Here is a 56814-nt window from a genome sequence, read left to right as displayed (position 1 = left end):
AAACCTGTCCTACTACTTGGAAACGCGCTGCGAGGGCTCCAACAGCTACTTCGTCAACTCCCAGGGCAAGTCGCCCTACATCCGCCCCTGGTCGCTGCTGAAGACCTATCGCAAGGCGGTGCGCTTCGACCGCGACGACTACAGCTACCGCAGCCCCGTCGAGCTCGACTCGATCGTGGAATCCAGGACGATCGAGCCCGCCCGCGGGTAGCCGGGCCGAACATGGCGGCAGCCGGCCTCAGGCCGTCGGCTCGGTTGCCCGGGCCCGGGATCTCATCGATGCGAGTCCCGCTGCCGCGCAACCGGTTCGTGATCGCGCGGCGGCACCGGCCAGGTCCACCCGCGCTCCCGACGAATCGCGAGCAGCTGGCGGCGCGCGTTGCACGAGGCGGGGGAGGGCGCGGGCGAGTCCCCCGCGACGCAGTTCCGATGCCGCCACAGCAGCGTTTTCACCGTGATCGGGCTCAACCGGACGGTCGCCGGGATGCGGTGGTGGGACAGGCGCGAGTACACCTCGTCACCGGGCCCGATGCCGGCCGCGCAGCCGGTGCGTGTTGGCCAGGGGGATCCGGTGGAAGTTCCGCCCGCCCGCGACCGGAGCCGAAGCCTTTGGCGCGGGCGGGATTTGGGAACTTCCGGCGGAGATCCCCCAGACGATCGTGGCGAGGCAGATGATCATGGCGGCGAGGACAAGTAGAAATTGGAGTGCGGCGGACATCATCGTGAAGCTCCCTCGGTAGGCCGTTCCAGGCGGATCGGACAGGGGACGTCAGTGGAGTCCGAGCAGGACATCACCGCTGGTAAGCGCGCGGTGCGCGTTCAATGGATTTCCAAACGAGAATTGCCATTTCGCCAGGGGCGTTTCCGGTTCGGTGTCACACTGGTTCCGTTCGAAGCGGTCCAGCCATTCCGTGTACCCGGGGGTAGTCAACGATGGCCGAGGAAGACAGCACGCTGCCGCGCCGACAACTCGGGCGGTTCCTACGTCAGTACCGTGAAGAAATCGGCATGACCATGGCCCAGGCCGCTCGGATCGTCGAGATCGGGACCTCCACGCTGCACCGGCTGGAGAAGGGGACAGCCGACAAGGTCCGCATCCGAATCGTCGTGCACCTGTGCGAGATCTACGAGCGACCGGCGGAGGACACCGCCGCGATGAAGCGGCTCGCCGATCAGGCGGCCGCCAAGACGTGGTATCAGGAATACGGAGACCTGATTCCCGGCCGGTTCGACCACTATGTCGGCCTGGAAGCCGCAGCGCGGCAGCTGGTTTCGTACCAAGAGCTGGTCCCCGGTCTGCTCCAAACACGGGATTACGCCTGGACGATGGCGCGCAGTCATCTGGTGGACGTCGCAGACCACGACATCGACCGGTTCGTCGACCTGCGTCTGCGTCGACAGATGATCATCAATCGGAAGACGGAGCCGATCGACTTCGATGTGGTACTCCACGAGTCCGCCCTGCGGAGAGTTGTCGGCGGTCCCCGGATCATGGCGAAACAACTGCGGCACTTGGCGGATGCGGGCACCCGCCCGAACATCACCCTTCGTGTGCTCCCGTTCTCCGCAGGAATTCCCCTGGGGATGCTGCCCGGCCCATTCGTGATTCTCTACTTCGGGCTGGACAGCAAGGGCCGCAACGCCGAACCCCCGGTCGTCTACGTGGAGAGCGTTCTCACCGCCGACATCTATCTCCAGAAGGAAAGCGACCTCGAGCGCTATGGTGCGGTATCGGCAGCACTGCACAGCGCGTCGTCCAGCCCGGAGGACAGTCGGTTGTTGCTGAGGAAGATCGCGAAGGAGTTCGAGGCGTGAACGTGGACCTAGGTGGCGCTGAATGGTTCAAGAGCAGCCATAGCCAGGGGGTGCAGGAATGCGTGGAGGTCTGTCACCGGGCCGACCGGGTCGGAGTTCGGGACTCCAAGAACCCTGCGGGGCCGGAGCTCTGGTTCTCCGGGGCGGCGTGGGACGCGTTTCTGGGGAGCGGCATCTGGGAGGTCTGACCCGGGACGGGGTGGGGGAGTGGTGGCCTGCGTGGCCCTTCATTACCAGCCCGATCCGAGCCGACACCCGGGTCGCGGTGTCAGCACGCAACCGGCTACCGCGACACGGTGACCGGATTTCCCCTGCTCGAGCGGTCTTCGCAACACGGGACCGCGAATTTCTACCGCATCGCGACCGAGTCTCGCTAACCTACTCGGCAGGAGCTTTTCCCGGGCAACACGGAGCAATAAGAGGTGTGTGTGATGTCAGATCCGGCCAACACCGAGCCGACGAAGAACGAGACCGACGCGGCGCAGGACCCTCGCCATCAGGTGGATGAGGTCCCCACGGCGTACTACCGCCTCTCCGATATCGACTTCGACTCGTAACCGGCCCGTTGGCCTCGAAGGTCAACTGACGCAGAACGATCTGCTCGATCCCGCACCCGGCCCGCCCACTCGGCGCGCGGCCGGGTGCGGTTTCGTCCGGGCATGAATACACCTCCTGTTCGGCTCGAGCTCGATGGCGGACCGTGTTGTCGGAAGTGACACCGCCGGTGGGTATCTCGCGTTCGGGATGGTCATGGCGCTTGGCCCCCCACCGAGAACCGGTGATCACGGTCGCCCGGATCCGGCACGGCCTCAGAAGATGAAGACCAGCCGCCCACCGGTGCCGCCGGCCTCGATCTGCCGATGGGCATCGCTCGCCTGTCCGGGCAGGCAGGTGGCCGCGACGCGCAGGGTGAGTTCGTCGCGCTCGGCGGCATCGCGGAGCTTCTCGAGTTCCGCTGTAGCGCTGAGCAACTCGTACTCCGGGCGATACGTCCAGCGGATCCCGTCACCCGGCCTGCCGGTGAACCCGCACGCCGAGAATATCGACCCGCCGGCAACAACCGCCGGGGTGATGGCGTCGTCGAGCATGGCGGTGTCGATGACGCCGTCCACGGGTCCGGCCGCGGCGAGAATGGCCCGCGCCAGCCCCGGCCCGCGCTCGACGATCATGTCCGCCCCGAGCGCGGTGACCAGATCGCGGTCATCCGGCGTCGCGTCCGCGATCACCCGAATGCCGGCCGCTTTCGCGAGTTCGACCGCGAACCCGCCCACCGCCCCCGCGGCGCCGGTCACCGCGATGGTCGACCCCTCGCCGACCCGCAGTGAATCCAGCGCCGCGCGCGCGGTGAGCGCGTTCATCAGCAGCGTCGCCGCCGCGACGGGTGTCTTGCCGCGTGGGGCGCGCACCACCGACGCCGCGTCGGCGATCACGAACTCCGCCTGCGCCCCGCAGGCCAGTCGGGGATGCACGAGCGCGATCACCGCGTCGCCGCACAGCAGACGCGCTTCGACGCCGGGCCCGACCTCGTCGATGACGCCGGCGGCGTCCCAGCCCACCACGTAGGGTCCGGTGTGCACCGGATACCACTGCGGCAGCTGCCGGGCGATGGCTCCCGACCGCGCGTCGGCGTCGGCGATGTTGATATCCGCCGCCTCGACCTTGATCCGGACCTGGCCCGGTCCAGCATGTGGTTCGGGCAGGGTCAGCAGGGTCATGACTTCCGGCCCACCGAACCGTTCGAAACCAACTGCCAGCATGGAATCACTCCCTCGGAGGGCGAATGACCTGTTCACAGAATGGATCCCGCGGGGATCGCCATCGCGCAGCGGTGCCCGGGCGATGACCGTAGACGTCCCGCGCACCCGTTCTCGGCGGGCGCGGGTCGTCGCCGCACTGCCGGGGACGACCGATGAATTCGGGCGATATCTGGATAGCTATACTATTCCTTGATCGATTGCTGTCAAGTAGCCGGTGCGGATTTGCTGTCCTACCTGGGTCGATTCGTGAGGTAGCGCCCTGGAGATTGTCGCGCTATTCACATAGCGCTACTATGTGGATAGTAGGTTCAGACCTGACCGGTCTCGACGACAAGGAATGCCATGAGCAGCCCCTTCCGTGATCCCGTCATCGCCGACGGTGAGAAGTCGCTCTACCGGATCAGGCTCGGCGATGATCCCGAAGGCGGCCGGATCATCGGTCTGGTCGAACAGGACGGGGACGCCTACGTGTCCTGCCTCGAGGCGGGTTCCGCGGATGCGTACAGCGCGAAGGTCGAACAGCGCATCCGCCGGTCCGGCGGGCGCATGGATGCCGAAAGTTACCAGGCGGCTTCGTATTTCGAAGGCAGGATGGTCTCCCGTGAGGAGGGCTACTTCATCGGCACGCAGCACATGCAGTTCGGCGGCAAACTCGCGCCCTTCCCGCGCGGGGTGATGCCCCTGCTGGGCGGGCTGACCCTGTTGCGCGGGCTCGACTTCCGTCCCGGCGCGAAGACCAAACTCGATCTGTGGCTGGCGTTCTCGATCCACTGGCCGCTGGAGGTCAAGGTGGAGAAGCGCGTCCGGGTCGACGTCCCCGCGGGCTCGGTGGATGCCTGGCAGGTGCGCATGCGCCCGAGCTTCAGCCACGTGAACGGCCTTCTGGACAAGTTGATTTCGGGTCTGCTACCCCCGTTCATCGGCCATTTCGAGACGTCCGGCGCACATCGCCTGGTGCGCTTCAGCTTCCCCAGCGGCCCGCTCCCGTGGCAGCCCCGCGCGGTCATCGAGCTCACCGACTGATGATCCCCGGCGGAAATGCTGCGGGTCACCGGGATCGCGCTCGGTCGTATTCTCGTGGTCGTGCCGTCACCCCTTCAGGACACGCTGTTCTTGCTCATGATGGAACCCGAACGCCCCGAACCACTTCGCCGCGCCACGGCCGCACTCCCGCGCGCCCTCGCCGAGTTCTTCTCGATCGTCGGCGAGATCCCGCTCGGCCAAGATGGTTTCCCGCGCACCGTATGGAACGAGGGAAACGGCGAAGGGCCGATGATCGGCGAGGTGAACGACGACGCATGGACGGTCGGCCTGCCCGGCCTGCTCGCCGACTACTGGGCCGCGGAGATCACCCCTCTCTCCACGTTCCTCGATCCGACAGCCGATGTGCCCCCGAACCCGCCCGCCGAGCCGTTGAACCTGCTGTTCACCAACGAGACTCGCGACGGCCACGCCTACATCGAGTTCGACGGCAGTGACGATCCCCCGGTCCACGAGTTCTTCACGTCATCCGGCTGGTCGTCCTCGCCCCGACCGTTCTCCGCATGGCTGTTCACACTGTTCGCCGATGCATACGTAGCCCACGCCTGGGCCCCGCTCTCCTTCTGGGGCCCCGCCGCCGACCTGACCCGCTCGGCGGAAAGCGCACCCCTGCAACTGTTCAAGTCCGGCCTATGGCTACGCGCCCGCGCCCCCCTGTCCGACTCCGCCCGAGCCGCCCTGTCCGCCACCTTCCTCGACCACGAGTGTCGCCCCTTCGACGACGCGACCCTCGACCAGTTCGTAGCCCCCGACGCCGCGATCTGGGTGGTCGGCGACCACTGGTGGCTCTGGGCCGACACCCCTCCCGCCCTAACCCGGATAGCCGAAATAGCCCGCACCAAAGGAGGACTCGAAACTCTGGTCGCCGATACCCCAGAAGCTCGCGCCGCGCTCGGCTGATCCCCGACCCGCCCTGCTGGCCCACCGTTAGAGGTGAACCCGATGACGCAGAGGCTGGTGTGGCTGGTCAGAGGTGCTCATCGGTGAGTGAGAAGGGGTCTTCTCCGGATTTGTAGAGGCACCATTCCGGCCAGAGGTTCTCCGGGTCGATGTCGCGATACCCCCGGGACTCACACAAGCCCTGCAGCATCGACACTGGCAGCATCATGGCGGGGGTGTTGTCTCGTGCGTCGAGGAGCTCGGCCTCGGTCAGATCCGCGCCCTTGTCCTCCTCGAGACGAATCAGCATGACGAGAAGCGCGGGCATGAAAACAGGGACCAACCGATCGTCGTCGTGGGTCGCCGGTCCCGGCTCGATGGGCTGATGGGTGGTCACCGCAAATCCGTTCTGTACGAGAGTCGAAACGCCGCCCGAACTGTACAACGCACCCGGATGACGTCACGCTCAACCGAGTCGGAGCATATGTCCGCTCATGACGCTGATCGCTACCATCGGGTTAGTCGCCGGGGAAACACTCCCAGCATCTCGAAGCAAGGACGGCCCACCATGCACTGGATGCGATCGGGAGTCTTCGCTGATCCACCGATGGAGCTGACCGTCGCCGAACGCAAACGGGGCGAGCGGGCCGCTCGGAAAGCGGCTCGCGAGGCACGGAAGTCCCTGCTACGCACAAAGCGGTACCTATATCGGCGCTATCGGGAAGAGGCCGGCGACAAGTACCTGGATTGGCCACAGTGGCGCATTACGTATCTCGAGGAATACAGACGCGGACCCCACCCCCAGTCCACGAGGGGCGGCATCTCCCCGGGGGACAGCTTCCTCGGGAGCTGACGCCGTGGGTCGCGCCGGTGAAGAAACGTCGCGCACGCACGGTTGCGCTCCATCCGATCTGGTCGCGCGGACAGGCAACCTCGGGTCGCAACCAAACTATCCGCTCATGTCGCGCTGATCGGAACGGCCGGCACAACACCTCGGAAAATCAACGGGCACAGCGTCGTACGACCGCTGAGCCGACCTCACCGTCCAGTGGCGATGGTGAGAACCTGGCAGCCGAACGCATTCTCGTACCATCGGTCGATGTTCGAGCTAGTGCACGACTGGCACTATCGAGAACCCTCGTGGGTGAACGTATTTGTGCGTCGCAGTGAGATTTAACTGTCGCAGGCGCTGACCGGGATCGACACCTTCCACTCCGGCATCGCGTCCTTGCTGACCGTGAACTCGGGTTGCCCGGAAACCTGCACCCACCAGGTAAACCCAGCCGCGTCTTGAAATGCGCGCTGCACCTTTATCACCGCGAGCGGCTGAATGACAGCTGTTGCGATGATGTCCTCGGTCTTCGCCTCGGTGCTACCCGATTCGTAGTAGAACGTATGGATCGTGAGCGGCTTGTCGCACGGATTCTCGAAGTAGCCGTCATGCGAATGGCTACAGCCCGTCAGCAGAGGAAGCAGCACGAGTGACAGCGCCAAGCAACAACGTATTCGCTCCGCTGACCCCGGTGCGGCGGTGTCGTTCACGCGAGCATCGTGCCGGGGAGTGGACAGGGGTGGCAACCGAATATCCAATGGCAGCTGGCGATATCGGGCGTTGGTCGTGAGAGGCGGCTGCGTCGGGTTCGGGGCAGTGACTGAATACAGTGTCGTCGTGAGTGAATCCGCGTACGAGGTCGAGCAGGCCCGACACGAGCCATCCGGGATCCAGTTCGAGAAGCTGCGGCGGGGCCTCATCCCATGGACGGCGCTGGGCCTCGTGCTGGCAGTCACAGTCGGCCTTGTAGGCGGTGCTCTGACTGGGCTGTTCGGTGTCTGGCGATACGGGGCGCTCGGTGTCAGTCCACTGGCCTCGGTGCCGGGGACGGTCTACATTCCCTTGCTGGTCGCACCGCTCGCGGCTGGGGTGGGCGTTGCGGTGACCTTCGCAGGTCTGCTGGCGAAGGCCGCACCGTTCCGTCGCCCCGATCGCGGAGAACTGATCGTATCTTCCTGTGGTGCAGCTATTCTCGGCTCCGCGATGGGCGCGCTGTTCAGTCTGGCAGGCTCGATGGCGGGCGAGCTCTCGGCGATGGTGACCATTCGGTTGGTGGGTACCGATGTCAGCGCGGAGGTCTACGACCACTACCTGACGATGTTCGAGAATCCGGCCCACGCAGACTGGTCACTCGCCGAATCCGTAATGCTCGCGGTAATGGTGATCCTCGCCCTGGGCGCTGCCCGCTGGTGGCGGGACCCGGCTCCGAGCCTCACTCCAGCCCGCCGTTCCCTCCTATGGGCAGCCGCGCCGATCGTCGTGCTAGGCGTCCTCTACGGAATCATTGCGGCGCTGGCCTATTGGAACCTGGCCGAGTCGTTCACGATCGGCCCGGACAACTCCTACACACGATGGACCACCCGCTAGTCCAGCACTTCGACAGCGCTGAAACGCGGTGTGCGGCACCGGCTCGCTGACCCTCCCTCGTCAACCGGCAGTGAGCGGATCACTGCGGGCGTGGAGCGCATTGAAAAAGTGCTCGCCGGGCAGCCCGAACCACGGATACGACTCGGACTCGTCACCAGGATCATCGTCGTCCTCACCTTCCACGACTGTCGAGGCCGGCCACCGTCCCGACCGGACCTCGTCGAGGAGAAAGCTCAGCAGATCGGTGAAGCTCTCCGCGCAAACGAAATGCCGCTCCTCGTCCCGACCGAAGTTGATGATCTGCCCCGGAACTCCCGCATGATCCGGATCGAGATCCAGGCCGATATAGTCCGAGCGCGACGTGTCCGACCACAGCGGAATCCAGCCCGCAGAGGTGTAGAGAGGCTTCACTCGTCCCTCAGCGCCCGCCATGACAGCCCCGAAAGCCTGAAGCTGCTCGATCTCACTACCCTCACGTACAGCGATCCAGGACGACCAGCATTGCTCGATCAGACGCGTCGATAGGAAAGAGAGGGTAGGTATGCACGGCACCGCACCCTCGCCACCCGTAGCGATGTCGGTCGACAACTGACCGTTGTGCATGGCGAGAACAGCCTTCACATCATCCGGAAGACGCTGGCCCAGTGCCTTTTCCAGCTCGTCGATCTCGGCCCGGCCGGCGGGAGGAGCCAAGTTCTCGAACGCCAAGGGCACGTTGACGCGAAGCCAATCGACGTACTCTTCGAACAGCGTGATCGCATCCACAGCTGCAAGATAGCAAGCGCTCGAGACAGTTCGGCGCACTCATCCTGTCTTGCCGCATGCCGCACGGACCTCACCGGCTCCCGTGGCGGGCCACAGAACGTGACGGTCGTCACTTCGTGTCAGATCTGAACGTCGCGGCGTGTCTGGAGGGCATGACTGATTTCAATGCCATCACCAAAGTGGTTGTGATCGGCGGCGGTTACGCCGGTACCGTGGCGGCCAACCGGCTGCGGCTGCGTCACGACGTCGAGATCACGCTGGTCAACCCGCGTCCGCGGTTCGTCGAGCGCATGCGGTTGCACCAGTTCGTGGCCGGTACCCATGAGGCTGCCATCGACTACGACACGCTGCTCGGCGCCGGGGTGCGGATGATCGTCGACCGTGCGATCCACATCGATACCGCCGCCCGCCGGGTGGAACTGAGTTCCGGGAGCGCGCTCGACTACGACTACGTGGTCTACGCGGTCGGCAGCACCGCCGCGGTGCCGGTATCGGTGCCCGGCGCTACCGAATTCGCCTACCCGATAGCCGAATTCGAACACGCCCAGCGGCTGCGCACGGCGCTGGCGGACGTGCCGGTCCTGGCGCCGATTGTCGTCGTCGGCGGTGGGCTCACCGGCATCGAGACCGCCGCCGAACTCGTGGAGCAGGGCCGTACCGTGACACTGGTGGGTGGCGGGAAGCTGGCGGCGAACTTCGCGAATCCGGCTCGGCGATCGGTGGTGAAATGGTTGTCCGAGAACGGAGTCGAGGTGCTTGAGCAGGCGCGGGTGAGCGAGGTGCGGCGCGACGGGGTCATGTTGACCGACGGCGTCGTGCTGCCCGGTGCGATCACGATTTGGACCGCCGGGTTCGGGATGCCCGACCTGGCGGCACGCAGCGGACTGCGCACCGACGAGCTGGGGCGACTCCTGACCGACGAGACGTTGACCAGTATCGATGACGCACGCATCGTCGCCGCCGGGGACTCGGTCGCGCCTTCGGGTCGCCCACTGCGGATGAGCTGCTATGCCGCCCAACCCTTGGGCGCGCAGGCCGCCGACAATGTGCTGGCCCGTACCGCCGGGGACGAACCCGCCGTGCTGGACGTGGCCTTCACCGCCTGCACCGTGGGACTGGGTAGCCGCGCGGGCGCAATGCAATTCAGCCGGCGTGACGACACGCCCGTGGCGATGTACCTCGGCGGGCGAACGGCCGGGTGGATCAAGGAGCGGGTGGGTCTCGCGGGCCCGATCGGGACCATTCGCAAGGAAGCTCGCAACCCCGGCGCGATCCCGACCTTCCTGGGCTTGGGCAAGCGCAACAACCTGAGCGCAGCCGAGCCGCAGGGAGTTCCGAAGCCATGACCTCCACCGACGAGCACACCGAGCGTTTCGTCCACCTGCGACCGTTGCTGTTCACCATCGTCTACGAGATCCTGGGCTCGGCGACCGAAGCCGACGATGTGCTGCAGGACAGCTATCTGCGGTGGCGCAGGGTGGACCCGGCCACGGTCCGGGACACGAAAGCCTATCTGGCACAGCTCGTCACACGGCAGGCCCTGAATGCGTTGCGGGCCGGCGCCAGTCGCCGCGAGGAGTATGTAGGCCCGTGGCTGCCCGAGCCGCTGCTGCTCACCGATGGTGATGCCTCGACCGATGTGGTACTCACCGAATCGGTCTCGATGGGGATGCTGATCGTGCTGGAAACGCTCACCCCCACCGAGCGGGCGGTCTTCGTGCTGCGTGATGTCTTCGGCTTCGACTACGAGGAAATTGCCTCCGCGACAGGGAAATCCGTCGACGCCGTGCATCAGACCGCCCGCCGCGCCCGCAACCACGTCCACTCCCGGCGCAAGCGCTACGGCCCCGTGGACACCGTCCGAACCGCCGCGGTCACCGAGCGCTTCATCACCGCCGCGACCACCGGAAACATGGAGGGCCTGCTGTCGCTGCTCGCGCCGGACATCACCTGGACCACCGACAGCGGCGGCAAGGTGACCGCCCTGCCGGAGCTGGTCATGGTCGGTGCCGAACGGGTAGCCATGGTTCTGATGGCGGTCTTCCGATACGCGCGGCGCCGACCGGAAGTACGCCTGGAGTCGGTGAACTGCAACGGTCAACCGGCCCTCGCCTGCTACATAGCCGTCAATCTGGAAGCCGTCCTCGTGTTCGAGGTCGCCGACGACCAGATCGTCAGCGGCTACGGCATCCGCAACCCCGAAAAACTGGCCGCCCTCGAGTTCCCCCGCACCATCAGCCGCACCGAAACCCCCACGACGTAGTCCCACCCACCTGGAACACCCCGCTTACGATGCGGCCTGGACCGGTTGGACGGACCTTCACGAGCATGATTACCGCTCACCGAGCCGATCGGATATGAGTAGTTGCGCGGTGCTCGTGGCGGTGCTTTATCGCCACACTGATGACCATGACCTGGCCGGTACGTCAATCACGCAGGCGTCCTTGGGATTTGATCGTCGCCTGCGTCTTGTATCTGTTCGTCCTGCTAATCGGAGCGATAGCGGCGCTGTACACGCTGGGGTTCGCGCTGATCAGCGAGTCCTGCGCGAAGGACGGCTGCGACCCACAGCATCTCATCTGGGGGATGACCGTTTCCTGGGGTGGCACACTCCTCGCGCTCATCGGCACTCCCGCCGAGTTGGTCGTCGCCACGCGCCGACAGCAGAGCGATCTGTGGATCCGACCGGCGATCGCGGCAGTGGTTATCGTCCTCAGCTTTGTGTGCGGGATGCTGATGGTACTTCTGTGACCGGGCAATAACTCGGACGGAAATGGCGGCGTGATGCCGCGTGGTGGGTCGAAGCTCTCATCCCACTGGACCCTTCCGAAGCCGGTGGGACATTCGGGTTCGACCGGAAAGAACTACATGACGAACCTCGGTAGTTACAGCGTTTCGGGGGCTGTCGGTCAACATCGCAGCGGCAGAACATAATTCGCGTCGATCGTCACGGTGCTATCCACCGCGCTCGCGGGTGAGCGTCAAAGGCTGCAGCGGGCGTCAGCGGGCGGAGAGTCGAGGTCGAGAAGGTAGGCATTCACTACCTCGTCGACGCATTTGCCGTTTCCGAGGAGGTAGGCGCCGTGCTGCTTGCCATCGACGGTGAGCAGGCTTGCCCCGAGGGCTCGTGCCATCGTGATGCCGCCCTCGTGTGGCGTCGCCGGATCACCAGTGGTCGAGACAACGAGTGTTCGGGGCAGCCCTTCGGCATCGGCGAGCCAGGGCTGATTACGGGTGGGCGGTGCGGGCCATGCCTCGCACTCGCCGTGGTAGTTCGCCGCTGTGAACACCTCCAAGTCGAACATTGGTGCGACACGCCCGATCTCGCGGGCGAGCGCTGTTTGTTCACCGGAGGTCAGGCGGGGCCAGTCCATGCAACGCACAGCGATATTCGTGTCGAGGTCCAATCCGTAGGCGCCGTCCGGGGAGCGGGCGTAGAAGGTGTCGCGCAGCGCGAGCATCTCCTCGCCGCGACCGGCCTCGAGTGCCGTCAAGGCGGTGATGACTTCGGGCCAGTTCGCCTGCGAGTACAGGCCGACGCTGATGCCGAGGTATACGTCCCAGACGGTCACGGCCCGGCCGGTCGCAGTCAGCATCGGCGCTGCTATGAGCGGCCGCACGATCTCGTGCAGGCGATCGTTCGCGGCGGCGGGGTCGGCGCCGAGGACACAATCGGATGATTCGGCGCAGAGTGCAGCGAGGTCGTCGAATCGGGTTTGCAGACCTCGGAATTGGGAGACGCGGAACTCGCTCGCCGTCAGGTCGGGTGCGACGGCGCCGTCGAGCACGATCGCGCGGACCTTCTCGGGATAGGTCGTGGCGTACATGGCGCCGAGCTCGGAGCCGTAGCTGTATCCGAGGTAGGTCAGCCGGTCGTCACCCAGCACCGCTCGCATGATGTCCATATCGCGCACAACGTTGATCGATCCGGCATTGATGAGATTGGCCACGCCACCGGAGCCGTCTGTGCAGCGCTGTGCGAGTCCGGTCGCTTGTTCGGCGCTCGTGATGTCGTACACCGCGCCGAACCGCGGACCGGTGCCGGCGTCGTATTCCGCATCGGTGTAGCAGTCGAGCGCGGGGGTCGATGACCCCGCCCCGCGAGGATCGAAGCCGATGACGTCGAAGCGCTCGTGGACGGGGCTCGCCTGCCACAGCGCAGCGGTCGATGCCACGAAGTCGGTGCCCGAGCCGCCAGGGCCTCCGGGATCGGTCAGCAATGAGCCCTCGGCCTCGACCGCGGCGGGCAGGCGCAGCAGCGCGATGTGCGCTCGCCGGCCGTGTGGCTCGTTGTAGTCGAGAGGCACCTCGACCGAGGTGCATTGGAGCATGGGGTTCGCGAACACCTTCGCGTCCGCCACGCTCGTCGCGGTGTCCTCGCACCCGCGCCAGTCGAGCTCTTGCGTGAGGTAGGTGTCGAGACCCGCGTCAGCGCGGGACGACGGTGACGGAGCGGGCGTGCAGCCGGCGAGTAGGAGCGTGGCGGCGGCGAGCCCGATCGGGAGTCGCCCTGAGCGGCTTGGGAGTTGAAGACGTGATCGCGTGTATTTCCCTGGGGTGTATCGATCTAGCACGTCCATGCTAAATAAACTAGCATGAGCATGCTAGAAGTGCTACGGTGAAGCTCGTGCCGAAGAGAGTCGACCCGGATATCCGCCGGGAACAGATCGCCGACGCCGTGATCGACGAGATCGTCGAGCGCGGACTCCGCTCGGTGACCCTCGCCCGGATCGCCGAACGCACCGGCTTGGCCATCGGAAGCATCCGGCACTACTTCGGCGACACCGTCCGCGAGGTCATGCGTTTCACCTTCGGCGTCCTCGTGCAACGTGCCGTGCGCCGGGCAGGGGCGATGTTCGACGACCCGATCGCACGCATCATTGACGTCATAGCCTTCACCGCACCCACCAGCGAGCAGGAGCGGAAGGAGAACATCGCCATGGTCGAATATCGCGTCATGGCGCGCACGGACCCCGAACTCGCGGCCGACATCACCGCGACCTCCCTCGCGGGCGTCGAGGTGATCCGTTCGTTGCTACGTGATGCGCTGGCCGACCGCGCTATCGACGAGGAGGCGCTGCACCGCGAGGCGTTCCTGCTGTTCGCACTGGTGGAGGGCTTCTCGTTCAGTTCGGCGCTGTTCGCAACGCCATTGTGCGAGACGGACGTTCACGCCGCGTTGACGGCGACCCTGCACCGTTTGCGCGGCGCGTATCCACCTTTGGACAAGCCGTCGATCACGGGGCGATAGCGACGACGTCGCACCCCGCCTTCCCATTTCGCCACTCCAGTTCATTGCCCACCAGCGGTCGATCCCGCGCGAGTTTGCGCGCACGCCGGACTTCATGACCGGCATCGACTGCGCCAAAAAGACCGACAACCAAGGAGATTCACGATGCCGGCGCACCTCAGCCACCCCGACGGCCTGCTCCAGCAGCAGGACTATGCGCCGGTCGCGACGACGACCGGCACCCGCCTGCTCATGCTGGCCGGACAGCTGGCCGTGACCCCACTCGGCGAGACAACGGCGACGGATCTCGCAGGCCAGGTTCATGATTCCCTTCGCAACATCGCTACAGCTGTGCGGGGCGCGGGGGGTCGTATCACAGACGTCGCACGATTGACCTTCTACATCGTCGGCTGGACCACCGACATGGCCGACGAACTCTGGGAGGGGACTTCACGTGCTCAGGATTCCGATGGGTTCAGTGTGCCGCTGCCTCCCGTCACCGTCATCGGCGTACAGGCGCTATGGAGGCCTGACCTCCTGGTGGAGATCGAAGCGACTGCCGTCCTGGACTGATCGATGAGAATGACCACGGCGGGAATGCCGCCCATGGCCGCGCGCGCGGATCGGGTCATGCGCCGACCGAAATTGAGCGCTCCCCAAACCTCGGATGGCCGCTGAGCCGCGGTCGTCCAAACGCACACACCTGCCACTGATCGCGCTGACCGAACCGGCCGACGCGGCGCGCCGGAAGATCCATCGCCCATGGGGATCCGACGCCGAGAAACGTCCTCAACTGCCGATGAGCGTGCTGCTTTGGTGGCGGGATGGCGGGGCGCAAATTAGGTGCACCCTCCACCAGAAGCTTGAGTGGCGAGCCAGACTTGCCGTTAACGGCCAGAATGTGTCTGGGCCACAGCGCTTTAGCAAGTCCGGCAACAACAGATAGAACGCAGGTAGAACCATGGGAATCTGGTTTCGCGCTCCTGGATTGACTGAGTCCGAATCGGTCATTTGGAAGAAAGTCGCCAACCGCACACAATCAGCTAACCGAGCCGTCGGTGGCCGCCTCTACTTGACCGAGACTCGCCTGATATTCGAACCGGGTCACTTCGACGCGCTTACCGGAGGACGCCCCTGGTCAACGCCATTGCATGCGATCCGTGGGACCGGGTCTCAGGACCGAGACGGAAGCCCGTTCAGCGGCGGACTCCGCAATCGCCTGCGGCTAGACCTTGCCGATGGCTCCGTCGAATTGTTCGTCATCAACGACCTGGATTTGGCCATCGAGGTGCTGGAGCGAGCTACTGCCTCGGCGTGAATTCGGATGACAGGGTCACACGCATGTAGAGGGCATGCACGCTAGCCGCCTACCGCGCTGACCAAAGCTGCAAATTACGATCGGGCGCAGACGCCACTGTCCGGCCGAAAGATGCTGTCGGCGAACGCCTGCAGCGGGGGCGCGAGCATGGCGTTCAACTCCGTGCACGAGGGTTGACGGCACCGCATTCGACTGGTGGCGGGACATAGTCAAAACCCGCGGTATTGCTGACTAGCTCCGCCGAGTGATCGATCACCGTGGTGGCCGACCGGTTCAACCGACGGTGTCGGCGCTTGCGTGGTTCTTGTGAATGTCGGTGAGCGGAGGGTTGTGGGAGGCTGGGGAAAGGGCGATGTGGTCGGCGTCGGCGGAACCGGCTCGTCACGCTCTCGAGGCGGCCCGAACCAGATCGTCAACAGCAGCAGCGCAATCGGGAAACCCACCAGGAACACCCCAAGCTCGATCATCATGCGCTTCAGCAACTCGCGTACGCGATCATGGCCAACACTCATACGCCGAGTATCGACCTTCCTTGGCCGATACTGCCAGCAACTGTTCTGTGAGCAGCCAGTCCGCCGGGCGGCTTGTCGTCGTGCTGCGAAGGCAGAAGCCGGGTCACCGTGATGAAGTGTTGACGTGGCGAAGAACAAGACCGGGCCAGTCGACCACTACCCAGCCAGGGCGTGGTTGGCCGTAGACGGCAGCCACGCACCACACTGATCGGTGCGAAAAGGTAGGGCGGGTGACCGCTTCGTGATCGGTCAACCCGCACCATAATGCCGCATACCGCGCTGACTCAAACGGTCGCAGACTGTGATCTAAGTACTGCAAGGCCAACGTGGGCGAGCTCAACCGGAGACCGTAGAAGTCATCAGAAATGCTTTGTGCGCAGTGAAATTCGAGCGCCCCTCGTTGTGACCGGCCATCGTAGACGGGGCACTCCTACCGGTTTCGGGGCACCGGTGGCAGGCCTCGGGGAGAACCGTTCGGGCACCGCCCGGCGGCTCCCCCCGGGAGCGCGGTAACCGCCCGCTAATCGCGGTGAAACGACAGCCGAGCCGGCAGCCGCTCGAACGCCATGCTCGCACCGCTCTGCGCCAACTCCATGGTCGGAATCGAACAGATCGCGCGCAGCAGTCCCGGCGACAGCCGGTGCAGCACCCAGGCCGCGGTCGCGTCGAAATTCACCGGGACTACCGCGAGATTGAAACGGATCGCGCGTTGCACCGCGCGCGCGACCATGTCCGGTGTCGCGAAACTGTAGCGGGACTGGGCATCGGCGAAGTGCGTGCGGAACTCCTCGACCGCGGCGGTGTCCCGGCCACTGGCCAGGGTGGCGTTGGCGGCGAGCCGGGTGCGGGTGACACCGGGGCACACCGCGCTGACGCCGATGTTCCTGGGCGCGAGGTCGGTTCGCAGCGACTCGGCCACCATGAGCGCGGCGGCCTTGGACGCGGAGTAGGACGGCGCCACCCGATTCGGGGTCCAGGCCGCGCCCGAGGCGATCACCACGATGTGACCGGGTCGCCCGCTCGCCACCATCTTCGCGCCGACGACCCGGCTGCCGTGAACGACGCCGTGCACGTTGATCGCCATGACGTTCTCCCAGTCCTGCGGTGTCTGGTCGAAGAACGCACCGCCCACCGCGATACCGGCATTGTTGACCAGAATGTCGGGCACCCCCACGCGAGAGATCACACTCTCGGTGACCGACGCCCACTGCTCGGGATCGCGGACGTCGAGCGCGTAGGCGTGACAGGCGCCGGCTGCGAGCGCGACGGTCTGCTCGGCCGCGGCGAGGTCGATGTCTGTCGCGATGACGATGTCGCCCGCGGCGGCCTGGCGCAGCGCTATGGCGCGGCCGATGCCGCTGCCCGCCCCGGTGACGACGACGACCCGTCCCCGCTTGTTCGCCACGGGTCCGCTGAACGGAATTCTCATGATCGGTTCCAATTCGATTGTCTGGTAAGGCATGTCGCGGCACAGGGTCCGACGGCGAACCCGCTACTTGGCGGCAGCGGGTGCGGGCTCGGTCACAGCCGTATCGCCCGGATCCGCGACCTCGGCCGATCCCACGACCGACCGGAAGGTGTAATCCGCCCGCGGATCGAAGGTTTCGCTGTGGTCCCACAGAGAGTTCCGAAATCCCCGGGACGGCCGCAGAATCGGCGCCTCACCCCGGGCATTGGAGAAGTAGCTGCGCACGTTGTGCTTCTTGACCTGCCGCTCGACCAGATACTCCTGCGCGACGACGGTGAAGGGACTGGTGATCATGGCCCGATGCCAGGCGTCGTGCGCGGCGGGCGTCACCTCGGCGATCTGCGCGCCGCGCGCCCGGGCCTCGGTGATGACGCGGGCGATGTGCAGTCCGGAGTTCTCCATCATGCTCATCCAGGTCACCCCGCTCCAGCCGTAGGGCCCGTACAGGAACCAGCGATTGGGCAGCCGCGGCATGGTGACGCCCGCGTACGCCTGCATGCCGTTCGCGCGGTAGAACTCACCCAGATCCAGACCGTCGCGGCCGGTGACCGCGCCGATCGGGAAGGACTCCGGGTCCGAGGCGACGTTGAACCCGGTGGCCAGCACGATCATGTCGTAGGCGTGATCGACCCCGTCGGTGGTACGGATGCCCCGCTCGGTGAAACGTTCGATCGGGGTGGTCAGCAGCGTGCCGTTCTCCCGGCCGAAGGTCTGCAGGAACCCGCGGCCGAAGGTCGGCATGTTCGCCATGATGCCGTGGCGGGGCACCAGCGCCGCGCGGGCCTGCGAATCCTTCACCAGGAAGCGCAGATACGCGCGGTAGGCCACCCGCAGCGCCGCCTCGGCGCCGGTCAGCAGCGCCAGCGCGGCCCGCTTGGGCAGCCGCTCGGCCGCGACGACAATCGCTTGGTACGCATACCAATTGGCCATATAGGCCAAAGTGTGGAAACGCTTGGAACGCATGAGCGCCTGCCCGATCCGGCCGAATGCGAAGTCCGGCTTGGGAAAACACCAGGTCGCGGTGCGCTGGTAGACGTCGAGCTGCGCGACTTCCGGCGCGAGCGACGGCACGATCTGCATCGAACTGGCGCCGGTGCCGATCACCGCGACCCGCTTGCCCGCGTAGTCGTAGGAGTGATCCCATCCGGCCGAGAGCATCAGCTTGCCCCGGTACTTCTCGACATCCGGGATGCCGGAGTTCGAGCGCGGCTCCAGGAAGAACCCGGTGGCATTGAGCACATACCGTGCGGTGAGCGTGCTGCCGTCGTCCAAATAGAGTGTCCAGAAACCATTTTCGTCATCCCACACCTCGCGCTCGACCGAGACCCCGAACCGGGAGCGCTCGTACAGGCCGTACTCGCGCGCCACGCGCCGGCAGTACTCGCGCACCTCCGCGCCGGGCGCGAACACCCGGGACCATTCGTTCGGGGCGAAGGTGAATTCGTACGAGGTCGAGGGCACGTCGAGCGCGACCCCGGGGTAGGTGTTGGCGATCCAGGTGCCGCTGAAATCGCCGCGCCGGTCCAGGATCACGAAGTCGTCGATGCCCGCGCGCCGCAGCTGGCAGCCCGCGGCTATGCCGCCGACACCCGCGCCGACCACGACGGCTTCCAGCTCCGGTAGTGGTGTGGCGGGCACGCGCTTCCCGGTATTCGAACCCATGTTTCCGACTCCTGTCGATCGTCTTCGATCCCTGCCCGCGACCGGTCGATTCCGGCGTCGCGAGCGCGGCGGCTCGGCTGATGCGCATCACCCTGAAACGGATATTAAACCTATTGGGATAGTGGCGCAATCTGGATGTTCATGGAATCTCCGAAGGTGTTTGGGGGCTCCTGCCAGGTCAATCGTTCCGGGCACTCGCTTGCGCGAGCGTGATCGAAGTTGGCTCTACGGGATGCGCATGACGCATCGGCTAGCCTTGCCGTGTCATCGATATCTAGATATTGTGGCTATCTGAATATTCCGGACAGCGTTCCATGCGGTCCGGAAAGAGGAGGTTCTGCAATGGCGCAAGGCTCTACTCGGCAGCTGGATTCCGGTCGGCACACGGCGACGCCCACGCTCGCGGGGGGACTGTTGGACCGGCTCGCACTGGGGATGACCAAGCCCGCATACATCAGACTCTGGTACGCCTCGGTCGCGGCCGTCAGCGTGGCCATCCTCGTCGTGACGGCCCTGGTATTGATCTACATCATGCCCGAGGGCTCGGATATCGCCGGGACTGTCGAGTTCTACGAGAAATACAACACCCTGCTCCGCGTGGTCTCGGCCGGCCTTGCGCTGATGTTCGTCCTGGGCGGGGTCTGGTCGGCGGCGTTCATCGGCACCCTGTGGGCCGCGGACACCAGCCGCAATCGCGTATACACCTGGTCCGCGATCTTCAGCGAGATCCTGGTGCTGGGCCTGTTCTTCGCCGAGTCCGGCATTTTCGCGGCCACGGTGCTGCTGTCGGGCAACTCACCGGATTCCATCATCCACGCCCTGCACGTCGTCGCCCTGGTCTCCGCGGCGCTGCTCGGTCCGGTGTGGGTGCCGTTCGCCCTTGCGGCCCTGCTGATCTCGCGTCGTTCGGGCCTGTTCCCGCGCTGGTTCAACCGCCTGTGCGTCGCGGTGATCCTCGTCGACATCTGCACGATCACCGGCGTGTTCACGCTGTCGGGTCCGCTCAACGGCGAGAACGGAATGATCGGCGCCTTCGCCGGTGTGCTGTGCCCGGTGCTGTGGGTCGCGGGCACCGTCGCATGGGAATTCGTGGACTGGGCGCGTGATCGCGCGAGCTCGATCGCGGCCGCCGCACCGGAAATCGCCTCGGGCACATACCTGTCCGCCCCGGTGTCGGAGGTGGTCGCCAATGGGTGACACGACCCGCCCGCAGTACGAAGTCGCCGTGATCGGCGCGGGTCCCGGTGGCATCGCCGCCGGCGCCAAGCTCAGGATGGCCGGGATCGACGACTTCGTGATCCTCGAACGCGCCGAGGACGTAGGCGGCAGCTGGCACGAGAACAACTACCCCGGCATCGCCGTGGACGTGCCCTCGACCACCTATCAGTACTCGTTCGAACGCAACGCCGGATGGTCTCGTTTCTTCGCGTACGGCCCCGAGGTGCAGCGATATCACGCCGACGTGGCCCGCAAGTACGGCCTCTACGAGCGCACCCGATTCGGCAGCAACGTCGAACGCGAGATGTGGGACGGCGAATCACGCTGCTGGGTACTGCATCTCGGGGACGGCACCGAGGTCACGGCGCGGTTCGTCATCAGCGCGATCGGCGCGTTCGTCCGGCCCAAGGGCGACGTCGGCATCCCGGGCGCGGATTCGTTCCGGGGCAAGGTGCAACGGCCGACGTCCTGGGACGGCGACTACGACCTGTCCGGCAAGTCGGTCGGCATCATCGGCACGGGAGCCAGTGCGGTGCAGATCATTCCGGCGATCGCCGCCGAGGTCGGCGCTCTCACGGTCTTCCAGCGGACCCCGGTGTGGTCGGTGCCCAAGCCTGATTTCGTGGTGCCGCGGGTCATGAAGGCGGCGCTGGCGATACCGGGCGTCTCGGCGTTCATCAATGGAATCGCTTTCGTCGCAGTCGATCTCATGCTGCGCCTGGTCGCGAATTCGCCGATCGGGCTGTTCCGTCCCGCCGCGAGCAGATTCGACGCGTGGCTTATCGCGGGCTATCGCCGGTACGTCGGATTCGTCGTGAAAGACCCTGCGACGGCCGCGAAACTGAGCCCGGACTTCGGCGTGCTGGCGAAACGCCCAACCCTGTCGAGCGGCTATCTGCCGGCCTACAACCGGGACAACGTCTCGCTGGTCACCGAGCCGATCGCGGAGATCACCACCGACGGCGTGACGACCCGCGACGGCGTCGCGCGCCCGCTCGACGTGCTGATCCTGGCGACCGGCTACGAGGTGTTCTCCGATCCCGAAACCTACCTTCCGGGAACGATTGTCGGCCGCGACGGATTCGACCTCGCGACGTTCTACCGCGAGCACGGCCTGCAGGCATACCAGAGCGTGTCGGTGCCCGGGCTGCCGAATCGCTGGACGCTGGTCGGCCCGTACTCCTGGAGCGGCACCAGCTGGCACGCCTTCGTGGAGACGACCGCCGATCACGCGATCCGCGCCATCGGCGAGACCAGGCGGCGCGGCGCCGACGTCTGCGAGGTGCGCGCGGAAGCGGCTGCGGAGTACCACCGTTCGGTACACCGGCGCGCCGAAGGCGTGCGCTACTATCTGTGCGAACTGAACGGTCACGTGCCGACGTACTACCGCAATTCGCAGGGGGACAGCACCTACATCCGGCCGGAGAGCTTCTTCGCGGCCCGACGGCGCACCCGCAAGTTTCCGCTGGAGGATTACCGTTACGAGACAGGGAAATCGGTGTCCGCGAGTACGCCCGGCGAGGCCGTGAACGCGGTGCCCGGCGGATTTTGACATCGACTCGGCCCCGGCGGTTTCCTGCCGCCGGGGCCGGGTCATGACCTCAGGAAGTCTCGCCGGCGACGCTCACCGCCGCGGCCTGCTCCAGCAACCGGCGCATCCACAGCCGGATCGTCTCGGCGAGCAGTTGCGCGGATTCGTCGGCGGTGATCGACTCACCGGCCGAGCCGAGGATCAACCCGGCCCCGGTGGCGAAGATCGCGCGCACCGCGGATTCCGTCAATGGATCATTCGGCGGAATGCTCACCGGCAGAAAGTCTTCCAACAGCACGCGACCGGATTCGATGACGCGCCGGATCATGTCCGCGGTGTCGTCCCGCTGCGCGGTATCGCGCATGACGATGATCAGATACTCCGCGCCGAGGATGAGCAGCGCGGTGTCGGTGGACGACCGCGCCCACCAGCGCGAGAGCACCTCGAGGCGCGATTCCATATCCTCCGGTGCCGCGACGAGCATCGGCATCAGCTTTGCCAGCTCGCGCACCAGGCCACGCTGGATGACCTCGACGCAGAGCGCCTCCTTGTTGTCGAAATTGCTGTACAGCGCGCCGATGGTGCGGCCCGCCTGGGCCGCGATGGCCGCGATGGAGGTGGCGTGATAGCCGTCGGCGAAGAAGAGCTGTTCGGCGGCGTCCAGCAGGTCTTCCCGGGTCCGCGCCTGGCTTTCGGCGCGGGTGAGAACTCTTCGCGTCGCCATCGGCGGCCGACCTCCCGCTGTCCGTGGTGCGATCCCGGCTCGGGACCGAGGATCAGCATCGCTTAGATAATATAGCTATGTAAATAGTAATACCATGTGGATTTGATAAAGGGTCGGCCCGCGGCGACCGGCAATTGGGCATCTGCACAGAACCGGATAGTCTCGGTACTCGAAATGCTGACCCACGTGCTGGACTGCTCGCCGGCGGAGGACATCGGAGGATCGGATGGCCGCTCGTAAGGTGCTGACCCGCGCGGAGAGTCAGGCGCGCACGCGCGACGAGTTGATCGAGGCCGCGGAGATCCTGTTCTACGCCAACGGCTATTTCGCGACCTCACTGGCCGCGATCGCCGCGGAGGCCGGTCGCACGATCGGCGCGGTGTACAGCAATTTCGAGAGCAAGGAAGCGCTCTGCCTGGAAGTGCTGCGCGGCTGGGGGAATTCCTCGCTGTCCCGGCTCGTCACCGCGATCGCCGCCGGTGACGGCACCCTCGAGCAGCGTCGCGACGCGATCAGCTCGTGGTGGGCCACCGAAATGGCCAACAATCGCGCCCCGATGATCCTGGCGGCGGAGTACGCGATCAGCGTGATTCGCGATCCGGGTCAGCGGGACATCACGATCGAGGCGGTCGAGCGGATAGTCGAGTCCGGGCGGGCCCTGTTCCTGGAACACCTGCCCGAGGGCGCGGAGGTGACCGGCCCGCTGGTGGACAGCGCCGTGCGCGGGGTCCTGAGCACCGGCGTCGGCTTGGCGGTCGGCCACGTGGCCGGCGTGATGGAGATCGACAAGTCGGTCGAAGTGCTCACGGCCACAATGGAGTTCTGGCTCGACCGCCTGGGCGCTGCGGTACGCGAGGTCGGCCGACCCGCGGACTGACGCTCCTCGCACACCCCGGCTGCCCCGCCGAACCACGTGTCTCGATCCCGGTGCCACTCGCCCCTCGTCATGCTCGTCAGAGGTACCAGTGCGCAACCCGCGCCGCGTCATACGCGCGCCCCGCGATCCGCGCGTGCCGCACCAGATAGTTCTCCGCCCTACCCTCGGACAGTCCGAACCGCAGGAAAACCGGCATCACCACCCGGTCGTGTACCCCCAGATGAACGGCCTGCGCCAGCGTGAGCGCCGCGTCGGCCCCGTAGTGCAGTCGGTCGACCAGTGACCACAGCAGCGGAACCGGTTGCGGAAACTCCCGCATTCGCAAGGTGATTCGCCGCCGAAACTCGGGTTGCGCCATGACCGCTGTCCTCTCGAAACCGTGGCCGGGGTCGATCGTGCTCGCCAATCTCCCGGCCCCGGTTCATTATTCACATGTCCACCCTATTTGAATAGTGTCAGTATTTACGATCGACATCCGGACAGGACTATCCGGATCACGTGGTCCGGGGTGGGCGAGGGTGCGGGATCTTCGGTGGGTAGCGCGTTGCCGCCGACCGAAGGACTCTCCGCCATGAGCCATGTGATCACCGAGGACGGGACCCGGATCTTCTACAAGGACTGGGGCCCCGCGGACGGGCAGCCCGTGCTGTTGAGCCACGGGTGGCCGTTGAACTCCGACGCGTGGGAGAGCCAGGCGCTCTATCTCGCCGAGCGCGGGTGCCGGGTCATCGCGCACGACCGGCGCGGGCACGGGCGGTCCACGCAGACCTGGACCGGGAACGAGATGAACACCTACGCGGACGATCTCGCGACGCTGCTCGACGCACTGGACCTGACCGGGGTCACGCTGGTCGGGCATTCCACCGGCGGCGGGGAGATCACCCGGTACGTCGGCAGGCACGGGTCGGGGCGGGTCGCCAAGCTCGTGCTGGTCTCGGCGGTACCGCCGTTCATGCTGCGGACCGAGGACAATCCCGAGGGGCTGCCGATCGAGGTGTTCGACGGCATCCGGGCGGGGGAGCGCGCCTCGCGATCACAGTTGTATCGCGATCTCGCCGACGGTCCCTTCTTCGGTCACAATCGGCGAGGTGATGTCCCGCAGGGTATTCGGGATTCCTTCTGGTTGCAGGGCCTGGCTTCCGGGCACCGCAACGCCTACGAATGCATCGCGGCATTCTCGGCCACCGATTTCCGTGACGATCTGGCCGGTATCGACGTGCCGACGCTGGTCATCCACGGCGACGACGATCAGATCGTCCCGTTCGAGGTCGGCGGGCAGCGCTCGGCCAAGCTCGTCGCCGGCGCCGAGTTGATCGTCTACGCCGGCGCCGGTCACGCGCTGCCCGACACCGAGAAGCAGCGCCTGTCCCAGGACCTGCTCACTTTCATCCGTTCGTGATCACCGAAACGAGGACCTCACCATGACTCAGCCCGCCTCCATCGGAAAACCGCCCATCGTCCTCATCCACGGGCTCTGGATGACCCCGTCCAGCTGGGACACCTGGGCCAACCGCTTCCGCGCACGCGGCCACCAGGTCATCGTCCCCGGCTGGCCCGGCATCGACGACCGGCCCCCGGCAGATGTGCGCAAGGACCCCAGCGGGCTGAAAGGCGTCGGCATCGTGCAGATCGTCGACAACTACGCCCGCATCATCGAGGCGCTGCCCGAAAAGCCCATCATCATGGGGCATTCGTTCGGTGGCATCTTCACCCAGATGCTCGCCGACCGCGGTTACGGCATCGCGGCTGTCGGTGTCGCGCCGGGTCAGCCCGCGGGCATCCTCACCCTGCCGTTCTCGACGCTGCGCACGGGCCTGCCGATTCTGTCGAATCCATTCGGGCGCAACGGCGCGAGCCCGATCTCCAAGGGACACTTCCACTTCACCTTCGGCAACGACCTGAGCCGCGCCGCATCGGATCTCGAGTGGGAGGCCAGTGCGGTCAACTCCTCCAACCGGGTGTTCTTCGAAGGCGTGCTGTCCCTGCCGAAGGGGCCGAAGGGCATCACGGCCGTCGACTTCGCCAAGCCCGATCGCGCTCCGCTGCTGCTGATCTCCGGTGAGATCGACAACGTCGCGCCGCCCGCCATTCAGAAGGCGACCCTGGCCAAGTACTCGAAGGGCACCGCACTCGTCGAGCGCGTGGAATTCGCGGGCCGCACCCACCGCCTGGTCAGCCAGGACGGGTGGGAGGAGATCGCGGACTACGCACTCGACTGGTCCCTGCGCAACGCGGCGAAAGGCTGAACGGCATGACCTCTCGTAAACCATTGCGGCGCGGACCGCTGGTGGCCGTGCTCGCGGCCGCGGTGCTGGGCCTCGCGCCGCTCGCACCCGCCGCCGCGGCTCCCGCCGATCCCACGGTCGTGCTGGTGCACGGCGCGTTCGCCGACGCCTCCAGCTGGGACGGCGTGGTAGCGGAACTGCGCGAGCGCGGCTATCGCGTGGTGACCGTGGACAATCCACTGCGCGGACCCGGCAACGACGCGCAGGCGGTGCAGCGCGTGCTCGACACCATCGACGGCCCCGTCGTACTGGTCGGGCACTCCTACGGCGGTGCGGTCATCACCAATACCCACGACGACAAGGTCAAGGCGAACGTCTACATCGCCGCCTTCGCTCCGGCCGAGGGCGAGTTCGTGCAGGGCCTGCTCAGCCCGATCCAGTTCCCGGGCAGCCGAATCCTGCCGCCCGCACTGCAATTGAAGCCGGTCACCGGGGGAGTGGACGGGTTCATCGCGGAGGAGTACTTCCACGAGATCTTCGCCCAGGACGTCAGCGCGAGCACCGCCGCCACCATGTTCGACCACCAGAACTCGGCGGCGCTGTGGGCCAATCTCGAACCCAGCGGGAAGCCGTCCTGGGCCACGACGCCGAGCTGGTACCTGCTGTCCAAGGACGATCGGGTGATCCCGGCGGCATCGCAGCGTTTCATGGCGTCGCGGGCCGCGCCCGGCGCGACCACCGAGATCGACGCCTCGCACGCATCGCTGGTCTCGCAGCCCGCGGTGGTTGCCGACACCATCCAGGCCGCCGTGACCGCGAGTCGATGACGCCGCGCGGGTGAAGGCGTGACCCGCCGGTATCGGTGTCGAATCCGACACCGATACCGGCCGGGTAGGTCACCCGGACATCGGTCCAAGATGTCAGAATCTGCTGACCATGTCAGCAGATCCACACCGGTCGCCACGGCCGTGACCATAGTTTTCGATACGCGGGTGCTCGCGCCGCACGAACGCGCCGACGCCGTCTGCGACGCCATGCAGACCTCGTCGGTGCCCTCGCATGTGGCGCACGAGGATCCCGGCGGCGCGGTGCACGGGGTCTTCGAGATGTGGGAGTTCGGCGCGGAGAGCATCTTCCGGGCCGAGATGTCCGGAATCCGGTTGCGGCGCACCGTACGTCAGGTGCGGGGCTTCGAGGCGCCCATGCTCGCCATCGCGGTCCAGCAGCGCGGTCTGGGCGAGTACGAGCAGTTCGGCGAGCAGCGGCTGGTTCCGGTGAACGACCTGCACGTCATGGATCTGAACGCCCCCTACGACTTTCGCTGGAGCGGGCGCGGCACGTCCACCTGCCTGTACGTCCCGCTGGACCGGCTGGACCTGCCCGCCCAGCTGGTGCGGTCCGCGGCCCCGCTGGTGCGCGAGAGCCCGATCTACCCCCTGCTCGTCGATCACATCCTGGCGATGACGGCCGCCGCCGACGCCCTGAGCGCCGACGCGTCCTCCGCGTACGTCGGTTCCGCCGCTACGGAACTCGTTCGCGGCCTGCTGCTCTCGGCGGCCCGCCCCGAGCTGGACGCCACGATCGTCCCCGCCCGGGCCCTGCTGCCCCGCATCCGCGCCTACGCCCTCGACCACCTGGGCGATCCGAACCTCGACGCCGCCACGATCGCCCGCGCCCACGGGGTGTCGGTCCGCTACCTCTACAAGATCTGCGCCGCGGCCGATTTCACCCTGGCCGCCTGGATCCTCGCCCAACGCCTGGAACGGGTGAAAGCCGACCTGTCCGGCCCCCTCGCCCACCACCGCTCGATCGGTTCGATAGCCTCCCGCTGGGGTTTCCGCGATCACTCCCACTTCACCCGCCGCTTCCGCCAGGCCTACGGCATGACCCCGAGCGAATGGCGCAGCCTCTCCGCTCCGGGAAGCTGAACCTCCGGGACTGGCGTCTCGGCGACAGGCCATCGGCATCGCTCCTACCGTCCTCGGTTCCAGGCCAGTCGCTTCGGCGTGCGCGGTCGGCGGCATGAGCGAGTATCCGAGGCTTTGCCACTTTCGGGCAGGTATCGCACCTGTCAGAACGGTTGATCATCAAAAGTGATCGTCCATGTGTCCGGATCCAGCCAGCGCAGTGCGTTCGCCGGCCGGGCACCTCGGTCATCCCGACGTCCGCGAGCCACGACCGTTCAGGTAACCGCGGCTCTGCACCGCTCGCAGGCATGAGTGCTGTCGGGGCGCCAGAGATGGCGCATCACGCACACCTCTTCCCTGGGTACGCCACACAACGTGGTGCCGCCACGCATCCCGTGTTCGGGACCGGTCAGTTCCAGCGCTCCGTCGACGTCCCTGACCAGCCGTGACGGCGACACCTCGCCCTCAACGGGCCGCGTATCGGTTCGTTCAAAAGCAGCCGCGAAACTCGTTCCCATTCCCCCATTCTGAACTTGCCGCAGCCAAGCCTGAACAGCACGGCGATCGCATGGATTTTTCGACCGCTCCGTATCGATTCGTCAAAGCGGGACCGTAGTTCGAGTGACATACGCGGCCACAAGGCGTGCTCCATCTTCGGACCCTTCTGGCCACTTGCGGTGGGGACCAGGTCCCGACTGCTCCGGCGAACAATACCGACAAGCAAACCGCGACTCCAATTTTGGAGCCGCCCGCGCTCTGTGCGGTGCGAGTTCAGGCCTGAGCATCCCCGAATGCCAGTTGATTCGGTGTGAGTGCCGAGTGCCGCCCTGTCAATCGAGAGCGTCGTACTCCGCGGGTGGCCGCTCCCACTCCGGGTGATTCAGCCAGTAGTAGCCATGCAAATGCACCATCGCCCAATGCCAAGCCTGATCGTGGAAAACCAGACCGCGACACTCTTCATCGGGTGCCTCGTAGTAATAGAAGGCGACAGCTCGGGCCTTGGCCTCCGCTGACGTCAGCCCTCCGTATCGCTCCATGACCCAGGCATAACTCCGACGTTCACTCGTCAACAACTGGAGATAAACATCTTCATCCCAGTCGTGCTCACCGGCCATCCGCGTTCCCGTTCTCCGGGCCTCATCCTCTCGCGTCAAAGGAACCAGGGCTAGCCCTTATCCTTCTGTACTCGCTCATCGGCTGGTTGGGCACTTGCTGTCAGGGCCAGGTCCTGGCCGGCCGAAGGGTAAGCAGCCCGGGGAACCGGCCCCGCCCGCTCTGCGGGACTGTGCTTACTTCAGACGGCTCCGACGCGAGAAAAGACTCGAATCCCGTGAACAGGCCACCTCTCGGCTCGCTCAAACCCACCCGCCCTGCTGCCCGGGTCGTCGCTCCTCCGAGACGAGTTGCGGATCAGCCTCTTTACGTTCGCTATCACGCCGAGGGACGGAGAGGTTATCTGTCTCGCTGGTCTGGCCGAATTCACCGCAAGGAGGCCGACAACTACCGCAACTCCGTCAGTGGAATGAGACGTTTGTCTCGACCGAACCAGACTCAACTCGAACAGGAAGCCGCCCGAGTCCGCAGGCAAGAGCGAATGTCCTTGGCTGTAGTTGCCCTGGCCGCCAGCCGGGTAGCGCTGACCGGTTCGGTCAGCGCGGTATGCGGCATTACAGCGCGAGTCGCCTGATCTTCGACGTGCCAGTCGACCAGGCGCAACTGCTGTGGGTGCGCCACCCTGTCGGCACCCGGCACTACGGTGCGTCATGTGGGCGACTTCTATCAGTACTACTACGCGCTCGGAGAATCCGACGACGCCGCGGTGCACCGAGTGCGAGACACCGTACGGTTCCTCATGGGCTGCACCGAAGCCGCCGACACGTCGGTTCGAGCGGGTGGGGCGGTCGCGGAAGCCGACGTCGATGCGCTGATGGAATGGGCGCTGGCCCACAAGGACACCCAGCACGACGAACTGGACTGGAGCGAGTACTCCGGCCCACGCGATGGAGTCATCCCAATGCTCGGCTACGACTGGGGTACCTCCGGGACCTACGCCTCCCAACCCCGATGCCGACATTGCGGAGCCGACGTCGATATCGACGGTGAGGACGACGGCTGGTTCCAGTGGCTCGAAGATGGAACCGAACCCCAGGCCACCTGCGAAGGCGACGGACACACGGGACTAGTCGGCGACTTCGACATGCGCACGACACTGTTCTTTCGAACCAATTGCGGTGTAGCTCTGCAAAATTGGCCGAATCTGGAAGAACACGGCCCGGGGGTGCACGAACAGGTACTCAGACTCATCGGGCACCGCCCGATGTACACGATTCGCAAGTCCTGAACCCGTAGCCACGAAGCGTCATAACACCCAGCACCAGCCGAGATATCGCACGCTATTCGGCATGTCAGTGCGTTCGGCCGGCCGGGCATCACCTGTCCGAACGACCTTGGAGGCGGCAGAGGAGTGTGTTCGGCAAGGCAACCTCGTCGAGGAGAGACCGCATCCGCCGCAGCCACGGCTCTCACCCGTGCCAGGCCCGCCAGAGGGAGGCGTAGCTGCCCCGGCGGGCGAGTAGCTCGGTGTGGGTGCCGAGCTCGACGATGCGGCCGTCTTCCATGACCGCGATCCGGTCGGCGTCGTGTGCGGTTTGCAGGCGGTGGGCGACGGCGATCACCGTTCGGCCGGACAGGATGGCGGCCAGGCCGCGTTCGGTATCGCGGGCGGTGGTCGGGTCGAGCATCGCGGTGGCCTCGTCCAGGATCAGTGTGTGCGGATCGGCCAGTAGCACGCGAGCCAGCGAGAGTTGCTGTGCTCGAGCATCATCGAGCTGATGTCGGCCGTCGAGCAGGGTATCGGGATAGTCCGGCAGCTCCGTGGCCCAGCTCGCACCGACCGCGGACAGGGCAGCGGTCAACTCGGCGTCGGTGGCGGCCGGGGCGGCCAGGCGCAGGTTCTCACGCAGGGTGTCGCGGAAGATGTGGTGTTCCTGGGTGACCAGGATGACCTGACGGCGCAGCCGGTCCGGCGCGAGCTCGGCGATCGGTACGCCGCCGACGGTGATCGAACCGCGGCCGGGTGCGTCGAGTCCCGCGAGTAGCCGGCCGAGGGTGGATTTGCCCGCACCGGACGGCCCGACGATGGCGATCCGTTCCCCGGGCCGGATATCGAGGTCGATACCGTTGAGGACTTCCCTCCCGCTGCCGTAGACGAAATGCACATCGGCGCAGACGATTCGGGAATCAGCAGGTTCGATGGTCGCCGAGTTGACCGGATCGGCTCCCGGTGATTTCGCCAGCGCGACGCCCTCGATCCGGGCGAACGCGGCCGTGGCGCTTTGGATCTGGTCCAGCCACATCATGAACAAGTTCAGCGGATCGATCAGCCGTTGCAGGTAGAGCGCCGCGGCTACGACGGTGCCCAGGGCGATCATGTCGTTGCGGTGCAACCAGCCACCGAGCACCAGCACGCCGACCACCGGTAGCGCGCAAGCGATCTCCACCACCGGAAACAGTCGGGTGCGCAACCGCAGGGTCGACAGACGTGCCTGCCTGCTCGCCGCGATGGTGGAATCCGCCACCCGGATACGTGATCGGTCCATCCCGAGTGCCTCGACGGTTCGCGCTCCCTGGACGGTGGTTATGACCGCCTCGTTGACCTGTCCGGCGGACATGGCCTGCCACAGATAGGCGGCCTCGGCCCGGCGCAGGTAGGAACGCAATGCGAAGACGGCGACGGTCAACGTGGCCAGTCCCGAACCACCGAGCATCGGATCGAGCAGCAACACCGCGACCATGAGAAAAAGCAGCTGAACCGCCGCCAGGAAGAGCTGGGGCGCCATGCTGCGCAACATGAGAACTACGGCGTTCACGTCCGCGGTACCCCGGGTGATCAGATCCCCGGTGTTCGCATGCTCGACCAGGGAGCCGGGTAGCGCGAGCGTGCGGTCGAGGAAGCGCTCGCGGATTCGGGCGGCCGCGCGCTCGCCGAAGCGATAACACAGCAGTTGCGCGTAACGCAGCAGCACGATGTGGGCCACCGTCACGACCAGGATCGCCAGGGCGAGCCGATCCACGGTAGCGAGCGCCGCATGCTCGGGCGTATCGGTGACCGCGTCGACGATGCGCCCGAGCAGCAGCGGCATCAGCAGCCCGGCCCCGGCTGCGAGCATGTTCACGACCATCGCGGCACTGAAAAGCCCACGGTCAGCGTATATTTCCCGCCAGGCGGCACGCCGGACGTCCGACGCGGTGGCGACCGGAAGCACGGTGGTCATCGCAGTGCCGGGGACGCGGTGCCGCGCGTGACGAGGCGGTGGTAGCCCGGCTCGGTATCGAGCAACCGTCGATGGGTGCCGGTGGCGGCTACCCGCCCATCGACCACGTAGTACACCCGGTGGGCGCGATGCAACACCGTCGGTGAGGTGCTGGCGAGCACGGTGGTCGCGCCGCGGCGAGCCGTGACCAATCGGGTCACGATCCGAGCCTCGGTGTGTGCGTCCACCGCGGAGGTCGGTTCGACCGCGAGCAGCACCTCGGGCGCCGCATACAGGGCGCGGGCGAGCCGGAGCCGCTGCCGCTGCCCGCCGGACAGGTTGTGACCATCGGGTCCGACAACAGCGTCCAGGCCCCGTGGCAGCGCGGCGACGATGTCGTCGGCCGCCGCCGTATGGATGGCCACACGGATCCGCTCGTCATCGCAGTGGTGCCGACCCGCGACGATCTCGCGCACCGATCCGGCGAACAGGTGGGAGTCATTGTCGGCAACCAGAATTCGTGCGCGGACCGAGTCGAGTTCCACCGCATCGAGCCGGGCGTTGCCCCAGCGCGCATCGGAGAGCGCGAACCGGCCGAGCCGGTCGACGATCACGACACCATCGGCCGGTGTGGCGCATGCGAGCGCGGTGAGCAGTCCCGGCTCCACCGCCACGCAGGAGTCCGGATCCCGCAGCACCGCAGCCGATTCCGGTGCATCGCTGGTTCCCTCGGTATCGTGCTCGTTGCTCAGCCGCAACAGCTGGACCACCCTGGCGGCCGAAATCCGGGCGCGAGCGATCCCGCTGCCGCCTTCGATGAGGAATCCAACAGGCACGACCAGCATGGCGGTATAGCCGTAGATGGCGACCAGATCACCGACGCTGATCGCCTGGGCTGCTGTCATTCGGGCTGCCAGCCAGGTGACCAGCGCCAGAAACAGCATCGGCAGGCCGGCGGCGAGGGCGTCGACCCAGCTGGCCACGGCACCCACATGCTCGCCCTTCGCGATCAGCGCCCGCGACTCACGGTGGAAGCTAGCCGCGTACCGCTGCTTGCCACCCAGTCCGTTGAGCACCCGCAGCCCGGTGAGAATATCGGCGAGCCGCTCGGTCAAAGCACCCTGATCCTCCCGATACCCCTTGCCGCGCTGCTGGATCCGGTGCAGCAACGGCACGATGGCGCCGATGATCAACGGAACCCCGGCCAGCACGACCAGTGCCAGCAGCGGTGAGATCGACAGCAGCACCACGGCGACGACGAGATAGGCGATCACCGCGCCGACACCGGGGCCGGTGATCGTCAGCGACTGCGCGATGACCTGCATATCGGCCGTGCCGATGGTGGTGACCTCGCCCGCGCCCAGCGTGCGCGCCAGCGAGTTGCCGAGAGATACGCTGCGGTGCACGGTCACCCGGATGACACGGTCGGCGGCATCCATGCGGACCTTGGTCATGACCCGATGCCGGGCGATGCCGGAACCGGCGATCGCGACGGCGACAGCGAACCCCGCTGCGGCCCACAGCGCGAGCGCGTTCGCATCGCCGCCCACCAGCCCATCGTCGATAGCGCGAGACAATACGTAGGGCGGCACCGCGAGCGACACCATCCATATCGTGCCCAAGGCCGCCCCCAGCGCGATCCGCCATTTCTGGCTGACGACCAACCACCACAGAAACCGCCCCGGCCCGGCTACATCTCGCGGACCCGGAACGAGAAAAGCGTCAGCCACCCCTTCACTGTAGGCATGTGGCCGGGCGCCCCCTGATCGTGCGGATCACCGCTGAGGCGGGGCCACCGCTACCGAAACACTCGCACCAGCGCAGTCGGGTGCGTCATTCCGTGGCAAGCAGGCGCGGACGGCACGGCACGTGGTACCCGATTTTCGTGCAGCAGTTCAGAAGTCAGCCACCTCCACTGGGACTAACCACAATTTCGCCCCACATCCCTGCTACCCGGCCGATCCCGCTGATACCGTCGATCTTCGGAGTTCGACGGCGCCTCCCCTGTCCGGGTGGACGGCCGTCCCGACCCGCACGCAAGGTGCTTTCGTAGAACGGCCGGGAACAAGTGGTCACCGAAATCTTCGATATGACAATCGATTTGCCGGTCGAGCCGGAGGTGATCCGGAGTTTGCTCGTCGATCCGCAGCTCTATTCGCGGGTCTTCGTGGGGATCGGGGCCTGTGAGCAGCTCGAGACCCCGATCGCGGGCACGACGTGGCTGCTGCGCATCGGTACGGCCGAATCGGGTGTGCACACCCGGCGCGCGGCCTTCGCTGCCGACCGGCAGGGCGGACTGCAGCTGCGGTGTGCCGACAGCGGCGCGCTGGTCAGCGTCCGGGTGCGCAGGCTCGACGAGACGACCCGGCTCACCCTGACGTTCCTGTCGGCCGCACGGATCCACCCGGCGGTGGCCGAGCTGTCCAATGACGACGTGATCGCTTGGGCCGAGGCCGGATTGGGCCGGATGGTCGAGCTGATCTCCGGCGCGCACACCTCGACCGTGGTCAACGGCGAGAACCGGCCGCTGCGACAGCGCGCGCAAGTGGCCGGGCAGATCGTCTCGACCGGTGTGGTGCGCCCGCTGCGGCCGCTGCGTTCGGTCAAGCAGATCGGCGGCCTGGCCAAGTGGGGGTTCAACCTGGCGGGCGGCTACGCCGCGGCCGCGGCCTACGCCCCCGGCCGGGCGGCGGTGGTGGACGATCGCGGGGTGCGGACGTTCCGGGAGATGCACGAGCGCAGCCGGGCGCTGGCGGGCGCGATGTCCGCGCGCGGGCTGGGCCCCGGCGACGCGATCGGGCTGCTGACCCGCAATCACGCCGAGATGATCGAAACCATGGTCGCGGCAGGCAAACTCGGCGTGGACGTCTTCCTGCTCAACGCCGGGCTCTCGGGCCGGGTCATCGAGAACATCGTGCAGCGGCATCGGCTCACGGCGCTGTTCGTCGACGAGGAACTCGATCCGCTGGTCCAGCACCTGCACACCGACATCGACCGCTACCGCACCGATCCGGACGTGGTGGACGGAACGACGGGCCAACTGATCGCCCAGAAGCACAACGGTTTCCGCGCCTCCTCCCGCCGAGGACGGTTGGTCGTGCTCACCTCCGGCACCAGCGGAACCCCCAAGGGCGCGCGCCGTCCGCATCCGCGCGGGTTCGCCACGGTCGCGGCCCTGCTGTCCCGAATTCCCCTGCGCATGAACGAAACCATGGTCATCCCCGCCCCGCTGTTCCACACCTGGGGCCTGGCGGCGCTGCAACTGAGCACCGCGCTGCGCGCGACAGTCGTGCTGTCGAGCCGATTCGACGCCGAGGACTGCCTGCGCCAGATCGCCGAACATCGCGCGAGCACCCTCATCGTGGTTCCCACCATGGTCCAGCGCATCCTGGACCTCCCGCCCGAGGTCCGCGCCGCCTATGACATCTCGAGCCTGCGGGTGGTCGCCAGCTGCGGCGCACCACTGGCGGGCATCACCGTGCTGCGTTTCATGGATGCCTTCGGCGACATCCTCTACAACACCTACGGTTCGACCGAGGTCTCCTGGGCCACCATCGCCACCCCGGAGGACCTGCGCGTGTCCCCGACCACCGCCGGACGACCGCCGCTCGGCACCCGAATCGCCGTGCTGGACAAGGAGCGCCGCCCCGTCGCGATCGGCGCGGTGGGACGCATCTACGTGGGCAACCACATGCTGTTCGACGGCTACGTCAACTGCCCGCCGCCCGACGAATCCCACGGTCTGCTCGACACCGGTGACCTGGGCTACCTCGATGCCACCGGCCGGCTGTTCATCGCCGGCCGCGACGACGAGATGATCATCTCCGGCGGCGAGAACGTCTTCCCCCGTCCCGTCGAGGAGGCGCTGTCGCACCTGCCGCAGATCAGCGAGGTCGCCGTGATCGGCGTCCCCGACCTCGATTTCGGCCAGCGCCTGGCCGCCTACATCGTCAAGCGCGAAGGCTCCGACCTCGATCCCCACATGATCCGCACCTACATCCGCCATCGCCTGAGCCGCTTCAGCGTGCCCCGCGACATCGTCTTCCTGCCCACCCTCCCGCGCGGGGAGACCGGCAAGGTCCTCAAACGCCTACTCGCCCCGGTCCAGCCTGCCCACTGACCGCTGTCCGCGCGGGTCCTCGTGAGCCTGCCCTGCCCGCTCCGCGGGACTGTGCACGATCAGGCCAGAACCGGTGCACTCCCGGCACAGCGCACCGCCCGAATCGGACTAGGCTCCCTACCCCGGGTCTGTGGCAGGAGAGGGAGCGTTGATGTTCGTTCCAGGTGTGCCTGCTGGCCGACAGCGTGGTGAATGGGCTTCGTCGTGAGCGGCGACAAGTCGGTGCTGGTGGGTCGAGTCGCCGAGCTCGAGGAGTTGAGCGCCCGCGTCGGCGCGGCCCGGAACCGGGTCGGGCAGGCGTTGCGGCTGGTGGGGGAGCCGGGGATCGGGAAGACCGCGCTCGTGGAGGCGGCGATCGAGCGCGCCAACGGGTTTCGCGTACTGCGCGCGGACGGGTTCGAGGTCGAGCAGGCCCTGCCCTACGCCGGGGTGCAGCGGTTGCTGGCGCGCGCCGACGCCCCGCTGACCGAGCTGCCCGCGCATCATAGGGAAGCACTGCTGGTGGCGATCGGGCACCGCGGCGGGCCGGTGCCGAATCGCTTTCTCGTCGGCCAGGCGCTGCTCGGGCTGTTCGCGCTGGCCGCGCGCGGCCAGCCGGTGCTGTGCGCCATCGACGACGCGCAGTGGGTGGACCGGGAATCGCTGGACGCCTTGGGTTTCGCGGCCCGCCGTCTGCACGCGGACGCGGTGCTGGTGCTGTTCGCGTCCCGGCCCGACACCGAATTGGACATGCACCTGGGCGGCATCGCGGTCCACCCGGTCGCCGAACTCGAGCGCGCGACGGCGATAGAACTGCTCACCGCCCGCCTCGGCGTGCGCTTCGATCCGCTGATCGCCGCCGACATCGTCGCCGAAGTCGGCGGAAATCCTTTGGCCCTGACCGATCTCGCCCACGATTTCGACGCCAGGCAGCTCGCGGATTCTTCCTTCGCCCCCCATCCGAGGGGCGCGGGCCACCGCCTCGAACAGCTCTACCGGCGACAGGTCCGCGACCTGCCGCCCACGACCCAGGACTGGTTGCTGATCGCCGCCGCCGAGGCCACCGGCGACCTGCGGTTGGTCGACGCGGCCGCGGGCGCGCTCGGCGTCCCCGAAAGTGCGGGGGAGGCAGCCGATTCGGCGGGACTGGTGATCGTCGACGGCGCGGCGCGCTTCCGGCATCCGCTGATTCGAGCGGCGGTGTACGGCGCGGCCCCGGCCGCCGACCGCCGCCGCGTCCACGCCGCCCTGGCCGCGGCTGCCGCCCGGCGCGGGCTCGACGACGTGCACGCCTGGCACGCCGCCGAAGCCGCCCCACGCCAGGACGACGCGGTCGCCGCACTGCTGGTCGCGGCGGCCGAGCGCGCGGCGCAGCGCGGCGGCCTGATCTCCCGGACCAGCCTGCTCGGCAAGGCGGCCGAACTCACCACCGACCCCGTCGTGCGGCACGAACATCTGCTCGGCGCGGCCGAAGCGGCGGCCGAGGCGGGTGCGGGCTATCTGGCCCTGGACCTGCTGGAACGGATCGATGACTCTGCGTGTGCGGCACCGAGTTCCGGTAGTCACCACATAGGAGAGTCGACCGCTTCCGCAGCCGCGAATGGCGGCGACTCGAACATCCGCGCGGGCGCCGCGGCTCCCGGCGAAGACCCGGTGATGGCGGGGCGACGCCTGATGGTGCGCGCGTCGCTGGCCATCTTCCTGATCGACGAGCAGCAGATGCCGCTGGCCCCCTACCACCTCAAACAGGCCGCCGAGCTGTTCCACGGTCACGACCCGCATCGCGAACAGCTCGCCCTGCTGCGCGCGTTCGACGCTCTGCTGCCGGTCGAAAGACTCGTGCGTGGTACGACCGCGACGGAACTGGGCCGGCTGCTGCGCGCGGCCGCCACCACCGGCGCCGGTGTGGTCCCGACCGTCCTGAACGGCCTCGCAGCGCTCATTCTCGACCCGTTCCCGGAGGCCGTCGCGCCGATGCGCGCCGCGGTGGCGGCCATCGCGGACCTGGACGACGCCCGGATCCTGTTGTTCGGCACCGCCGGTGTCGCGCTCACGACCGCGCTGTGGGACGAGCGCGCCCGCGACCGCCATCTTGCCCAGGGCGAACGCGTCGCGGTGGCGCGCGGCGCGCTCAAATCCCTGGACACCTACCTGTGGACCCATTCGATGACCGACGTGGATCGCGGCGATCTGCCCGCCGCCGAGCGCACGATCGAGCGACTTCGTGAAACCCGCAGGGCCATGGGCTATCCCGCCGAGCACGTCATCAACGGCGGATACCTGGCCTGGACCGGTGCGCGGTACGAGGACGTGGAGCAGCTCGCCGCGGCCATGCTGTCGGTGGGCCTGGCGGGCGTGCACTCGGGCACCACACACGGCCTGGCCGTGCGCGATCTGGCCGACGGCCGCTACGACTCCGCCTATCAGCGGCTGAAGAGCTTGCGGGAGAACGCTTTCCTGCAAACCGGTCCGCGTTTCCTGCCCGAGCATGTGGAGGCCGCGGTGCGCAGCGGGCATCTCGCGGAAGCGGCAGCGGTGACCGCCGAACTCACGGCTATCGCCGAGGCCACCGGGTCCGCCTGGGCCGCCGGCATCAGCAGCCGCTGCCGTGCCCTCATCGACGAAACCCCCGCCGCCGAGGCGCATTTCCACTCCGCCCTGGCGGCCCTCGCCACCACGGACACCCCCGGAGACCTGTACCGCACACACCTGCTCTACGGCGAATGGCTTCGCCGAAAGCGCCGCCGGAAGGACGCGGGCAGCCAATTGCGCCGCGCACGTGACGGTTTCACCGCCACCGGCGTCACCATGTTCGCCGACCGCGCCCAGCGCGAGCTGGCGGCGCTGGGCGAGCAGCTCGCCACGCCCGGCCAGCTCATCCCGAGAATCCATCTGACGGTTCAGGAATCACAGGTGACCACCCTCGCCGCCGCGGGAGCCACGAACGCCGAGATAGCCGCCACCCTGTTCATCAGCCCCAACACCGTCGACTACCACCTGCGCAAGATCTTCCGCAAACTCGGAATCTCCTCGCGCAGGCAGTTGCGCGAACATCTCGCCGCGACCGAACCGAGCCGGGAGGCCTGAGTCCCGGCCAGCCACCCCCTCGTGTGGGTGGCCGCCTCGATGCGGCGATCGGCGAGGCCGGGCTCAGGCGATGCCGAGCGTCCCCGCCAGGAACGGCCAGGAGGTGCGCAGGTCGTCCTCCCAGTGCCCCCACGAATGCGTTCCGACCGGGCGCTCGTCGACCGTCACCGGGATGGCCAGCTCGTTCAACCGGTTGGTGAGGTTCGTGGTGCACTGGCGCACGGCCGCCTCGATCACGCCGCCGAAGGCGATCTGGATCGGGAGCGGGATGCGCCCCTCGGCCACGCGCCGGTCGGCCGGGGTGTCGTGCGGCGCCGCGGGCAGCCCCGTGCCCGAACTCAGGTAGATGGCGGTCCCGCGCAGCCGATCCGCGTTGACCAGCGGATCATTGGCGCGCCAGAGCGGCCCGTCCAGGGGACCCCACATGTTCTCCACGCTGCGCCCGCCGCCCCAGTTCTCGACGGTGATCCGAACATACTGCTGCCCCACCGGATCCGAGGTCTGCGCGCAGCCGCTGTAGGAGGCGACGCCGCGCCAGAATCCCGGTTCGGCGATCGCGAGGTTCAGGACCGAGGTGCCGCTCATGGAGACCCCCGCGAGCGCCCGGGTTCCGTTGGAGCCCAGCAGCCCCTCGATCACCGGCGGCAGCTCACGGGTGAGGAAGGTCTGCCATTTGTTCACCCCCAGAACGGGATCCGCCTGCACCCAGTCCGTGTAGTACGAACTGCTGCCCCCGAACGGCGTGACGACGTTGACATCCTTACCGCGCAGGAACGACATCGCGTCGGTCTGCGAGTCCCACCCGCTCTCATCCGGCCCGCCCCGAGATCCGTTGAGCAGGTATAGGGTCGGCCGTGACGCACTCGCGGCCCGCACCACCCGCACCGGAATCGCCGTCCCCATGGCCGGCGAGAAGACCTCCACCATGTCCTCGCGCTCACCGACCGGTCGTACGGACACCACCCCGGCTTCCGTGGGCGCCGCCACGCCCTGCCCGCCCCCGGCGACCACACCGCCCGCCGCCACCGCCACGGCCAATCCCCACCGGATTCGCGCCCACACCCTGGTCCTCGCTGCTCTAGCCATGCTGGTCCTTCCGAAATCGGTCAGATCGGTATTGCCCGTGCCAGCGAGGAGTTCGTGCAGACCCCGCCTGTGGTTTGGTCAGCGCGCCGGTGCGCGATTGCGACGACGGCGAAGATCACCGCTCCCCACCGCCGCGCGGCGGCATTACCAGCGGAAATGGCCGACGTGGCGTCGTGCCCGCGCGCGCTGTGCGCCCTACGCTGGCGCGAGCACACATCGAGGTGGGCGCGCACACGCGCCGCCGGTAGTCGGGTTCACCGAGAGGAGTCGGGCATGGTCGCGCAGTTCGAGCACAAGGTCGTGACGTCCAAGCTGAAGATGAAAGGCTTCGACTACGGCGAACTGGAGGCGGAATTGAATCGGCTCGGCCTGGAGGGCTGGGAGACGGCCGGCACCGTCGCGCCCAGTTTCGGGGCCGGGCAGGCGACCGAGGTCGTGGTGATTCTGAAGCGAGTGCGGTCCTGAGGTCCGTCAGGACGCGGTGACGAAGCCCCGGTCGATCAGCCAGGTGCGGGCCACCTCGGCGGGTTCGCGGCCGTCGATGTCGACCTCGCGGTTGAGCTGGGTCATGGCTTCGTCGGTCAGCAGGGCGGAGATGGGCTCCAGCACGGTGCGTACCCGCGGGTGGGCCTCGGCGAAGTCCCGTCGCATGACCAGCGCCGCATTGTATTTCGGGAAGAACCCGCGGTCGTCGACGAGGAGTTTCAGGTTCAGGGCGGGGATGCGGCCGTCGGTCGCGGCCACCGAGCCGAAGCGGCACTGGGTTCCGTCGGCGGTCACCTGGTAGACCAGGGCGTCCTGGACTATCTGCTTCTGGACGGCGGCCGCGTCGATCCCGTATTTGCGAGCCATGCCGGGGTAACCGTCCTGGCGGACGTTGAACTCGGTGCCCACGCAGGTGGCGGCAGCCTGCGGGTCGGCGGCGACCAGTGCGGCGTAGTCGGACAGGGTGACGATGTTCTTCTCGGCGGCCGTGCGGGGGTTGGCGACCAGGGCGTAGGTGTTGTTCAGCGGTGCCATCGCGGTCCAGACCATGTCGTTCTCGTCGAGGTCGGCGTCGCGGACCGCCGCGAACTGCTCGTCCGAGCCCGGCACCGGATTCTCGTTGCCCAGGTAGTTGATCCACCCCGTTCCGGTGTAGTCGTAGGCGATGTCGACCTGCCCGAGCAACTGCGCGTCCCGCAGACTGTTCGACCCGACGATGTTGGTCAGGTCCCGCACCTCGGCGCCCGCCGCGCTCAGGGCGAACCCGATGATGTAGCCCAGCACGTTCTGTTCGGTGAAATCCTTGGATCCCACCGTGATTCGCACCCCGTCCAGTTCCGGCAGCGCCTCGATGCTGCCCGGGCCCACCGGCAACGGCATGGAGCTGCCCGCCTCCAGCCCGCAGGACGCCACCAGCAGCACCGCGAGCCCGGTGGCCAGCGCCGCACAACCGCGCCGTATCCGCCCGCTCACCGCAGCCCCCGCGGTTCGAGGTACCGCTCGGCCAGTGCACCCAGCCAATCGATGAGCAACGCCAGCGCCACCGCCAGCAGCGCACCCACCCAGAGCGTGACGTTGTCGCGCAGCTTGTATCCGGTGTCGATGAGAATCCCCAGCCCGCCGGCGCTCACCAGGAACGACAGCGTGGCCGTGCCGACCGCCAGCACGAGCGAGGTCCGCAGCCCGGCCAGGATGTACGGCACCGCGAGCGGAAACTCGATGCGCCGCAGCACCGTCGGCGCTCCCATGCCCTGCCCGCGCGCGGCGTCGATGACCGCCGGATCCACCTGCTGGTACCCGAGAATGGTGTTGCGCAGCACCGGCAGCAACGACAGCAGCACGATGGGCGCGACCCCGGTCCAGAACCCCGTGGCGCGGGTGAGCAGATAGAACAGCACGATGAGCCCGATGGCCGGCGCCGCCGCGCCGATATTGGCTATCCCCACGAAAAGCGGTGCGAGCCGCCGCAATCCGGGGCGGGTGAGCAGCGTTCCGAGCGGCACCGCGATGGCGATGACGATGGCAACCACCGTCGCGGTGATCCGCACATGCTGCCCGGTCACCGAGGCGATGTTGCCCGCGGTGAGGCTGGCCTGCTGGGTCACGGTCAATTCGCGCGCGAAGGCCCACGCCAGCACCCCCGCTCCCAGCGCGAGCGCCAGCAGGGGCTGGGCGATCAGCCGGATGCGGTCGGCCTGCCGTTCCGGCGCACTGGTCATCGGCCGCCGCCGTTGCGCCCGTGCGTGTCTCGCATCTCGGACAGATGCGAGACGAGGGTGTCGATGGTGATCAGGCCCGCGTACTCGCCGTCCGGCCCGGTGACAACGGCGTGGGCGTTGCTCTCCGCCAGCAGCGATTCGAGCGCTCGCTGCAATGTCGATTCCACTGACACCCCGCTGCCCACCGGGGTTCCGGCCGTGCGCAGCGAATCCGCGTGTGCGAGCTGTGCCGGGGTCACCCAGCGCACCGGCCGCCGCTGCTCGTCCAGCACTAGCCCCCAGTCCCGCTCGTCGTCCCCGATGGCGTCCCGAAGCGATTGCACCGCGGCCGATTCCACCGCGACCGCGCAATCCTCGAGCGGTACGTCCCGCACCCTGGTCAGGGTGAGCTGCTTCAGCCCGGCGTCCGCGCCCACGAATCCGGCGACCGTCTCGTCGGCCGGCCTCGCCAGAATCGCCGCGGGGGTGTCGTACTGCAGAATGGCGGATCGATCGCCGAGCACCGCGATGCGATCCCCGAGCTTGACCGCCTCGTTGAAGTCGTGCGTCACGAAGACGATCGTCTTGCCCAATTCCGCCTGCAATTGCAGCAATTCGTCCTGGAGCAGCCCGCGGGTAATGGGATCCACCGCACCGAACGGCTCGTCCATCAACAGCACCGGCGGATCGGCGGCGAGCGCGCGGGCCACACCCACGCGCTGCTGCTGCCCGCCGGACAATTGCCGCGGATACCTGTCCCGGAACGCCTTCGGATCCAGCCCGACCAACTCCAGCATTTCATCCACCCGCGCGCTGACCCGCCGCCGATCCCAGCCGATGAGCCCGGGCACCGTCGCCACATTCTTGGCGACCGAAAGATGCGGGAACAATCCCGCCTGCTGAATCGAATAGCCGATCCCGCGCCGCAATTGATCCGGATTCATGCCGAGCACGTCGAGCCCGTCGATGGTGATGGCGCCCGAGGTCGGCTCGATCAGCCGATTGATCATTCGCATGGTGGTCGTCTTGCCGCATCCGGACGGCCCGACCAGCACCACGATCTCCCCGGCCGGAATGACCATCGATACCCGCTGCACCGCCGGATCGGCTTGCCCCGGATAGTGTTTGGTGACATCGTCCAGCACGATCTCGGCGCCGGACACGGCCCTGGTTGCGCGAGTTTCAGTCACGGACGCTCCCGGGTGTGGTGAATCGGCCGACGAGCACGAGCATTCCATCCAGCACCAGCGCGAGAATCACGATCAGCGCCGTACCGGTCAACGCCTGCGGCACCGCGTTCGGGCTGCCGACCCGCGCGAGCCCGGAGAAGATGAGATTGCCCAGCCCCGGCCCTTTGGCGTAGGCGGCGATGGCGAGAATGCCCATGATCAGCGCTGTGCTGGTGCGCATTCCGGCCAGAATGGCGGGCCAGGCCAGCGGCAATTCGATCCGTGTCAGCACCCGCGTGCGATTCATGCCGACCCCGCGCGCGGCGTCGGAGACCGCCGGATCGACGGCGGCCAGCCCGACGATCGTATTGCGCAGAATGGGCAGCAGCGCGTACAGCACGAGCGCGGTGATCGTCGGCGGCACACCGAGACCCATGAACGGGATGAGCAGGCCCAGCAGCGCGAACGACGGCACGGTCAGGATGATGCTGGCCGTCGCGGTGGCCGCGGCCGAGCCGAGCGGACTGCGGTACACCAGCACCCCGAGCGCCACGGCGACGAGCGTGGCGATCAGCACCGATTGGACCACGGCGGAGACGTGCAGATATCCGTCCATCAGCAATTGACGGCGGTGATCGACGACAAAGCTCCACAGGGTGTCCAGTGTGCTTACCTCTCCACTGGTCGGCGTCCCCGGCGAGCATATCCGGAAGACCCTCCGCCATTTGGGAATTCGGCCGACGCGAAGGATGCAGATCCCCGCGGCGAGCGGGCGCGGAGGCTACCGGCGAGTAAGTGCTGCGGCTTACTCGATAAGTGGTGCAGATTACCCGTGCCCTCTAGTGTGTCGCAGAACACCAGGCCCTTGCTGGTGTAGAAGGAGAGCTCGGACATATGCATTACGGTGGACTTCGGCGCCGCAGGCGGACTTTCGCGACGGTCAGCGCTCTGGTGCTGTTCACGGCACTCGCGGCGACGGGTTGCGCGGGCGATGAGGGATCGGACGCGAACAATCCCGTCGCCGGCGCGGCGACCACGTCGCTGACGAGCAACCCGGCCAGCGGCGACCCGGTGAAGATCGGGTTCGTCTCGACCGAGGGCGGCGCGGTGGTCTCGCTTCCCGAGATTCGCGCGGGCGCGGAAGCCGCCGTGCAGTACGTCAACAAGAACGCCGGCGGATTCGCGGGCCGCCCGATCGAGCTCATCGTCTGCAAGCAGCAGGAGGAGCCGACCTCGGCGACCAAGTGCGCCAACGAGTTGGTGGAGAAGAAGGTCAGCGCCGTGCTCGCGGCGGGCACCTCCCAGGGCGGCACGGTCGTTCCCATCGTGGCGGGCGCGAACATCCCGTACATCACCCTCAGCGGCGTGTCCGCTGCCGAGCTGACCTCGCCGGGTTCCTCGGCGCTGTCGGCGGGCCTGCCCGGCATGCTCACCGCCATGACCGCGGCGGCGAAGTCGCAGAACCTGAAGTCCTTCACCATCTTCGCCAGTGACGGCGGCGGCGCGGGCGCGATCATCAACGCGATGGGCTCGCCCATCTTCAAGGCCGCGGGCATCGACCTGAAGGTCGTGCCGATCCCGCTGGGCGTGCCGGACCCGACCCCGCTGGTCACCTCGGGCCTGTCCAGCAAGCCCGAAGGCGTGAGCGTGGTCGCCGACGCTGCCACCTGTAGCTCGGTGTTCAAGGCGATCCAGACCACCGACCCCGCGGTGAAGAAGGTCTTCATTCCGGTCTGCCTGGATCCGGCCGTCACCAAGATCATCGGCATGGACGCGGTGATCGGCAGCATCGGCGTCACCGGCACCGACTACCTCTCCGATCGCCCGGATTCGGTGCTCTACCGCTCGGTGCTGCAGCAGTACGCGCCCGACACCCACGTCACCGGCATGGCCGCCTCGGGCTACCAGGTCGTCATGGCGGTGGTGAAGGCCGGCGCCGGCATCCAGGGCGAGATCACCCCGGCCGCCATCAAGGACGCGCTCAAGGCCGCCAAGGGCATCGAGATGCCCGCGGGCGGCGGCATCACCTTCACCTGCGACGGCACCGCGGCGCCCATGATGGCCTCGATCTGCTCGCGCCAGATGATGTACGGCGAGATCAACGACAAGGGCGTGGCGGTGAACCTGAAGCTCGCCGGATAGCCCGCGCGCGAGGGGTTTACAGCCGGCTTCAGCCAGAGAGATTCGCCAATGACAGACCATGTTTCCTTCCTCGTGCTCGGTTTGGGCAACGGGGCGGTGTACGCCGCGCTCGGTCTCGCGCTCGTGATGACGTTCAAGAGTTCGGGCGTCGTGAATTTCGCGACCGGAACCGTCGCGCTCTACACCGCGTACACCTACGCCCTGCTGCGGACCGGTGAATTCATGGTCCCCATACCGGGTCTGCCCAAGACGATCGATGTCGGGCAGCGACTCGGTGTGGGCCCGGCCATGGCGATCTCCCTGGTTGTCGCCGCCGTTCTCGGCGTGCTCTGCTACGCCCTGATCTTCCGGCCGCTGCGCGACGCCCCGGTGGTCGCCAAGGCCGTGGCCTCGATCGGCCTGATGATCGTCATCCAGGCGCTCATCGCTCAGCGCGTGGGCACCGGATTGATCTCGGTGGAGCCGATCTTCAAGCTCGACAGTTTCGCGATCGGCGCGCGCAAGGTGCCCACCGATCGGATCTGGCTGGCGGTGGCGGTCGTGGTGATTGCCCTGGCGGCGCTGGCGATTTTCCGCCTCACCCGCTTCGGCGTCGCGACCGAGGCGGCCGCGGAATCGGAGAAGGGCGCCTACCTCACCGGTCTCTCACCCGATCGGATCGCCTTCAGCAACTGGGCGCTGTCCTCGGTGGTCGCGGGCCTGAGCGGCATTCTCATCGCCCCGCTGGTCGCGCTCAACCCGATCGCCTACTCGCTGTTCATCGTGCCCGCGCTGGCGGCCACCCTGGTCGGCAACTTCGGTTCGATCGCGCTGACGGTAGCGGCTGGCATCGCGATCGGCGCGCTGCAGGCCGAATCCACCAATCTGCAGTCCCTGTACGACTGGGTCCCCAAGTCCGGTATGGCCGAGGCGATTTCGCTGCTGCTGATTCTCGGGTTCCTGGTGTTCAAGGGCAGGCCGCTGCCCGACCGCGGCAGCGTGGTGCGCAAGACGCTCGGTCGCGCGCCCCGGCCGAACGCCGTCGCCGTCCCGGTGCTGGTGTCGCTGGCCGTGGTCGTGGTCGCGCTGCTGGCGACGACCGGCAGTTACCGCGCCGCCATCGTCAGCAGCATCATCTTCGCCGTGCTCGGGTTGTCCCAGGTGGTCATCACCGGGTACGCCGGGCAGATCTCGCTCGCCCAGCTCACCCTGGCCGGAGTCTCGGCCTACGCGGTGAGCGTGCTCAATCTGCATCTGGGCGTGCCGTTTCCGTTCGCGCCGATCCTGGCGGCCCTGTTCGCCACGTTCGTCGGCGTGGTGGTCGGCCTGCCCGCCCTGCGGGTCCGCGGCCTGCCGCTGACGGTGGTGACCCTGGCGCTGGCGGTGTTCGTGGAGGCGTTCTGGTTCCGCAATTCGGACCTGAACGGTGGTGTCGACGGCGCGCGCATCGACACCCCGCGCCTGTTCGGCATCGACCTGGGAATCGGTGCGGGCGAGGCGTATCCGCGCATGGCCTTCGCACTGCTGTGCCTGGCCGTGCTCACCGCAGTTGGTCTCGGGGTCGCGTGGCTGCGCCGCAGCAGGCTCGGCACCGACATGCTCGCCGTGCGCGCCAACGAGCGCTCGGCGGCCGCCGCGGGCATCGACGTGTCGCGAACCAAGCTGCTGGCCTTCGCGATCGGCGCGTTCATCGCCGGGCTGTGCGGGGCGCTGCTGGGCTATCAGCACAGTGTGGCTACCCCGGAGCCGTTCGCGGTCTTCCTCGGCATCTCGCTGTTCGCGATCATCTACGTCGCGGGCATCACCTCCATCACCGGCGCGATTCTGGCCGGGATCATGGCCCCGGGTGGCGTGCTGTACCTGCTGGTCGACCGATTCCTCGGCGCCGGTGACTATTACGCGGTGACCAGCGGCGTACTGCTCATCGTGACCGTCATGACCAATCCCGACGGCATCGCCGCCAAACTGCCCCGCCTGCCCTGGCCCGCGCGGACGCTGTTCGGCGGCAAGGGCACACCGCCCGCTCCCGTGGCGGCGGTGACCGCGCCCGCGCCGGTCGATTCGGCCGGTCCGGTGTTCGCGGTGACCGGGGTGAGCGTCGCCTACGGCGCGGTCAAGGCCGCCACCGATGTCAGCTTCGAGGTTCGCCCGGGCGAGATCGTCGGTCTGATCGGGCCGAACGGCGCGGGCAAGACGACGGTCATCGACGCGGTCACCGGGTTCGCGGCCGCGACCGGATCGGTGCGCCTGGCGGGCGTCGCGATCGACGGGCAGGCCCCGCACCGGCGCAGCCGCGCCGGCCTCGGCCGCAGCTTCCAGGACGTGGAGTTGTACGACGATCTCACCGTCGCGGAGAACGTGCGCGTGGGCGCGGCCCGCTCGCACTCGGAACTGCCCATCGCCCAGCGGGTGTCGCGGACGCTGGCGGTGCTGGGCCTGGACGAGCTGGCAGAACGCGAAGCCGCTTCGCTCTCGCAGGGCCAGCGCCAGCTGGTGTCGATGGCCCGCGTGCTGGCGGCCGAACCCAAGGTCGCCCTGCTGGACGAGCCCGCCGCGGGCCTGGACCACGGTGAAAGCCGCTGGCTCGGTGAGAAATTGCGCTCGGTCCGCGACGACGGCACCGCGATCCTGCTGGTCGACCACGATATGGAGCTGGTCCTGTCCATCTGCGACCGCGTGATCGTCCTGGACCTCGGCGAGGTTATTGCGACCGGCACCCCCGACGAGATCCGCGCCCACCCCGACGTCCGCCGCGCCTACCTCGGCCTGCCCGCGGAGTCAGAGGAGTCCGCGCCCGAGACCGAATCGCGCACCGGCGCAACGGCTGAGAAGGAGACCGCGCGGTGACCGTCGCCATGGAATGCCGGGGGCTCTCGGCCGGATACGTCAAGCAGCGGCCCTGCGTGCGCGAGGTCGACCTGGCGCTCACGGCGGGGGAGATCACCTGTCTGCTCGGGCCGAACGGAGCCGGGAAGACCACGCTGCTCATGGCGTTGTCCGGGCTCGTGCCCCGCGACGCCGGTGAGGTGCTCGTCGGGGGGAACGGGATCGGCAGCGGCCGGCCGCGCGAAACGGTGCGAGCGGGAATGGTTCTCGTGCCCGACGATCGCGCGCTGTTTCGTCAACTGACCACCCGGCAGAACCTGCAGCTGGCGATCGCCGATCGTGCACGCCGGCGCAATGGCGTGGAGCAGATCCTGGAATACTTTCCGGCCCTGGAGAAGCGGCTCGGGGTGGCAGCGGGCCGGCTCTCGGGCGGCGAGCAGCAGATGCTGGCCATCGGGCGTGCCCTGCTGCAGCGGCCGAAGGTGCTGCTCATCGACGAATTGAGCATGGGCCTGGCCCCGGTGATCGTCACCGAGATCCTGGCCGTGCTGCGCACGCTCACGACCGAGGAACAGCTGAGCGTGCTGCTGGTCGAGCAGCACGTGCACCTGGCCCTGGGCATCGCCGATCGCGCGGCGATCCTGGTGCACGGCCATATCGCGGACCAGGACACCGCGCTCGCCTTCCGCGACGATCCCGAACGGGTCGAACGCGCCTATCTCGGCGGCTGATCGGACGCGCTCACCCGGGGTGGGCGCGGATCCGGATCAGGCGCCGATGGCGCGCGCCAGATGCGGCCACGACTCGTACAGGTCCGTCTGGAACTGACCCCAGGTATGCGAACCCTCCGGGCGATGGACGTAGATCGAGTGGATCCCGTTCTCCGCCAGGTGGCTAGCGTAGGCGCCGGTACAGGAATTGGCGATGGCCTCGACGATCGGCGCGGGCAGCCCGCCCCCGTCGATCGCGCCGGGCTGCCCGGTGGCGGCGGAGAGAAAGACCGTCTTGCCCGCCAGCCGGTCGGCGTGCAGGTACGGGTCGTGCGCCCGCCACAGCTCGCCGCCGGGTGCGCCCCACACGTTGCCTGGATTACCGCCGCCGCGCAGCACGACGGCCCCCGCCATGATCACCCCGGCGGCGTCGGAAGACCACGGACACCCGCTGAAGGCGGCGACGGCGTCGTAGACCTCGGGCGCCTGAATGGCCAGGTCGATGGCCGAACCCGCGCTCATGGACACCCCCGCGACGGCATTGCGGCCGGTGGTCCCCAGTTGCGCGTCGACCACCGCGGGCAACTCCCGCGTGAGGTAGGTCTGCCATTTGTTGCGGCCCGCGATCGGGTCGTCGGCCATCCAGTCGGTGTACAGGCTGTATGCCCCGCCGGTCGGCAGTACCACGTTGACGTTCTTGTCCGCGAAGAACTTTCGCACGTCGGTGTCGTTCCACCAGGAGATGCCGTCCTCGCCGCCACCCGCGCCGGTGAGCAGATACAGCGTCGGGGCCGGGCCGCCGCCCGCGGCCCGGATCACCCGATTGGAGACGACCTGGTTCATGGCGGGGGAGTAGACGTCGAGGGTGGAGAACTGCTCCCCATCGGCCACCTCGGCGACCACCCCCTCGGGTGGGGCCGCCGCGGCGGTCGGAAGGGCGATGGCGGTGGCGGCTATGACTGACGCGAGCACAGCCCAGGGCTTTCTTGCGGTCACCACTGGGTTGTACCCATTACGGGCGGGATGATGTGCACGCTGCGCCGGAAATGTGCTTTTTGCTGGGCAACTCGGTCTCCGTCGCGCTCCGGCAGCCCGCCCACCTGCGCGGATGTCAGCGGTGCGCGTCGTAGATCGCCTGCGCCAGTTCCGATTTGAGCGATTGGAATTCCGGCGTGGCGGTCACGGCGAGCTCGCGCGGGTGGTCGGGTGAATCACCCGGGAGTTCGATGCGCCGGTCCACGATGACCCGCCCCGGCCGCGCGCTCATCACCAGCACCCGGGTGGACAGGAACACCGCCTCCTCCACCGAATGCGTCACGAAGACAATGGTTTTGCCCGCCTGCCGCCACAGCCGCAGCAGCTCGACCTGCAAGCGCTCCCGGGTCAACTGGTCCAGCGCGCCGAACGGCTCGTCCATGAGGATGATGCGCGGATCGTTGATCAGTACGCGGGCGATCTGCGCGCGCTGCTGCATACCGCCGGACAGCTGATAGGGCCGCTGTCCGCCGACCTCGGCCCCCAGGCCCACCAGCTCCAGCAGTCGCTCGGCTTCGGACCGGCGCGTCTTGCGGTCCACGCCACGGCATTTGGGCCCGAACTCGATGTTGCCGCGCACCGAGAGCCAGGGGTAGAGGGTGGGGGACTGGAAGACCACCCCGCGCTCCGGGCTCGGCCCGGCGACGCGGTCCGGACCCACTAGCAGATCGCCGCTGGTCGGGGTCAGGAACCCGCCCAGCAACTGCAGCAGCGTGGTCTTCCCGCAGCCGGACGGCCCGACCACGCTCACGAATTCGCCGGGCTCGATGACCAGATCGGTGGGCGCGAGCGCGACCGTCGGCCCGTTCGCGCTCGCATAGGTCTTGGACACATCGGTCAGCACGACCCGATCGCGCAGATCGAGCGCCGAACTCACTTGGCGCTCACCCCGGCGGCCGCGTCGGCGTACACCGCGGCCGTGTATTTCTCCGGTGCGGCCAGGCCCTGAATCTCGCCCTGGCTCAACAGGAACTGCGCGGAACCTTGCAGGTCCGCACTCAGCTGCTTACCCAGGTAGGGCTGCCCGGCCTGCGCTGCGGCGTCGAGGAACACGTAGCCGCCCAACTGCTTACGCACCTCGTCGACCGAAATCCCCAGCTGTGCCGCGATATGGGTGGCCGCGCCCTGCGGATCCTTCGCGATCTGCTGCACGGCCCAGTTCTGCGCCGCAGTCCACACCGCCAGGAATTTCGGGTTGGCGCCGACGAATTCGCCGCGCGCCCCGGCCAGGTCGAAGGTCGGCTTCCCGGCCTTGGCGGTGTCCGCGGCCGTGGTCACGGTGTGCCCGTTCTCCAGCAGGCGGCTCAGCGTCGGATCCCAGACGAACGCCGCATCGATCCCGCCGCCCTGCCAGGCGCCCAGAATCGCGTCCGGAGCCAGATTCACCAGCGTGACGTCGCGTTCGATGCCCGCCGCGGTGAGCGCCGCCAGCAGACTGTAGTGCGAGGTGCTGGCGAACGGCACCGCGATCTTCTTCCCGCGCAGGCCCGCCACCGTGGTGATGGCCGGGTCCTTGACCGCGAGCGATTCCGCCGCGCCGATCACGTCGTGGATCCACACCGTCTTGACATCCAGGTTCAGCGGCGCCGAAACCGCCCGTGCCACAGCCGCACTGCCGAGCAGCGCCAGATCGATGGAGTTCGAGCCGAACGCCTGGATGACCGTGGCGCCCGAGGCGAACTTGGACCAGGTGATCGTGGCCTTGGGCAGGCAGGTCTGCAGCAGCCCGGTGTCCTTGACGATCAGATCACCGTTGGGGATGTCCTGGTAACCCAGTCGTACGGTCCCGGTGAAGCTTTCGTCGACCGCCACCGGGCAGGCCACCGTGTCCCCGGTACCGGCGGAGTCGGTTCGATTGGATTCCACGCATCCGGTCAGGGCCAGGGTGAGGGCGCCGGCCAGCGCCAGCGCGGCGAAAGTGCGTTTCATGCCAAACCTTTCCAGGGGACGGCCAGAACGCCGACCTGTTTGATTACCGCGTCCAGGGCCAGCGCGGTGAGTCCGATGACGATGATGCAGGCGACGGTCAGCGGCGTATTGAGCTGCTGCCCGGCCAGATACGCGAGTCCGCCGATACCGGGAATGCCGTTGTTGAGCTCGGCGGCGACGACCGTGGTCCAGGCGAACCCGACCGCAACGCGGATCCCGCCGATCACCTCGGGCAGGGTCGCGGGCAACAGCACCCGCGTGATCACCTGCCGCCGGTTCGCGCCCAGCGACCGGGCGGCGTTGATCCGATCGGCCGAAACACCCTGCACGCCGGACATGGTCGCGATGACGATGGGTGGGAACGCGGCCAGGAACAGCAGCCAGTTCTTGGACGTGTCGCCGATGCCGAACCAGACGATCAGCAGCCCGATGTAGCCGAGCGGGGGCAGCATGCGCAGGAAGTTCAGGTACGGCTCGACGATCGCGCTCACCAGCCGGGAGCTGCCGAGCACGAAGCCCACCGGCGGCCCGAGCAGCACGGCCGCTCCGGCCCCGATCCCGATGCGCTGCAGGCTCGCGACCAGGTGCTCCCACAGGAAGTAGTTCTGCTCGCCACGCACCTCGCGGGGCACTCCCGGCGCGAGTTCGTGCCAGCTGTTGGCCCGCACGAACGCGTCCCACACCGCGTGCGGTCCCGGAAGGAATTGCGCGTCAACGAGTTCGGCGGCGGTGACCGCCCACCACAGCGCGACGAACACCCCGAGCGACAGCAGCCGCACCCCCAGCCCGCGCACCCGCGAGCCATCGGCTCCCCGTCCCACCCGCTTCTTGATCGACGAGGTCACGGCGCTGTCCGCGCTCGCGACCACGGTCGCCGCCTGCGTCACCCGATTGCCACCCTGCCCAAGTCCGGAACCTCGAGGCCCCGAGCCGGAACCTTCCGCCTGGATCCTGTCCGCCGCGCCCGCCCCCGGCCAGGTTCACGATCGCCGTGATTCGAACCGGCAGGCGCCGAAGTCGTCGTCAGAGTTGCAGCACCGCGCGGGTTCACCCGTGCCGGGTGAATCGCCAAGGGGACGCGGGGGCAAAACTGGCTTGTCGACCGGGGCGCTGTGCCGGCGCCGTCGAACGAGTTCCCTCGTCGGGAGGCGGATGATGACTGATGTCGCAGAGCGGGATATCGCCGATCGCCTGGTGTACAGGCGGGCGGTGGAGGCGGCGATCTGGGGTATGGCCGCGGTGAATTTCGAGGTCATGCGGTCGGTGATGGCACCGGACCGCAAGATCGAGTTCTTGTATTGGTCGAAGTTGCTCGACTGGCGCAATCAGACTCTGACCCCGAACCCGGACCTGATCTACTACATGGCGTTCATGGACCCGGGCCGTGACGGCCCCATCGTCGTCGATATCCCACCGGCCACCGACGAGCACGTACTCAACGGCAGCCTCTGCAACATCTGGCAGGTGCCCCTGGAAGACGTCGGCAAGTTCGGGGCCGACGCAGGCAACGGTGCGCGCTACCTGATCCTGCCGCCCGGATTCGACGGTGCGGTGCCCGAGGGCTACCTCGTACTGCCATCGGACACCAACCAGACCTACGCCCTGCTGCGGTCGGTGCTACCCGAAGCCACCCAGCAGGCACTCGACTCCGGCTTGGAGTACTGCCGCGGCATCCGCATCTACCCTCTCGCCGACGCGGACAATCCACCCGAAACGCCGCGGCGAGACCTGTTCGGCGAACTCGTCGACACCCGCATTCCCTACACTCTCGAGTTCTGGAAGGCCCTCGACCGGGTCGTCCAGGCCGAACCGTGGCTCCCGCGCGACCGTGCTTTCGCCGAGATGCTGGCCACGATCGGCATCGAACGCGGGACACCGTTCGAACCCGACGCCCGACGCGTGGAATTGCTGGAAGAAGCTGTGCGCGAAGCGCATGCCTCGATCCGGGAGATCTACCGCAACGACCCGCCGTTCTACGACGGCCGGCACTGGTTCTTCCCCGCAGGCCGGGACTTCACCGAGGGCCAGAGCCACAACTTCGCCGACGGCCAGGTCTATCCGTACACCGATCGCGCGGTCGTGTATCACATGGCCTTCATCGGCCTCAAACGTCTTGGCGTGGGCCAGTTCTACCTGGTCAACCTGCGAGATGCGCACGGTGAGATCCTGCGATCCGACCGTACCTACCGCCTGCGCGTGCCCGCCGGGGTCCCGGTGTCCCAGTACTGGTCCGTCACGATGTACGACGGTGAGGACCACACCCTCATTCGCGGCAACGCCACCTACTCGGTGTCCTCCCAGCAGCCCGGACTGCGGGTGAACGAGGACGGCTCCGTCGACGTCTACCTGGGCCCCACCGCGATACCGGGCATGGAAGCCAACTGCGTCGGCACCGGTGAGAGCGAGACCTTCGAGTTGATGTTTCGCTTCTACGGTGTCGGGCCGGGAGTCTTGAACAAACAGTGGCAACTCGACGATCCCGTGGTCGTCGACGCCGCCGGACACACCTCCACCCGGTGAGGTGCACGACCGGCCGCTCGGCGGAATCGTGGACTCGCCCCGCCCGGAATCCGCTCGCGGACTCAGGCACTCCGCCTCAGCCGCGTGCGTCCCGCCAGGCCGCTATCGCACGCCCGATCTCGGTGGTGGGCGGCTCGTCGTAGAGCCATTCGCGGGCGATGCGGTGCCAATTCGCGGTGGTGCGGAGCTGGCCGAGGGCGGCGAAGGTGAACAGGTCGGTGCGGCGGGAGAAGACGTGTTCGGGCGGGAGGAGTTGGCGGCGCATCCCGCGAAACTCGGCCGAGCGGGGATTGACGGCGAGGACCAGCGCGCCGGTGGCCAGTTCGGGGGTGATGGCGACCTGTTCGTCCAGCAGGTGCCAGCCCGCCGCCGCCCACACGTAGTCCAGGCATTCCTGCGGCGAGACCCCCGCGCCGGGATCGATGATGCCGCGATCCACCCATTGCCCGTACAGGTCCGCGGCCCGGTGTTCGCCGGCCGCGCACAGGGCGGTGCGTTCGAACTCCACGTGCACCGGATCCATGGTGCTGTAGAGGCCGAAGTCGACGAACCCGACCCGGCCGTCCGCGGCGAGCAGGATGTTGCCCGGGTGCGGATCGCCGCAGAACTCGTGGTCGGTGAACAGCGAGTTGATGTAGAAGCGGTAGATCAGCTCACCGATGCGGTCGCGCTCGTCATCGGGCAGGGTTCGCATGTGCTCGAACGAGGTGCCCTCGACGAACTCGGTGACGAGAACATGTGGGCCGCAATACTCTTCGATCGCGTCGGGCACGGTGATGAACGGATGCTCCCGGTAGCGCGCGGCCACCCGGTGCTGGGTCACCGCCTCGCGGGCGTAGTCGAGTTCGCCGCCGATATTGCGGGCGACCGCGTCCAGCACCCCGGCATCGGCCGCGCTCGGCAGCGCGGAACGCCACATCCTGCTGAAGAATTCGAGATTGCGCAGGTCCGCGTGCACGGCTTCGTCCACGCCCGGGTACTTCACCTTCACCGCGACCGTGCGACCGTCGCGCAGGGTGGCCCGGTACACCTGCCCGATCGAGGCGGCGGCGACCGGCGTCTCCTCGAAATCGGCGAAAGTTCTTGCGAGCGGACCGAGATCGTCCTCTATCACCGCGCGCATGGCGGCGAAGGACACGACCGGCGCGCGCGAGCGCAGCTCGGCGAGCTTGTCCCGGAACAACTCTCGATGCTCCTCGGGCACGAGATCGACATCGAGCACCGACAGCATCTGGCCCAGCTTCATCGCCGCGCCCTTCATCCCGCCCAGGATGGTCACCAGCTGCTGCGCGGCCTGCATGGCGGACCGCTCGGCCAGCACCCGGCGCGCCTGTTCCGGCTGCCCGATCATCGCCAGCCGGGTGCCCACGCCGCGTGCGGCCTGCCCGGCCGCGAGCCGTCCCAATTGGCCGCCGCGCACGAGTCTGCCCTTGGGAACTCGACTCGCCATTCTTCGTACCTCCCTGCGGCCCGTGGCGAAAAACCTACATCACCGCGTGCGTGTCACCCTAAGATGAGCAAAGCTCATTCTTGACCGCACGGCAGGAGGATAAATGCCGCCGAAAGCTCCACCGCGGCGTCGCACTCCGACCCAGCAGCGTTCGCGGGAAACCCGAGATCACATTCTCGACACCGCCGCCCGATTGTTCGGTGAACGCGGTATCGCCGACACCTCGACCAATCGCATCGCCGCCGAGGCCGAGGTCAGCATCGGCACGGTGTACCGCTATTTCGCCGATCGCAGCGTCATGGTGGAGGAGCTGCTCCAGCGCCTGCTGGAGCAGCTCGAGCGGCGTTTCACCCAGTGGTTGTCCAGCGTTCGGCCGGAACCGAAAATGCCGTCGCTGCAATATCGGTCGCGGGTGATCACCGATATTCTCGAGGTGTTCGCCGAGGAGCTCGTGGAGAACGCGAAATTGGTGCGGGCGCTGGTGGCCGGCGTGCAGTTCTACAGCAGCGGCCTGCCCGAATTGGAGCCGCGCTTCCGATTGCTGGTCAAGGTGCTGTTGATCCAGATCATGGGCCCGGGAAACGACCACAAATACGATGTGATGTCGTTCGTGTTCGTCAATACCGGCTTCGCCGCCGTGGTCCGCGCTTCGGCGGTGGAGATCGGGAGCGACGAGCGCCAGGAGGTCATCGCCACGACGGCCCGCATGATGGCCGCGTGGATCGAATCGGAGTTGTCCGAGAGTGTGCCGGCGGGCGGCTGATGAGCAGCGCCGCCGCACCGGCACGTCCGGTCAGAGCCCGCCGCCACCGCCGATCACCCACGGATTGAAGGTGCACTGCAGGGTGGGGAACTTCACCGGATCCAGCGCCCGCAGCGCGATGGACAGCGCACGCGGTGAGTACATCATCGTCAGATGATCGGAGACGTCCTGTTCACAGCCGTCCTGTAGGACGATGTTCTGCACCCGCGCACCGGGCCCGGCCTTCAGGAAGGTC

The 56814-nt window shown here is 67.4% G+C and carries 53 protein-coding genes (2 of these 53 cut by a window edge); 29 read left to right on the top strand and 24 right to left on the bottom strand.

The features are described 5' to 3' along the window. From ACFVBH_RS23220 to ACFVBH_RS23205, 4 genes are all read left to right on the top strand, one after another. A protein-coding gene (locus ACFVBH_RS23220; RefSeq protein WP_354988899.1) for an NAD(P)/FAD-dependent oxidoreductase crosses the window boundary here: on the top strand, positions 1–211 show its final stretch. 1397 nt of this gene lie to the left of the window's left edge; the window shows 211 of its 1608 coding nt (coding positions 1398–1608); its start codon lies beyond the left edge, outside the window; it ends in the stop codon at positions 209–211. A gap of 722 nt (positions 212–933) precedes the next feature. Further along, positions 934–1815 carry a helix-turn-helix domain-containing protein gene (locus ACFVBH_RS23215; RefSeq protein ID WP_379004313.1) on the top strand — a complete coding sequence of 294 codons (882 nt, stop codon included), beginning with the start codon at positions 934–936 and terminating at the stop codon, positions 1813–1815. After that, on the top strand, positions 1812–2003 hold the full coding sequence (locus ACFVBH_RS23210; protein WP_354988896.1) for a DUF397 domain-containing protein: 192 nt from the start codon (positions 1812–1814) through the stop codon (positions 2001–2003). Before ACFVBH_RS23215 ends, ACFVBH_RS23210 begins: the two co-directional genes overlap by 4 nt. Positions 2004–2246: 243 nt before the next feature. Further along, on the top strand, positions 2247–2372 hold the full coding sequence (locus ACFVBH_RS23205; protein ID WP_354988895.1) for a hypothetical protein: 126 nt from the start codon (positions 2247–2249) through the stop codon (positions 2370–2372). Between the two features lie 252 nt (positions 2373–2624). Here the strand turns inward: ACFVBH_RS23205 and ACFVBH_RS23200 are convergent, their stop codons facing one another. Continuing rightward, positions 2625–3572 (bottom strand): NADP-dependent oxidoreductase, encoded by a 948-nt coding sequence (locus ACFVBH_RS23200; protein ID WP_379004310.1) that lies wholly within the window; start codon positions 3570–3572, stop codon positions 2625–2627. A gap of 342 nt (positions 3573–3914) precedes the next feature. On the opposite strand from ACFVBH_RS23200, the gene ACFVBH_RS23195 reads away from it, so the two are divergent. Both ACFVBH_RS23195 and ACFVBH_RS23190 read left to right on the top strand, forming a co-directional pair. Next, complete coding sequence (locus ACFVBH_RS23195; protein ID WP_379004308.1) at positions 3915–4595, top strand: hypothetical protein; 681 nt, start codon at positions 3915–3917, stop codon at positions 4593–4595. A 60-nt stretch (positions 4596–4655) separates the two neighbouring features. Continuing rightward, positions 4656–5513 carry a hypothetical protein gene (locus ACFVBH_RS23190; protein WP_379004306.1) on the top strand — a complete coding sequence of 286 codons (858 nt, stop codon included), beginning with the start codon at positions 4656–4658 and terminating at the stop codon, positions 5511–5513. 67 nt (positions 5514–5580) lie between these two features. On the opposite strand, the gene ACFVBH_RS23185 is transcribed toward ACFVBH_RS23190, so the two are convergent. Further along, positions 5581–5889 (bottom strand): hypothetical protein, encoded by a 309-nt coding sequence (locus ACFVBH_RS23185; RefSeq protein WP_379004304.1) that lies wholly within the window; start codon positions 5887–5889, stop codon positions 5581–5583. 776 nt (positions 5890–6665) lie between these two features. After that, complete coding sequence (locus tag ACFVBH_RS23180) at positions 6666–7034, bottom strand: hypothetical protein (protein WP_379004302.1); 369 nt, start codon at positions 7032–7034, stop codon at positions 6666–6668. A gap of 127 nt (positions 7035–7161) precedes the next feature. On the opposite strand from ACFVBH_RS23180, the gene ACFVBH_RS23175 reads away from it, so the two are divergent. Then, positions 7162–7911 (top strand): hypothetical protein, encoded by a 750-nt coding sequence (locus ACFVBH_RS23175; RefSeq protein ID WP_379004300.1) that lies wholly within the window; start codon positions 7162–7164, stop codon positions 7909–7911. 60 nt (positions 7912–7971) lie between these two features. On the opposite strand, the gene ACFVBH_RS23170 is transcribed toward ACFVBH_RS23175, so the two are convergent. Continuing rightward, positions 7972–8676 (bottom strand): SMI1/KNR4 family protein, encoded by a 705-nt coding sequence (locus tag ACFVBH_RS23170; RefSeq protein WP_379004298.1) that lies wholly within the window; start codon positions 8674–8676, stop codon positions 7972–7974. A gap of 152 nt (positions 8677–8828) precedes the next feature. Between ACFVBH_RS23170 and ACFVBH_RS23165 the strand changes: the two genes are divergently transcribed. The 3 genes from ACFVBH_RS23165 (at position 8829) to ACFVBH_RS23155 (ending at position 11427) form a co-directional block, all read left to right on the top strand. Then, positions 8829–10022 carry an NAD(P)/FAD-dependent oxidoreductase gene (locus ACFVBH_RS23165; protein ID WP_379004296.1) on the top strand — a complete coding sequence of 398 codons (1194 nt, stop codon included), beginning with the start codon at positions 8829–8831 and terminating at the stop codon, positions 10020–10022. Further along, on the top strand, positions 10019–10939 hold the full coding sequence (sigJ, locus tag ACFVBH_RS23160; RefSeq protein ID WP_379004294.1) for an RNA polymerase sigma factor SigJ: 921 nt from the start codon (positions 10019–10021) through the stop codon (positions 10937–10939). The genes ACFVBH_RS23165 and sigJ overlap by 4 nt, the downstream gene beginning before the upstream one ends. A 140-nt stretch (positions 10940–11079) precedes the next feature. Beyond that, complete coding sequence (locus tag ACFVBH_RS23155) at positions 11080–11427, top strand: hypothetical protein (protein WP_379004292.1); 348 nt, start codon at positions 11080–11082, stop codon at positions 11425–11427. 230 nt (positions 11428–11657) lie between these two features. Here ACFVBH_RS23155 and ACFVBH_RS23150 read toward each other — a convergent pair whose 3' ends face one another. After that, positions 11658–13037 (bottom strand): alpha/beta hydrolase, encoded by a 1380-nt coding sequence (locus tag ACFVBH_RS23150; RefSeq protein WP_379004290.1) that lies wholly within the window; start codon positions 13035–13037, stop codon positions 11658–11660. A 257-nt stretch (positions 13038–13294) separates the two neighbouring features. On the opposite strand from ACFVBH_RS23150, the gene ACFVBH_RS23145 reads away from it, so the two are divergent. The 3 genes from ACFVBH_RS23145 (at position 13295) to ACFVBH_RS23135 (ending at position 15224) form a co-directional block, all read left to right on the top strand. Further along, a complete protein-coding gene (locus ACFVBH_RS23145) occupies positions 13295–13927 on the top strand; it encodes a TetR/AcrR family transcriptional regulator (RefSeq protein WP_379004288.1) in 633 nt (210 codons plus the stop codon). 144 nt (positions 13928–14071) lie between these two features. Continuing rightward, positions 14072–14479 carry a RidA family protein gene (locus tag ACFVBH_RS23140; protein WP_379004286.1) on the top strand — a complete coding sequence of 136 codons (408 nt, stop codon included), beginning with the start codon at positions 14072–14074 and terminating at the stop codon, positions 14477–14479. Positions 14480–14867: 388 nt separating this feature from the next. Then, entirely contained in the window at positions 14868–15224 is a 357-nt protein-coding gene (locus ACFVBH_RS23135; RefSeq protein WP_379004284.1) for a hypothetical protein, read from the top strand. Positions 15225–15433: 209 nt separating this feature from the next. Here the strand turns inward: ACFVBH_RS23135 and ACFVBH_RS23130 are convergent, their stop codons facing one another. From ACFVBH_RS23130 to ACFVBH_RS23120, 3 genes are all read right to left on the bottom strand, one after another. Further along, entirely contained in the window at positions 15434–15736 is a 303-nt protein-coding gene (locus tag ACFVBH_RS23130; RefSeq protein WP_379004282.1) for a hypothetical protein, read from the bottom strand. 520 nt (positions 15737–16256) lie between these two features. Further along, complete coding sequence (locus ACFVBH_RS23125) at positions 16257–17165, bottom strand: SDR family NAD(P)-dependent oxidoreductase (RefSeq protein WP_379004280.1); 909 nt, start codon at positions 17163–17165, stop codon at positions 16257–16259. Positions 17166–17228: 63 nt separating this feature from the next. After that, a complete protein-coding gene (locus tag ACFVBH_RS23120) occupies positions 17229–18866 on the bottom strand; it encodes a flavin-containing monooxygenase (RefSeq protein ID WP_379004278.1) in 1638 nt (545 codons plus the stop codon). A gap of 342 nt (positions 18867–19208) precedes the next feature. Between ACFVBH_RS23120 and ACFVBH_RS23115 the strand changes: the two genes are divergently transcribed. Then, the gene (locus tag ACFVBH_RS23115; protein ID WP_379004276.1) at positions 19209–20063 is read left to right on the top strand and encodes a hypothetical protein; all 855 of its coding nucleotides are present in this window, start codon (positions 19209–19211) and stop codon (positions 20061–20063) included. Further along, a complete protein-coding gene (locus tag ACFVBH_RS23110) occupies positions 20056–21636 on the top strand; it encodes a flavin-containing monooxygenase (protein WP_379004274.1) in 1581 nt (526 codons plus the stop codon). The genes ACFVBH_RS23115 and ACFVBH_RS23110 overlap by 8 nt, the downstream gene beginning before the upstream one ends. A gap of 49 nt (positions 21637–21685) precedes the next feature. On the opposite strand, the gene ACFVBH_RS23105 is transcribed toward ACFVBH_RS23110, so the two are convergent. After that, on the bottom strand, positions 21686–22339 hold the full coding sequence (locus tag ACFVBH_RS23105; protein ID WP_379004272.1) for a TetR/AcrR family transcriptional regulator: 654 nt from the start codon (positions 22337–22339) through the stop codon (positions 21686–21688). A 226-nt stretch (positions 22340–22565) separates the two neighbouring features. Here ACFVBH_RS23105 and ACFVBH_RS23100 point away from each other — a divergent pair, with 226 nt between their 5' ends. Then, on the top strand, positions 22566–23216 hold the full coding sequence (locus ACFVBH_RS23100) for a TetR/AcrR family transcriptional regulator (RefSeq protein ID WP_379004270.1): 651 nt from the start codon (positions 22566–22568) through the stop codon (positions 23214–23216). Positions 23217–23292: 76 nt separating this feature from the next. On the opposite strand, the gene ACFVBH_RS23095 is transcribed toward ACFVBH_RS23100, so the two are convergent. Continuing rightward, positions 23293–23574: a hypothetical protein gene (locus ACFVBH_RS23095; protein WP_379004268.1), complete on the bottom strand. Its 282-nt coding sequence runs from the start codon at positions 23572–23574 to the stop codon at positions 23293–23295. A 213-nt stretch (positions 23575–23787) separates the two neighbouring features. Between ACFVBH_RS23095 and ACFVBH_RS23090 the strand changes: the two genes are divergently transcribed. From ACFVBH_RS23090 to ACFVBH_RS23075, 4 genes are all read left to right on the top strand, one after another. Then, positions 23788–24615: an alpha/beta fold hydrolase gene (locus ACFVBH_RS23090; RefSeq protein ID WP_379004266.1), complete on the top strand. Its 828-nt coding sequence runs from the start codon at positions 23788–23790 to the stop codon at positions 24613–24615. Positions 24616–24637: 22 nt separating this feature from the next. Then, on the top strand, positions 24638–25462 hold the full coding sequence (locus ACFVBH_RS23085; protein WP_379004264.1) for an alpha/beta hydrolase: 825 nt from the start codon (positions 24638–24640) through the stop codon (positions 25460–25462). Between the two features lie 5 nt (positions 25463–25467). Continuing rightward, the gene (locus ACFVBH_RS23080; protein WP_354984796.1) at positions 25468–26268 is read left to right on the top strand and encodes an alpha/beta hydrolase; all 801 of its coding nucleotides are present in this window, start codon (positions 25468–25470) and stop codon (positions 26266–26268) included. Positions 26269–26358: 90 nt separating this feature from the next. Continuing rightward, complete coding sequence (locus ACFVBH_RS23075) at positions 26359–27369, top strand: helix-turn-helix domain-containing protein (protein ID WP_379004261.1); 1011 nt, start codon at positions 26359–26361, stop codon at positions 27367–27369. An 809-nt stretch (positions 27370–28178) separates the two neighbouring features. On the opposite strand, the gene ACFVBH_RS23070 is transcribed toward ACFVBH_RS23075, so the two are convergent. Continuing rightward, complete coding sequence (locus tag ACFVBH_RS23070) at positions 28179–28463, bottom strand: hypothetical protein (RefSeq protein WP_379004259.1); 285 nt, start codon at positions 28461–28463, stop codon at positions 28179–28181. A gap of 650 nt (positions 28464–29113) precedes the next feature. On the opposite strand from ACFVBH_RS23070, the gene ACFVBH_RS23065 reads away from it, so the two are divergent. Further along, positions 29114–29689 (top strand): hypothetical protein, encoded by a 576-nt coding sequence (locus tag ACFVBH_RS23065; RefSeq protein ID WP_379004257.1) that lies wholly within the window; start codon positions 29114–29116, stop codon positions 29687–29689. A gap of 181 nt (positions 29690–29870) precedes the next feature. Here ACFVBH_RS23065 and ACFVBH_RS23060 read toward each other — a convergent pair whose 3' ends face one another. Then, positions 29871–31529: an ABC transporter ATP-binding protein gene (locus ACFVBH_RS23060; RefSeq protein ID WP_379004255.1), complete on the bottom strand. Its 1659-nt coding sequence runs from the start codon at positions 31527–31529 to the stop codon at positions 29871–29873. A gap of 89 nt (positions 31530–31618) precedes the next feature. Further along, on the bottom strand, positions 31619–33331 hold the full coding sequence (locus ACFVBH_RS23055; RefSeq protein ID WP_379004253.1) for an ABC transporter ATP-binding protein: 1713 nt from the start codon (positions 33329–33331) through the stop codon (positions 31619–31621). 359 nt (positions 33332–33690) lie between these two features. On the opposite strand from ACFVBH_RS23055, the gene ACFVBH_RS23050 reads away from it, so the two are divergent. Together ACFVBH_RS23050 and ACFVBH_RS23045 are read left to right on the top strand one after the other, a co-directional pair. Beyond that, on the top strand, positions 33691–35721 hold the full coding sequence (locus ACFVBH_RS23050; RefSeq protein ID WP_379004251.1) for an AMP-binding protein: 2031 nt from the start codon (positions 33691–33693) through the stop codon (positions 35719–35721). Positions 35722–35913: 192 nt separating this feature from the next. After that, the gene (locus ACFVBH_RS23045) at positions 35914–38787 is read left to right on the top strand and encodes an AAA family ATPase (protein ID WP_379004248.1); all 2874 of its coding nucleotides are present in this window, start codon (positions 35914–35916) and stop codon (positions 38785–38787) included. A gap of 63 nt (positions 38788–38850) precedes the next feature. Here the strand turns inward: ACFVBH_RS23045 and ACFVBH_RS23040 are convergent, their stop codons facing one another. Continuing rightward, entirely contained in the window at positions 38851–39873 is a 1023-nt protein-coding gene (locus ACFVBH_RS23040; RefSeq protein WP_379004246.1) for an alpha/beta hydrolase, read from the bottom strand. A gap of 273 nt (positions 39874–40146) precedes the next feature. Between ACFVBH_RS23040 and ACFVBH_RS23035 the strand changes: the two genes are divergently transcribed. Beyond that, positions 40147–40338, top strand: a complete 192-nt coding sequence (locus tag ACFVBH_RS23035; RefSeq protein WP_379004244.1) for a DUF4177 domain-containing protein — start codon at positions 40147–40149, stop codon at positions 40336–40338. A gap of 6 nt (positions 40339–40344) precedes the next feature. On the opposite strand, the gene ACFVBH_RS23030 is transcribed toward ACFVBH_RS23035, so the two are convergent. Genes ACFVBH_RS23030 through ACFVBH_RS23015 form a run of 4 tightly spaced genes read right to left on the bottom strand, consistent with a single transcriptional unit; the run spans position 40345 to position 43889 of the window. Beyond that, on the bottom strand, positions 40345–41319 hold the full coding sequence (locus ACFVBH_RS23030; RefSeq protein WP_379004589.1) for a glycine betaine ABC transporter substrate-binding protein: 975 nt from the start codon (positions 41317–41319) through the stop codon (positions 40345–40347). Between the two features lie 8 nt (positions 41320–41327). Beyond that, positions 41328–42077 carry an ABC transporter permease subunit gene (locus ACFVBH_RS23025; protein ID WP_354984785.1) on the bottom strand — a complete coding sequence of 250 codons (750 nt, stop codon included), beginning with the start codon at positions 42075–42077 and terminating at the stop codon, positions 41328–41330. Beyond that, positions 42074–43294, bottom strand: coding sequence for an ABC transporter ATP-binding protein (locus tag ACFVBH_RS23020; RefSeq protein WP_379004240.1), 1221 nt, complete (start codon positions 43292–43294; stop codon positions 42074–42076). The genes ACFVBH_RS23025 and ACFVBH_RS23020 overlap by 4 nt, the downstream gene beginning before the upstream one ends. Further along, positions 43239–43889, bottom strand: coding sequence for an ABC transporter permease (locus ACFVBH_RS23015; RefSeq protein ID WP_354984812.1), 651 nt, complete (start codon positions 43887–43889; stop codon positions 43239–43241). The genes ACFVBH_RS23020 and ACFVBH_RS23015 overlap by 56 nt, the downstream gene beginning before the upstream one ends. A 230-nt stretch (positions 43890–44119) precedes the next feature. On the opposite strand from ACFVBH_RS23015, the gene ACFVBH_RS23010 reads away from it, so the two are divergent. From ACFVBH_RS23010 to ACFVBH_RS23000, 3 genes are read left to right on the top strand one after another with little or no spacing between them, the layout of a single operon-like run. Then, positions 44120–45367: an ABC transporter substrate-binding protein gene (locus ACFVBH_RS23010; RefSeq protein WP_354984783.1), complete on the top strand. Its 1248-nt coding sequence runs from the start codon at positions 44120–44122 to the stop codon at positions 45365–45367. A 48-nt stretch (positions 45368–45415) separates the two neighbouring features. Further along, positions 45416–48193, top strand: a complete 2778-nt coding sequence (locus tag ACFVBH_RS23005) for an ATP-binding cassette domain-containing protein (RefSeq protein WP_379004237.1) — start codon at positions 45416–45418, stop codon at positions 48191–48193. Positions 48194–48201: 8 nt separating this feature from the next. Further along, positions 48202–48903 (top strand): ABC transporter ATP-binding protein, encoded by a 702-nt coding sequence (locus tag ACFVBH_RS23000; protein WP_379004587.1) that lies wholly within the window; start codon positions 48202–48204, stop codon positions 48901–48903. Between the two features lie 36 nt (positions 48904–48939). Here the strand turns inward: ACFVBH_RS23000 and ACFVBH_RS22995 are convergent, their stop codons facing one another. The 4 genes from ACFVBH_RS22995 to ACFVBH_RS22980 all read right to left on the bottom strand — a co-directional run bounded on the left by ACFVBH_RS22995 (position 48940) and on the right by ACFVBH_RS22980 (position 52640). Then, positions 48940–49854 carry an alpha/beta hydrolase family protein gene (locus ACFVBH_RS22995; protein ID WP_354984781.1) on the bottom strand — a complete coding sequence of 305 codons (915 nt, stop codon included), beginning with the start codon at positions 49852–49854 and terminating at the stop codon, positions 48940–48942. Positions 49855–49993: 139 nt separating this feature from the next. Continuing rightward, positions 49994–50794 (bottom strand): ABC transporter ATP-binding protein, encoded by an 801-nt coding sequence (locus ACFVBH_RS22990; protein ID WP_379004234.1) that lies wholly within the window; start codon positions 50792–50794, stop codon positions 49994–49996. Then, positions 50791–51846 carry an ABC transporter substrate-binding protein gene (locus ACFVBH_RS22985; RefSeq protein WP_379004231.1) on the bottom strand — a complete coding sequence of 352 codons (1056 nt, stop codon included), beginning with the start codon at positions 51844–51846 and terminating at the stop codon, positions 50791–50793. Before ACFVBH_RS22985 ends, ACFVBH_RS22990 begins: the two co-directional genes overlap by 4 nt. Then, positions 51843–52640, bottom strand: coding sequence for an ABC transporter permease (locus ACFVBH_RS22980; RefSeq protein WP_379004585.1), 798 nt, complete (start codon positions 52638–52640; stop codon positions 51843–51845). The genes ACFVBH_RS22985 and ACFVBH_RS22980 overlap by 4 nt, the downstream gene beginning before the upstream one ends. 361 nt (positions 52641–53001) lie before the next feature. Here ACFVBH_RS22980 and ACFVBH_RS22975 point away from each other — a divergent pair, with 361 nt between their 5' ends. Beyond that, positions 53002–54366 (top strand): DUF1214 domain-containing protein, encoded by a 1365-nt coding sequence (locus ACFVBH_RS22975; RefSeq protein ID WP_379004226.1) that lies wholly within the window; start codon positions 53002–53004, stop codon positions 54364–54366. 76 nt (positions 54367–54442) lie between these two features. On the opposite strand, the gene ACFVBH_RS22970 is transcribed toward ACFVBH_RS22975, so the two are convergent. After that, the gene (locus ACFVBH_RS22970) at positions 54443–55816 is read right to left on the bottom strand and encodes an ABC1 kinase family protein (RefSeq protein WP_379004224.1); all 1374 of its coding nucleotides are present in this window, start codon (positions 55814–55816) and stop codon (positions 54443–54445) included. Positions 55817–55919: 103 nt separating this feature from the next. Here ACFVBH_RS22970 and ACFVBH_RS22965 point away from each other — a divergent pair, with 103 nt between their 5' ends. Continuing rightward, positions 55920–56579 carry a helix-turn-helix domain-containing protein gene (locus ACFVBH_RS22965; RefSeq protein WP_354984776.1) on the top strand — a complete coding sequence of 220 codons (660 nt, stop codon included), beginning with the start codon at positions 55920–55922 and terminating at the stop codon, positions 56577–56579. 30 nt (positions 56580–56609) lie between these two features. Here ACFVBH_RS22965 and ACFVBH_RS22960 read toward each other — a convergent pair whose 3' ends face one another. Then, a protein-coding gene (locus tag ACFVBH_RS22960) for an esterase/lipase family protein (RefSeq protein WP_379004221.1) crosses the window boundary here: on the bottom strand, positions 56610–56814 show its 3' end. Its footprint extends 986 nt past the window's final position; 205 of the gene's 1191 nt are visible here — the last part of the coding sequence; the start codon falls outside the window, past its right edge; its stop codon occupies positions 56610–56612.

Origin of the sequence: Nocardia sp. NPDC057668, assembly GCF_042799795.1 — a bacterium.
Lineage (GTDB): Bacteria > Actinomycetota > Actinomycetes > Mycobacteriales > Mycobacteriaceae > Nocardia.
The sequence above is the reverse complement of the archived record's forward strand: the minus strand, read 5'-3'. Positions and strand labels throughout refer to the sequence as shown.

Excerpts from the sequence above, each read along its gene's own strand:
- ACFVBH_RS23215 (WP_379004313.1), top strand. The coding sequence starts at position 934 with ATGGCCGAGGAAGACAGCACGCTGCCGCGCCGACAACTCGGGCGGTTC.
- ACFVBH_RS23205 (WP_354988895.1), top strand. The coding sequence starts at position 2,247 with ATGTCAGATCCGGCCAACACCGAGCCGACGAAGAACGAGACCGACGCG.
- ACFVBH_RS23200 (WP_379004310.1), bottom strand. The coding sequence starts at position 3,572 with ATGCTGGCAGTTGGTTTCGAACGGTTCGGTGGGCCGGAAGTCATGACC.
- ACFVBH_RS23195 (WP_379004308.1), top strand. The coding sequence starts at position 3,915 with ATGAGCAGCCCCTTCCGTGATCCCGTCATCGCCGACGGTGAGAAGTCG.
- ACFVBH_RS23165 (WP_379004296.1), top strand. The coding sequence starts at position 8,829 with ATGACTGATTTCAATGCCATCACCAAAGTGGTTGTGATCGGCGGCGGT.
- sigJ (WP_379004294.1), top strand. The coding sequence starts at position 10,019 with ATGACCTCCACCGACGAGCACACCGAGCGTTTCGTCCACCTGCGACCG.
- ACFVBH_RS23155 (WP_379004292.1), top strand. The coding sequence starts at position 11,080 with ATGACCATGACCTGGCCGGTACGTCAATCACGCAGGCGTCCTTGGGAT.
- ACFVBH_RS23140 (WP_379004286.1), top strand. The coding sequence starts at position 14,072 with ATGCCGGCGCACCTCAGCCACCCCGACGGCCTGCTCCAGCAGCAGGAC.
- ACFVBH_RS23135 (WP_379004284.1), top strand. The coding sequence starts at position 14,868 with ATGGGAATCTGGTTTCGCGCTCCTGGATTGACTGAGTCCGAATCGGTC.
- ACFVBH_RS23130 (WP_379004282.1), bottom strand. The coding sequence starts at position 15,736 with ATGAGTGTTGGCCATGATCGCGTACGCGAGTTGCTGAAGCGCATGATG.
- ACFVBH_RS23125 (WP_379004280.1), bottom strand. The coding sequence starts at position 17,165 with ATGAGAATTCCGTTCAGCGGACCCGTGGCGAACAAGCGGGGACGGGTC.
- ACFVBH_RS23120 (WP_379004278.1), bottom strand. The coding sequence starts at position 18,866 with ATGGGTTCGAATACCGGGAAGCGCGTGCCCGCCACACCACTACCGGAG.
- ACFVBH_RS23115 (WP_379004276.1), top strand. The coding sequence starts at position 19,209 with ATGGCGCAAGGCTCTACTCGGCAGCTGGATTCCGGTCGGCACACGGCG.
- ACFVBH_RS23110 (WP_379004274.1), top strand. The coding sequence starts at position 20,056 with ATGGGTGACACGACCCGCCCGCAGTACGAAGTCGCCGTGATCGGCGCG.
- ACFVBH_RS23105 (WP_379004272.1), bottom strand. The coding sequence starts at position 22,339 with ATGGCGACGCGAAGAGTTCTCACCCGCGCCGAAAGCCAGGCGCGGACC.
- ACFVBH_RS23100 (WP_379004270.1), top strand. The coding sequence starts at position 22,566 with ATGGCCGCTCGTAAGGTGCTGACCCGCGCGGAGAGTCAGGCGCGCACG.
- ACFVBH_RS23095 (WP_379004268.1), bottom strand. The coding sequence starts at position 23,574 with ATGGCGCAACCCGAGTTTCGGCGGCGAATCACCTTGCGAATGCGGGAG.
- ACFVBH_RS23090 (WP_379004266.1), top strand. The coding sequence starts at position 23,788 with ATGAGCCATGTGATCACCGAGGACGGGACCCGGATCTTCTACAAGGAC.
- ACFVBH_RS23085 (WP_379004264.1), top strand. The coding sequence starts at position 24,638 with ATGACTCAGCCCGCCTCCATCGGAAAACCGCCCATCGTCCTCATCCAC.
- ACFVBH_RS23080 (WP_354984796.1), top strand. The coding sequence starts at position 25,468 with ATGACCTCTCGTAAACCATTGCGGCGCGGACCGCTGGTGGCCGTGCTC.
- ACFVBH_RS23075 (WP_379004261.1), top strand. The coding sequence starts at position 26,359 with ATGTCAGAATCTGCTGACCATGTCAGCAGATCCACACCGGTCGCCACG.
- ACFVBH_RS23070 (WP_379004259.1), bottom strand. The coding sequence starts at position 28,463 with ATGGCCGGTGAGCACGACTGGGATGAAGATGTTTATCTCCAGTTGTTG.
- ACFVBH_RS23060 (WP_379004255.1), bottom strand. The coding sequence starts at position 31,529 with ATGGTCGTGAACATGCTCGCAGCCGGGGCCGGGCTGCTGATGCCGCTG.
- ACFVBH_RS23050 (WP_379004251.1), top strand. The coding sequence starts at position 33,691 with ATGACAATCGATTTGCCGGTCGAGCCGGAGGTGATCCGGAGTTTGCTC.
- ACFVBH_RS23045 (WP_379004248.1), top strand. The coding sequence starts at position 35,914 with ATGGGCTTCGTCGTGAGCGGCGACAAGTCGGTGCTGGTGGGTCGAGTC.
- ACFVBH_RS23040 (WP_379004246.1), bottom strand. The coding sequence starts at position 39,873 with ATGGCTAGAGCAGCGAGGACCAGGGTGTGGGCGCGAATCCGGTGGGGA.
- ACFVBH_RS23035 (WP_379004244.1), top strand. The coding sequence starts at position 40,147 with ATGGTCGCGCAGTTCGAGCACAAGGTCGTGACGTCCAAGCTGAAGATG.
- ACFVBH_RS23025 (WP_354984785.1), bottom strand. The coding sequence starts at position 42,077 with ATGACCAGTGCGCCGGAACGGCAGGCCGACCGCATCCGGCTGATCGCC.
- ACFVBH_RS23020 (WP_379004240.1), bottom strand. The coding sequence starts at position 43,294 with ATGGAATGCTCGTGCTCGTCGGCCGATTCACCACACCCGGGAGCGTCC.
- ACFVBH_RS23010 (WP_354984783.1), top strand. The coding sequence starts at position 44,120 with ATGCATTACGGTGGACTTCGGCGCCGCAGGCGGACTTTCGCGACGGTC.
- ACFVBH_RS23005 (WP_379004237.1), top strand. The coding sequence starts at position 45,416 with ATGACAGACCATGTTTCCTTCCTCGTGCTCGGTTTGGGCAACGGGGCG.
- ACFVBH_RS23000 (WP_379004587.1), top strand. The coding sequence starts at position 48,202 with ATGGAATGCCGGGGGCTCTCGGCCGGATACGTCAAGCAGCGGCCCTGC.
- ACFVBH_RS22985 (WP_379004231.1), bottom strand. The coding sequence starts at position 51,846 with ATGAAACGCACTTTCGCCGCGCTGGCGCTGGCCGGCGCCCTCACCCTG.
- ACFVBH_RS22975 (WP_379004226.1), top strand. The coding sequence starts at position 53,002 with ATGACTGATGTCGCAGAGCGGGATATCGCCGATCGCCTGGTGTACAGG.
- ACFVBH_RS22970 (WP_379004224.1), bottom strand. The coding sequence starts at position 55,816 with ATGGCGAGTCGAGTTCCCAAGGGCAGACTCGTGCGCGGCGGCCAATTG.
- ACFVBH_RS22965 (WP_354984776.1), top strand. The coding sequence starts at position 55,920 with ATGCCGCCGAAAGCTCCACCGCGGCGTCGCACTCCGACCCAGCAGCGT.